The organism is Enterobacter sp. RIT418, from assembly GCF_003057745.1.
Lineage (GTDB): Bacteria > Pseudomonadota > Gammaproteobacteria > Enterobacterales > Enterobacteriaceae > Enterobacter.
Window position 1 is genome coordinate 1 of the sequence record NZ_QBJD02000009.1, and the last position, 56,585, is coordinate 56,585.

Annotated in this window: 53 protein-coding genes, 1 pseudogene and 1 riboswitch (1 of these 55 running past the window's edge); of the genes and pseudogenes, 27 read left to right on the forward strand and 27 right to left on the reverse strand. The window is 58.1% G+C overall.

The window, feature by feature from the left end; genetic code table 11:
- Nucleotides 1–46: 46 nt before the first annotated feature.
- On the reverse strand, nt 47–1,507 hold the full coding sequence (locus tag DBY73_RS12050; protein WP_112011383.1) for an N-6 DNA methylase: 1,461 nt from the start codon (nt 1,505–1,507) through the stop codon (nt 47–49).
- Between the two features lie 276 nt (nt 1,508–1,783).
- Between DBY73_RS12050 and DBY73_RS12055 the strand changes: the two are divergent.
- Nucleotides 1,784–2,275: pseudogene (locus DBY73_RS12055) on the forward strand (winged helix-turn-helix domain-containing protein); the annotation flags it as partial.
- A 408-nt stretch (nt 2,276–2,683) separates the two neighbouring features.
- Nucleotides 2,684–3,604 (forward strand): L,D-transpeptidase, encoded by a 921-nt coding sequence (ldtB, locus tag DBY73_RS12060; RefSeq protein ID WP_112011384.1) that lies wholly within the window; start codon nt 2,684–2,686, stop codon nt 3,602–3,604.
- A gap of 42 nt (nt 3,605–3,646) precedes the next feature.
- On the opposite strand, the gene DBY73_RS12065 is transcribed toward ldtB, so the two are convergent.
- The 9 genes from DBY73_RS12065 to mntR all read right to left on the reverse strand — a co-directional run bounded on the left by DBY73_RS12065 (nt 3,647) and on the right by mntR (nt 14,298).
- A complete protein-coding gene (locus DBY73_RS12065; protein ID WP_112011385.1) occupies nt 3,647–4,363 on the reverse strand; it encodes a GntR family transcriptional regulator in 717 nt (238 codons plus the stop codon).
- A 16-nt stretch (nt 4,364–4,379) separates the two neighbouring features.
- Entirely contained in the window at nt 4,380–5,702 is a 1,323-nt protein-coding gene (locus DBY73_RS12070) for a PTS transporter subunit EIIC (RefSeq protein ID WP_112011386.1), read from the reverse strand.
- A gap of 50 nt (nt 5,703–5,752) precedes the next feature.
- Nucleotides 5,753–7,129, reverse strand: coding sequence for a glycoside hydrolase family 1 protein (locus DBY73_RS12075; protein ID WP_112011387.1), 1,377 nt, complete (start codon nt 7,127–7,129; stop codon nt 5,753–5,755).
- A 158-nt stretch (nt 7,130–7,287) separates the two neighbouring features.
- Nucleotides 7,288–8,328 (reverse strand): aldo/keto reductase, encoded by a 1,041-nt coding sequence (locus DBY73_RS12080; protein ID WP_112011388.1) that lies wholly within the window; start codon nt 8,326–8,328, stop codon nt 7,288–7,290.
- A gap of 104 nt (nt 8,329–8,432) precedes the next feature.
- Nucleotides 8,433–9,956: an efflux transporter outer membrane subunit gene (locus tag DBY73_RS12085; RefSeq protein ID WP_112011389.1), complete on the reverse strand. Its 1,524-nt coding sequence runs from the start codon at nt 9,954–9,956 to the stop codon at nt 8,433–8,435.
- Nucleotides 9,956–11,527 carry a DHA2 family efflux MFS transporter permease subunit gene (locus DBY73_RS12090; protein WP_112011390.1) on the reverse strand — a complete coding sequence of 524 codons (1,572 nt, stop codon included), beginning with the start codon at nt 11,525–11,527 and terminating at the stop codon, nt 9,956–9,958. Before DBY73_RS12090 ends, DBY73_RS12085 begins: the two co-directional genes overlap by 1 nt.
- Complete coding sequence (locus DBY73_RS12095) at nt 11,524–12,618, reverse strand: HlyD family secretion protein (protein ID WP_112011391.1); 1,095 nt, start codon at nt 12,616–12,618, stop codon at nt 11,524–11,526. Before DBY73_RS12095 ends, DBY73_RS12090 begins: the two co-directional genes overlap by 4 nt.
- Before the next feature lie 100 nt (nt 12,619–12,718).
- The gene (locus DBY73_RS12100; protein WP_112011392.1) at nt 12,719–13,828 is read right to left on the reverse strand and encodes an anion transporter; all 1,110 of its coding nucleotides are present in this window, start codon (nt 13,826–13,828) and stop codon (nt 12,719–12,721) included.
- Nucleotides 13,825–14,298: a manganese-binding transcriptional regulator MntR gene (gene mntR / locus DBY73_RS12105; protein WP_112011393.1), complete on the reverse strand. Its 474-nt coding sequence runs from the start codon at nt 14,296–14,298 to the stop codon at nt 13,825–13,827. The genes DBY73_RS12100 and mntR overlap by 4 nt, the downstream gene beginning before the upstream one ends.
- 182 nt (nt 14,299–14,480) lie before the next feature.
- Here mntR and mntS point away from each other — a divergent pair, with 182 nt between their 5' ends.
- Both mntS and DBY73_RS12115 read left to right on the forward strand, forming a co-directional pair.
- Nucleotides 14,481–14,609: a manganase accumulation protein MntS gene (gene mntS / locus DBY73_RS12110; RefSeq protein WP_032644847.1), complete on the forward strand. Its 129-nt coding sequence runs from the start codon at nt 14,481–14,483 to the stop codon at nt 14,607–14,609.
- Nucleotides 14,610–14,886: 277 nt separating this feature from the next.
- Nucleotides 14,887–16,470 (forward strand): phosphoethanolamine transferase, encoded by a 1,584-nt coding sequence (locus tag DBY73_RS12115; protein WP_112011394.1) that lies wholly within the window; start codon nt 14,887–14,889, stop codon nt 16,468–16,470.
- Between the two features lie 191 nt (nt 16,471–16,661).
- Here DBY73_RS12115 and ompX read toward each other — a convergent pair whose 3' ends face one another.
- A complete protein-coding gene (ompX, locus tag DBY73_RS12120; protein ID WP_112011395.1) occupies nt 16,662–17,180 on the reverse strand; it encodes an outer membrane protein OmpX in 519 nt (172 codons plus the stop codon).
- A gap of 354 nt (nt 17,181–17,534) precedes the next feature.
- Here ompX and rhtA point away from each other — a divergent pair, with 354 nt between their 5' ends.
- The 6 genes from rhtA (at nt 17,535) to ybiO (ending at nt 24,148) form a co-directional block, all read left to right on the forward strand.
- Nucleotides 17,535–18,422, forward strand: a complete 888-nt coding sequence (gene rhtA / locus DBY73_RS12125; protein ID WP_112011396.1) for a threonine/homoserine exporter RhtA — start codon at nt 17,535–17,537, stop codon at nt 18,420–18,422.
- Nucleotides 18,423–18,720: 298 nt separating this feature from the next.
- Entirely contained in the window at nt 18,721–19,224 is a 504-nt protein-coding gene (gene dps / locus DBY73_RS12130) for a DNA starvation/stationary phase protection protein Dps (protein ID WP_112011397.1), read from the forward strand.
- 363 nt (nt 19,225–19,587) lie between these two features.
- Nucleotides 19,588–20,331 carry a glutamine ABC transporter substrate-binding protein GlnH gene (glnH, locus tag DBY73_RS12135; RefSeq protein ID WP_112011398.1) on the forward strand — a complete coding sequence of 248 codons (744 nt, stop codon included), beginning with the start codon at nt 19,588–19,590 and terminating at the stop codon, nt 20,329–20,331.
- A gap of 93 nt (nt 20,332–20,424) precedes the next feature.
- Nucleotides 20,425–21,084 carry a glutamine ABC transporter permease GlnP gene (glnP, locus tag DBY73_RS12140; protein ID WP_108367324.1) on the forward strand — a complete coding sequence of 220 codons (660 nt, stop codon included), beginning with the start codon at nt 20,425–20,427 and terminating at the stop codon, nt 21,082–21,084.
- Complete coding sequence (gene glnQ, locus DBY73_RS12145; protein ID WP_112011399.1) at nt 21,081–21,803, forward strand: glutamine ABC transporter ATP-binding protein GlnQ; 723 nt, start codon at nt 21,081–21,083, stop codon at nt 21,801–21,803. Before glnP ends, glnQ begins: the two co-directional genes overlap by 4 nt.
- 125 nt (nt 21,804–21,928) lie before the next feature.
- Nucleotides 21,929–24,148 (forward strand): mechanosensitive channel protein, encoded by a 2,220-nt coding sequence (gene ybiO / locus DBY73_RS12150; RefSeq protein WP_112011400.1) that lies wholly within the window; start codon nt 21,929–21,931, stop codon nt 24,146–24,148.
- Nucleotides 24,149–24,196: 48 nt separating this feature from the next.
- Here ybiO and rlmF read toward each other — a convergent pair whose 3' ends face one another.
- Nucleotides 24,197–25,108 carry a 23S rRNA (adenine(1618)-N(6))-methyltransferase RlmF gene (gene rlmF, locus DBY73_RS12155; protein WP_112011401.1) on the reverse strand — a complete coding sequence of 304 codons (912 nt, stop codon included), beginning with the start codon at nt 25,106–25,108 and terminating at the stop codon, nt 24,197–24,199.
- 242 nt (nt 25,109–25,350) lie between these two features.
- On the opposite strand from rlmF, the gene mcbA reads away from it, so the two are divergent.
- The 3 genes from mcbA to ybiJ all read left to right on the forward strand — a co-directional run bounded on the left by mcbA (nt 25,351) and on the right by ybiJ (nt 26,550).
- Nucleotides 25,351–25,617 carry a DUF1471 family periplasmic protein McbA gene (mcbA, locus tag DBY73_RS12160; RefSeq protein WP_112011402.1) on the forward strand — a complete coding sequence of 89 codons (267 nt, stop codon included), beginning with the start codon at nt 25,351–25,353 and terminating at the stop codon, nt 25,615–25,617.
- Between the two features lie 122 nt (nt 25,618–25,739).
- Nucleotides 25,740–26,006 (forward strand): DksA/TraR family C4-type zinc finger protein, encoded by a 267-nt coding sequence (locus DBY73_RS12165; RefSeq protein WP_112011403.1) that lies wholly within the window; start codon nt 25,740–25,742, stop codon nt 26,004–26,006.
- A gap of 283 nt (nt 26,007–26,289) precedes the next feature.
- On the forward strand, nt 26,290–26,550 hold the full coding sequence (ybiJ, locus tag DBY73_RS12170; protein ID WP_112011404.1) for a DUF1471 family protein YbiJ: 261 nt from the start codon (nt 26,290–26,292) through the stop codon (nt 26,548–26,550).
- A gap of 111 nt (nt 26,551–26,661) precedes the next feature.
- Here the strand turns inward: ybiJ and ybiB are convergent, their stop codons facing one another.
- Nucleotides 26,662–27,624 carry a DNA-binding protein YbiB gene (gene ybiB / locus DBY73_RS12175; RefSeq protein WP_112011405.1) on the reverse strand — a complete coding sequence of 321 codons (963 nt, stop codon included), beginning with the start codon at nt 27,622–27,624 and terminating at the stop codon, nt 26,662–26,664.
- A gap of 248 nt (nt 27,625–27,872) precedes the next feature.
- Between ybiB and DBY73_RS12180 the strand changes: the two genes are divergently transcribed.
- The 5 genes from DBY73_RS12180 (at nt 27,873) to DBY73_RS12200 (ending at nt 33,249) form a co-directional block, all read left to right on the forward strand.
- On the forward strand, nt 27,873–28,409 hold the full coding sequence (locus DBY73_RS12180; protein ID WP_112011406.1) for a fimbrial protein: 537 nt from the start codon (nt 27,873–27,875) through the stop codon (nt 28,407–28,409).
- A gap of 69 nt (nt 28,410–28,478) precedes the next feature.
- On the forward strand, nt 28,479–29,153 hold the full coding sequence (locus DBY73_RS12185) for a molecular chaperone (protein ID WP_112011407.1): 675 nt from the start codon (nt 28,479–28,481) through the stop codon (nt 29,151–29,153).
- Nucleotides 29,154–29,183: 30 nt separating this feature from the next.
- Nucleotides 29,184–31,727 carry a fimbria/pilus outer membrane usher protein gene (locus DBY73_RS12190; RefSeq protein ID WP_146745766.1) on the forward strand — a complete coding sequence of 848 codons (2,544 nt, stop codon included), beginning with the start codon at nt 29,184–29,186 and terminating at the stop codon, nt 31,725–31,727.
- Nucleotides 31,728–31,749: 22 nt separating this feature from the next.
- Complete coding sequence (locus tag DBY73_RS12195; RefSeq protein WP_112011408.1) at nt 31,750–32,739, forward strand: fimbrial protein; 990 nt, start codon at nt 31,750–31,752, stop codon at nt 32,737–32,739.
- A gap of 6 nt (nt 32,740–32,745) precedes the next feature.
- Nucleotides 32,746–33,249 (forward strand): fimbrial protein, encoded by a 504-nt coding sequence (locus tag DBY73_RS12200; protein WP_112011409.1) that lies wholly within the window; start codon nt 32,746–32,748, stop codon nt 33,247–33,249.
- On the opposite strand, the gene dinG is transcribed toward DBY73_RS12200, so the two are convergent.
- Both dinG and rhlE read right to left on the reverse strand, forming a co-directional pair.
- Nucleotides 33,236–35,413: an ATP-dependent DNA helicase DinG gene (gene dinG, locus DBY73_RS12205; RefSeq protein WP_112011410.1), complete on the reverse strand. Its 2,178-nt coding sequence runs from the start codon at nt 35,411–35,413 to the stop codon at nt 33,236–33,238. The two genes, DBY73_RS12200 and dinG, sit on opposite strands and share 14 nt — an antisense overlap.
- 97 nt (nt 35,414–35,510) lie before the next feature.
- Nucleotides 35,511–36,896 (reverse strand): ATP-dependent RNA helicase RhlE, encoded by a 1,386-nt coding sequence (rhlE, locus tag DBY73_RS12210; RefSeq protein WP_112011411.1) that lies wholly within the window; start codon nt 36,894–36,896, stop codon nt 35,511–35,513.
- Between the two features lie 235 nt (nt 36,897–37,131).
- On the opposite strand from rhlE, the gene cecR reads away from it, so the two are divergent.
- From cecR to DBY73_RS12235, 5 genes are read left to right on the forward strand one after another with little or no spacing between them, the layout of a single operon-like run.
- Nucleotides 37,132–37,809, forward strand: coding sequence for a transcriptional regulator CecR (gene cecR, locus DBY73_RS12215; protein WP_112011412.1), 678 nt, complete (start codon nt 37,132–37,134; stop codon nt 37,807–37,809).
- A complete protein-coding gene (gene hlyD, locus DBY73_RS12220) occupies nt 37,806–38,801 on the forward strand; it encodes a secretion protein HlyD (protein ID WP_112011413.1) in 996 nt (331 codons plus the stop codon). Before cecR ends, hlyD begins: the two co-directional genes overlap by 4 nt.
- A complete protein-coding gene (locus DBY73_RS12225) occupies nt 38,794–40,533 on the forward strand; it encodes an ATP-binding cassette domain-containing protein (RefSeq protein ID WP_112011414.1) in 1,740 nt (579 codons plus the stop codon). Before hlyD ends, DBY73_RS12225 begins: the two co-directional genes overlap by 8 nt.
- On the forward strand, nt 40,523–41,656 hold the full coding sequence (locus tag DBY73_RS12230; RefSeq protein WP_112011415.1) for an ABC transporter permease: 1,134 nt from the start codon (nt 40,523–40,525) through the stop codon (nt 41,654–41,656). The genes DBY73_RS12225 and DBY73_RS12230 overlap by 11 nt, the downstream gene beginning before the upstream one ends.
- Before the next feature lie 9 nt (nt 41,657–41,665).
- Nucleotides 41,666–42,772 (forward strand): ABC transporter permease, encoded by a 1,107-nt coding sequence (locus DBY73_RS12235; protein ID WP_112011416.1) that lies wholly within the window; start codon nt 41,666–41,668, stop codon nt 42,770–42,772.
- Here DBY73_RS12235 and DBY73_RS12240 read toward each other — a convergent pair.
- Nucleotides 42,734–43,144, reverse strand: coding sequence for a YbhQ family protein (locus DBY73_RS12240; RefSeq protein WP_112011417.1), 411 nt, complete (start codon nt 43,142–43,144; stop codon nt 42,734–42,736). The two genes, DBY73_RS12235 and DBY73_RS12240, sit on opposite strands and share 39 nt — an antisense overlap.
- A gap of 133 nt (nt 43,145–43,277) precedes the next feature.
- Between DBY73_RS12240 and DBY73_RS12245 the strand changes: the two genes are divergently transcribed.
- The 3 genes from DBY73_RS12245 to DBY73_RS12255 are packed head-to-tail and all read left to right on the forward strand — an operon-like array spanning nt 43,278 to nt 46,236.
- A complete protein-coding gene (locus DBY73_RS12245; RefSeq protein WP_112011418.1) occupies nt 43,278–44,039 on the forward strand; it encodes an endonuclease/exonuclease/phosphatase family protein in 762 nt (253 codons plus the stop codon).
- Nucleotides 44,036–45,274, forward strand: a complete 1,239-nt coding sequence (gene clsB / locus DBY73_RS12250; protein WP_112011419.1) for a cardiolipin synthase ClsB — start codon at nt 44,036–44,038, stop codon at nt 45,272–45,274. Before DBY73_RS12245 ends, clsB begins: the two co-directional genes overlap by 4 nt.
- Entirely contained in the window at nt 45,274–46,236 is a 963-nt protein-coding gene (locus DBY73_RS12255) for a YbhN family protein (RefSeq protein WP_112011420.1), read from the forward strand. The genes clsB and DBY73_RS12255 overlap by 1 nt, the downstream gene beginning before the upstream one ends.
- Before the next feature lie 96 nt (nt 46,237–46,332).
- On the opposite strand, the gene DBY73_RS12260 is transcribed toward DBY73_RS12255, so the two are convergent.
- The 6 genes from DBY73_RS12260 to moaA all read right to left on the reverse strand — a co-directional run bounded on the left by DBY73_RS12260 (nt 46,333) and on the right by moaA (nt 49,812).
- On the reverse strand, nt 46,333–47,040 hold the full coding sequence (locus DBY73_RS12260; protein WP_112011421.1) for a Bax inhibitor-1/YccA family protein: 708 nt from the start codon (nt 47,038–47,040) through the stop codon (nt 46,333–46,335).
- A 64-nt stretch (nt 47,041–47,104) separates the two neighbouring features.
- Nucleotides 47,105–47,557: a molybdopterin synthase catalytic subunit MoaE gene (gene moaE / locus DBY73_RS12265; RefSeq protein ID WP_112011422.1), complete on the reverse strand. Its 453-nt coding sequence runs from the start codon at nt 47,555–47,557 to the stop codon at nt 47,105–47,107.
- 1 nt (nt 47,558) lies between these two features.
- Entirely contained in the window at nt 47,559–47,804 is a 246-nt protein-coding gene (gene moaD / locus DBY73_RS12270) for a molybdopterin synthase sulfur carrier subunit (RefSeq protein WP_112011423.1), read from the reverse strand.
- Nucleotides 47,797–48,282, reverse strand: coding sequence for a cyclic pyranopterin monophosphate synthase MoaC (gene moaC / locus DBY73_RS12275; protein ID WP_112011424.1), 486 nt, complete (start codon nt 48,280–48,282; stop codon nt 47,797–47,799). Before moaC ends, moaD begins: the two co-directional genes overlap by 8 nt.
- Before the next feature lie 3 nt (nt 48,283–48,285).
- On the reverse strand, nt 48,286–48,798 hold the full coding sequence (moaB, locus tag DBY73_RS12280) for a molybdenum cofactor biosynthesis protein B (RefSeq protein ID WP_112011425.1): 513 nt from the start codon (nt 48,796–48,798) through the stop codon (nt 48,286–48,288).
- Between the two features lie 24 nt (nt 48,799–48,822).
- Nucleotides 48,823–49,812, reverse strand: coding sequence for a GTP 3',8-cyclase MoaA (gene moaA, locus DBY73_RS12285; protein ID WP_112011426.1), 990 nt, complete (start codon nt 49,810–49,812; stop codon nt 48,823–48,825).
- Nucleotides 49,800–49,934, reverse strand: a riboswitch (molybdenum cofactor riboswitch). Its footprint overlaps the gene before it by 13 nt.
- Nucleotides 49,935–50,158: 224 nt before the next feature.
- On the opposite strand from moaA, the gene yvcK reads away from it, so the two are divergent.
- Nucleotides 50,159–51,067 carry a uridine diphosphate-N-acetylglucosamine-binding protein YvcK gene (gene yvcK, locus DBY73_RS12290; protein WP_112011427.1) on the forward strand — a complete coding sequence of 303 codons (909 nt, stop codon included), beginning with the start codon at nt 50,159–50,161 and terminating at the stop codon, nt 51,065–51,067.
- A 73-nt stretch (nt 51,068–51,140) separates the two neighbouring features.
- Here the strand turns inward: yvcK and uvrB are convergent, their stop codons facing one another.
- From uvrB to bioB, 5 genes are all read right to left on the reverse strand, one after another.
- The gene (gene uvrB, locus DBY73_RS12295) at nt 51,141–53,156 is read right to left on the reverse strand and encodes an excinuclease ABC subunit UvrB (protein WP_112011428.1); all 2,016 of its coding nucleotides are present in this window, start codon (nt 53,154–53,156) and stop codon (nt 51,141–51,143) included.
- A gap of 626 nt (nt 53,157–53,782) precedes the next feature.
- On the reverse strand, nt 53,783–54,472 hold the full coding sequence (bioD, locus tag DBY73_RS12305; protein ID WP_181573232.1) for a dethiobiotin synthase: 690 nt from the start codon (nt 54,470–54,472) through the stop codon (nt 53,783–53,785).
- Entirely contained in the window at nt 54,465–55,220 is a 756-nt protein-coding gene (gene bioC, locus DBY73_RS12310) for a malonyl-ACP O-methyltransferase BioC (protein WP_112011431.1), read from the reverse strand. The genes bioD and bioC overlap by 8 nt, the downstream gene beginning before the upstream one ends.
- Nucleotides 55,204–56,361, reverse strand: a complete 1,158-nt coding sequence (gene bioF / locus DBY73_RS12315; protein ID WP_112011432.1) for an 8-amino-7-oxononanoate synthase — start codon at nt 56,359–56,361, stop codon at nt 55,204–55,206. The genes bioC and bioF overlap by 17 nt, the downstream gene beginning before the upstream one ends.
- Nucleotides 56,358–56,585: the 3' end of a biotin synthase BioB gene (gene bioB / locus DBY73_RS12320; RefSeq protein WP_112011433.1), read on the reverse strand. It continues 813 nt past the right edge of the window; only the last 228 of its 1,041 coding nucleotides appear in the window; its start codon lies beyond the right edge, outside the window; its stop codon occupies nt 56,358–56,360. Before bioB ends, bioF begins: the two co-directional genes overlap by 4 nt.

Consider the following 56,585-nt stretch of genomic DNA (forward strand, 5'->3'; position numbering starts at 1 on the left):
TTATTTAGATTGGTAATACTAACGTGGTGCACATGGTGCACCTTTTTTAAAAGACTGAAGAAATAAAATCATTTCTTTCATCTTCTGTTTTTTCCCATCCTTGCACTTTCGCTAACTCGACTATTTTGCTTGCTTCTAACAGCTCAGCTTCGGACAACTTAGGAACGTTAATTCTCTTCAAATAGTTTGCGGAGTTATTAGCCCCAGGTGATACCAGGGACTTTTGTTCTGTTGCAAATGGGTGATTAAGATAAATCAATAAAAAATCATGGTAGCCTGCCCTTTTAGCGAAAACACCAACAACACCTTGGTCAAAAATGCAGTTTTCCATTTCTGAAGCTGTTAGCCTTCCTGAGGTAACCATAGGTATAGCAAGTCCCTTTTTAAAATAAAAATCTTTGTTTTGAAGCCTAGCCTTTTTATCTTCATAATAATACGCGACAGCTTCATGATCCCATCGAATACAGCTATTGGTAGCTTCAAAGATATTTCTATGACCTCCTCGAACAAAAGGCACATAAGCGATATCTGAATCTATACCATGTTCCTTCTCAAGCTCAGTTGGAGTTATATTTACTAGACTCCAATCAACAGGATGGCCATTGATTCTTTTTGGCGGATTTTCGGAGTCATACCCACAAAATCTTTGGTTATCACCTGTATAAATTCCTGTTTTGCACTCAGCAATTTCACCCAGAGTTACAGTTTCGCGAGATATTTTAATTGATTCAAATAATTTTGGACTAACCCAAGCTTTGTCCGCGTTATTAATAAAATAATCACCACGTACAATAGTATGATCTGTTTCTAGTAATTGTAAGAGTGGTTTATTTGAATCAACTGCATCGATCCAACTAACTTCGCTATCAGCACTAAGGGTGTCCACATTACCAGCGATAATGCACATATTACCGTAACCGAAATTAACAGAACCAAATCGCTTACTTTTAAACTGAATGATATGACTTGGTTTAGCTGATTCAAGTATGAAATGTCTCATAAATCTCAAATTCGTGCTCGTAAGGAAGGTGTCAGGGATAATAAAAACATATCGCCCTCCTTTCTTTAATTTCTGTAAAGTAAAATAGAAAAATAAGGCATAAGATTCTTTGGCATATACATTAGGGAATGCTTTTTTTATTAGTTTTCTATACTCTTGTGAGAATTTTAAACCGTAAGGAGGGTTGCAAATAGTTGAATCATATTTAGTGTCTGGGAGTACAGTTTTACGATTTTTTGGTTGAACAAAATAATCGATAAAATCGGCATGAAAATAATTACAGTTGTGTATCTTTAAGTCATTTAAAAAATGTTTTTCGTCAATATCAATAGCATCAATATTTTTAGGTTTTCCTATTAGGTTTTTTATAAATGCCCCCTCGCCGAAGCAAGGTTCAATAATATTTTGATTAGACACATCTCCCAACAAACTAATCATTGTATTTCTAAGGTCATGGGCGTCTGTAAAAAAACCTTGAAAAGAATTATCCGTAATATGTTCGTGCATTTTTATCGCTCAATCTTAAGTGTGCTACTTTTAGTCTTCATTTTACTGTATTTTTTACAACTTTCAAGTTAATGATAACTTGGTTACATTATGCTGCGTATTTCACCCCGCTAGCTCTCCACACTGGAACAGGCTCTTCTCAAGTGTACCAGCAGTATTTTTACCTGTTGATTCTAAATAGCTGCGCGGAATAGTAGATTACGTTGAGGGAACTCAGACCGGATTGTGCGATCTGATCAATCGCCAAACCAACCCTATCATCAACCGGACTGAGCGATGCCGATCATAGCACCAATTCCCCGAACCGAACGACGCCTGATGCATAAAACTATCCATAAAACACGTGATAAAAACCATGCCCGCAGGCTGACCGCCATGCTGATGCTGCACCGGGGCGACCGCGTCAGTGATGTTGCCAGTACGCTCTGCTGCGCCCATTCATCCGATGGACGCTGGATTAACTGGTTCACGTTATCGGGTGTTGAGAGCCTAAAATCATTACCCACAGGACCTTCCCGTCGCTGGCCTTTTGAGAATATCTGCACATTATTACGTGAACTGATAAAACACGCTCCCGGCGATTTTGGCTACCAGCGCTCGCGCTGGAGTACAGAACTACTGGCGTTAAAAATCAATGAGATAACCGGATGTCAGTTACATCTAGGAACTGTTCGCCGCTGGTTGCTGTCAGCCGGGCTTGTGTGGCGCGGCCCTGCGCCAACTCTGCGTATCCGTGACCCCTATAAAGATAAAAAGATGGCGGCAATCCGCAATGTATCCCTCAGGCTCTGTCGCCGCTACTCTTTCAATAAGCTCATTTTTGGTCATTTTACGTGCAATGCAGCGAAGAGCAATAGTAATGTATGTGTAATGAGTTCATCAGGGAGGTAAGAAAGATGAAAAAAACAATTAGTTACTTTGAAACTATATCGTGACGTTGCTGGTAACTAACACGGGGAGATTCCTGCGAAAAGTGTGATAAACGCGGCATTATGCCACAATTCCGAAATGAGATCCCGTGTTGCAGCCATCCACTAAACTTTAACAAATTCGAAAAAAATGTGATTTCGTACACATCTGAATTCCCTGTGGGCAGGAATGCACATATAATGCGCTCCCATCACAGATTCAGACTTCTCAACTAACCGCCAGAGTGGCAAAGATACCTCGCATAACATGAACATGAAATTAACAACGCTTTTTGCGGCGGCGTTAGCCGTAGTAGGTTTTTGCAAAACCGCTTCTGCGGTAACTTATCCTCTGCCGACAGACGGTAGCCGTCTGGTAGGTGAAAACCAGGTGGTGACGGTGCCGGAAGGCAACACCCAGCCGCTGGAGTATTTTGCCGCGCAGTATCAGCTCGGCCTGTCCAACATGCTGGAAGCAAACCCGGGCGTTGACCCGTACCTGCCAAAAGCGGGGACCGTGCTGAATATCCCTCAGCAGCTGATCCTCCCGGATACCGTTCATGAAGGTATCGTGATCAACAGCGCGGAAATGCGCCTGTACTACTACCCGAAAGGCACCAACACCGTGATCGTGCTGCCAATCGGTATTGGCCAGCTGGGTAAAGACACCCCGCTGAACTGGACCACCAAAGTTGAGCGCAAGAAAGCGGGCCCAACCTGGACGCCAACTGCCAAAATGCACGCGGAATATATCGCTGCGGGCGAGCCGCTGCCAGCGGTAGTGCCTGCCGGCCCGGATAACCCGATGGGCCTGTACGCGCTGTATATTGGCCGTCTGTACGCTATCCACGGCACCAACGCCAACTTCGGCATCGGCCTGCGCGTCAGCCACGGCTGCGTGCGCCTGCGCAACGAAGACATCAAGTTCCTGTTCGACAACGTGCCGGTCGGAACGCGCGTGCAGTTCATCAACGAACCGGTGAAAGCGACCTCTGAACCGGACGGTAGCCGCTACATTGAAGTGCACAACCCGCTGTCCACCAGCGAAGACCAGATCAACAACAACGAAATCGTGCCAATCACCCTGAACAGCGCGGTGCAGGCCGTGACCTCTCAGGCTGACGTCGAGACGACAATCGTTGACCAGGCCGTTCAGAACCGCTCCGGTATGCCGGTGCGTTTGAACTAACAGAGAAACATGAAAAAAGCGGGCCTCGGTGCCCGCTTTTTTTTATCCGTTATTGACGATCACAATCCCGCCGTGGTCGTAACGATAGTGGCAGTGCGCGTACTCCAGCGGCGTACCGTCCTCAAGATAGATCACCTGCTCCACCTCCAGCACCGGATCGGTCTGTTCGCAGACCAAATGCTGCATGTCCAGTTCATTGGGCTTTAGCGCCCGCACCACCCGATACGAGCCCATTATTTTCAGCCCCAGCGTCTCCTGCACGTAGCCAAACACCGAGCTTTCAAGGTGGCTCTTGTTCAGCCCCGGCACCAGGTTCAGCGGCATCACGGTGGAGTCCAGCGACATTGGCTCGCCGTTCAGCAGGCGCAGGCGGATAAAATCATAGATCGGCGCATCGGTGTTAATCATCAGCGAGGCCTGCTCCTTCTCGTTGGGGAAGCGGAGTTCGAAGTGGACCACCTGGCTGGTGACCGTGCCCAGATGCGCCCAGGTTTTGGTGGCGCCGAAGTAGTCGCTGCCGGAAAGATCCCACTGCGAAAGCTGGAGGAAATTTTTGCGGATAAAGGTCCCCTGCCCCTGGCGGGTATAGACCAGCCCTTCAACGATCAGCTGGCGCATCGCCTGCTGGATAGTCATCCGGCTGGTGCTGAACTCCGCCGCCAGCGCAAACTGGTCCGGCAGCGGTTCATTGGCGGCATACTGCTGGCTGATAATGCGTTTCTTGATTTCCCGCGCTATGGTGATGTACTTCGCCGCCATCGCCCTTTCCTTATGGTTAGTTCGCTATCTCACTGTTTTTCAACGCCACTCGCTCGGCAATCTTGAGGAAAGGCAGGTAGAAGAATACACCAAAAACGATGATTGCCAACTGCACCACCACCGCGCGCCAGTCTCCGGCCGTCGCCAGCCAGGCGCTAAGGATAGGCGGCGTGGTCCACGGGATCATTACCACGCAGCGCGACATCAGACCGAGCGTGGTGCACAGCCAGGCAAAGTAAATACCGATGGCGGGCAGCAGCACGAACGGGATCATCAGCGGCAGGTTGAACACGATCGGCAGGCCGAAAATCACCGGCTCGTTGATATTGAACAGCCCGGGCGCCAGCGACAGCCGCGCCACCTGCTTCGCCGACTGCTGGCGCGAGAAGACGAAGATGGCGATCAGCAGCGAAATGGTGCTGCCCGTCCCGCCCACCATGCCGAACGTCGGCACAAAGATGTTGTTGATGATATGCGGGATCGGCTGACCGTTGGCGAACGCCAGCATATTCTCGTTGGTATTAATCAGCAGGAACGGTTCCAGAATCACGCTGTTCACCACCGACTGGTGAATACCCAGCGTGAACAGGAAATTGCCGAAGCTGTAGATAAAAATGGTGCCCGGCAGGCTGGTGTTGATCAGCCGCAGCGGCTGCTGAATAAACGTGGTGATCAGGTGGATCAGATCCGTATGCAGCACGTTGGCCAGCACCGCCGCCAGCACGGCAAAAAGCGAGAGCGTGATGATTGTCGGGATCAGCGCGGTGAATGATTTGCTCACCGCCGGAGGCACGTTTTCCCCCAGCGAAATGTGCAGCGCCTTCAGCCGCGAGATGGCGATAAAGATCTCCGTCGACAGCAGGCCAATCAGCACGCCGGCGAAAATCCCCGTGCTGCCGATATTGCCAAACGACAGCACCTGCCCCACGCTTACCGCGCTCTGGCTGCCGACGGGCGTCAGCTGAAGCTGCATCGGCATCATGATGATAAAGCTGCTGACGGCGATAACCACTGCCGAGACCGGATTGTCGAAATCTTTGTTGCGCGCCAGCGACCAGGCAATCATCGGCGCCAGCAGCAGCGCGGCGATGTTCAGCGTGCCGTTGATAATCGCCTCGCCCCACACCTTAAACTGCGCGAGCGCGTCGCCGTGCAGAACCCAGGGAAACACCACGTTATTTACCAGCACCGCGAGCCCGGCGAGGATAAAAATCGGCATGACCGTGGCGAAGGCGTCGCGCAGGGAGCGAAGGTGTACCTGGTTTGCCAGGCGCGCGGAAAACTCAACAAATCTGTCGACAAAGGACTGCATGTTCGGTGTAATTTTTGCTTCAGACATAGCGGATATTCCCATCAATCAGTCACAAAAACGGCCCGGCAGCGTACGGCTTACATCTCGCGTCCGTTGGTATGGATAACCTGCTTCAGCCACGCGTAGCTTTTTTTCGGCACGCGCTTCAGGTCTTTCAGGTCGTGATTTTCGCGGTTCACATAGACCACGCCGTAGCGCTTGCGCATGTCCCCCTGCGAGCTAAGGATGTCAATCAGGCCCCAGCCGAGGTAGCCCATCACCTCTGCGCCGTCTTCGAAGATCGCTGCCTTCATGGCCTCAATGTGCGCGCGGTGATAGTCGACGCGGTAATCGTCTTCAATCGGATTGACACCGTCCCAGGACTCAATCACGCCGATGCCGTTTTCAATCGGGAACACAGGCATACGCCAGTCGTTGGCGTAGCGGGTGATGATGGTGCGAAAGCCCAGCGGGTCGATCTGCCAGTTCCACTCGGTGGCCTGAAGGTACGGGTTATTTTTCTCGCCGTGCTGGAGGTAGTAGTTGACCGGCGTGCCTTCCGGGATGGCGTCGCTGTCCAGCGTTTTGCTGGCGTAGTAGCTAAAGGCCATGTAGTCGTTTTTGGTGCGCGCGAACAGCGCCAGATCCTCGGCGCGGTAGATATCGCCAAAGCCTTCCTGCTCCACAACGGCCATCACCGCCGGGCTGTAGCCCTGACCGGCAAAGACGCGCAGCAGGTTCTGGTTGAGGAATTCGTCGTACTGCTGGGCGCAGAAGATGTCGCGCGGCCTGCAGGTGGCCGGGTAGATGAGCTGGTGCGCCAGCATGCCGCCCATCAGCTGGCCCGGCCTGGTCTGATGGAGATACTCGGTCAGCGCCATGTGCGCCACCATCGTGTGGTGCTGTAATTCATACAGCTCGCGCAGGGTTTCCTCCCCTTTCATATAGCCGGAAATGCGAAACGCTATCGGCATGTGGAAAATGTTCTGCTCGTTGAAGGTCAGCCAGTACTTCACCCGGTCGCCGAAGCAGTCGATCATCTTTTTGCCGTAGCGGATGAAGGCGTCCATCACCCGGCGATCGTTAAAGCCGTTGTACTCCTGCGCCAGCGCCAGCGGCATATCAAAGTGGTAGAGGCAGATCATCGGCTCAATGCCGCGGGCGATCAGATCGTCGATAAAGCGGTCGTAAAAGGCGATACCTTCGTCGTTAAACGCGCCGTCGCCCTGCGGGCAGACGCGGCTCCAGGAGATCTGGAAGCGGTAGCAGTTCATGCCGAGATCCTGCATCAGGTCGAAGTCTTCCCGATAGCGGTGGTAGGAGTCGGTGGCGACCTTCCAGTCGGAGACGTTTTCCCCGGCCTCGCGAATGTCGTAGACGGACATCCCCTTCCCGCCCTCGTTCCACGCCCCTTCCGTCTGCATGCTGGAAACGGAGTTGCCCCATAAAAAGTTGGCTGGCAGTGAATGATTCATGTTCTACCCTCATATGACTAGTCATTTAAATTTCATGACTAGTCATATAGCTAAAAATGAAAAATCAATCAAAGATCGGGATCGTTTTTTGTGAGGAGGATTGAATAATCAGGGGGAAATTCGCCCCGGTAAGCGCAAGCGCCACCGGGGGAGGGAGGTTACTGCTGCGCTAACTGGTTGCGACGGTATTCGCCCTGACGCTCCAGCATCCAGCCGGGATATTCGCGCGGCAGCGCGCTGACGGCATCGAGCTGCTTCAGTTCGTCTTCGCTGAGCTGAATGCCCGTGGCGGCAAGGTTGTCGTCCAGCTGGTCGACGCGTTTGGCCCCGATGATGACGCTGGTGACCGCCTTCTGGTGCAGCAGCCAGGCCAGCGCGATTTGCGCGACGGAAACGCCCTTGCTTTCGGCGATAGATCGCATCACGTCCACGCAGTCGAAGGCGCGATCTTTATTGACCGGCGGGAAGTCAAACTCCAGGCGACGGCTGCCCGCTTCGCTCGTTCCGTCGCGGCCATATTTCCCGCTCAGCAGCCCGCCCGCCAGCGGGCTCCAGACCATCAGCCCCACGCCCTCGCTCTGCATCATCGGCACCAGCTCGCGCTCCAGATCGCGCCCGGCGATGGTGTAGTAAGCCTGAAGCGACGCAAACCGCGACAGCCCGAGACGCTCGGAAATCCCCAGCGCTTTGGCAATCTGCCACGCCGCCCAGTTAGAGACGCCGACGTAGCGCACGTGGCCGTGCTGCACCAGGTTATCCAGCGCGTAAAGCGTCTCTTCGATTGGCGTTGCCGGATCGAAGCCGTGCAGCTGATAGAGATCGATGTGATCGAGCTGCAGGCGTCGCAGGCTCTCTTTGGCGCTGTTGATGATGTGATAGCGCGAGCTGCCGCGCGAGTTCACTCCCGCCGTGCCCGTCTCGCCGAAAGCCTTGGTGGCGACCACCACGTTTTCACGCGGGATCTTTAGGTTTTTCAGTGCCTGGCCGAGGATCTCCTCTGAGCGCCCTTCCGAGTAGACGTCGGCGGTGTCGATAAAATTGATCCCCGCGTCCAGGGCGCGGCCCACCAGCCGTTCGGCATCGCTTTGCTGCAGCTGGCCAATCTTGCCCCACATGCCGCCTTCGCCGCCGAAGGTCATGGTGCCGAGGCAAAGTTCAGAAACAAACAGGCCGGTGTTGCCCAGTTTTTGATATCGCATAAGACATTCCTCGCATTTCGTTTGGGTGCCTGATAGTTATACCCGCCGCTCAGCCATCGCGAATGTGGCGTTCCTGTCCGTTTCTTGCCCAATTCTCTGAATCGTTACGCGCGCGGCGCGTCGCCGAAGACCTTGTAGTCCGGCAATTGCACCTGCTGATACGGCTCCCAGCCGCCGCCGAGCGCCTTGTAGAGCGCCACCAGGTCGAGCGAACTCTGCACCTGCGCCTGGGCGCGCTGCTGCTGGGCCTGCGCCAGCTGGCGCTGGGCGTCGAGCACGTCGATAAAGCTGGCGATCCCCTGCCGGTAGCTGTCGCTCGCTAAATCAAACGCGTTTTGCAGCGCGTCGATGGTTTTTGCCAGCCCCGCCTCGCGCTGCTGGTCGGTGCGATAGCTGACGAGCGCGTTCTCCACGTCCCCGAGCGCGGTCAGCACCGTCTGGCGATAGTCCAGCACCGCCGCCCCCTGCTGCGCCCGCGCGACCTTCACGCTGGAGACCAGCCGTCCCCCCTGGAAAATGGGGATCGAAACCTGCGGCCCGAAGCTGTAGAAGTGGCTGCTCCAGTCGGTTAGCCAGTTGGTTTCGCTGTTGCGCAGGCCAAACTGCCCGGAAAGGGTGAAGCTGGGGAAAAGCTGCGCCACCGACACGCCGATCTGCGCCGTGGCAGCATGAAGATTTGCCTCCGCCTCGCGCACGTCCGGGCGACGGCGCGCCAGCGTAGACGGAATGCCCGTCTGCACGATATCCGGCAGCGCGGGCATCGGCTGGGCCGGGCGTAGCTCCGCGTCCAGCGCGCCCGGCGGCTTGCCGAGCAGGATCGCCAGGCCGTTCATCGCCTGCCGCTCCTGCGCCTGGTACTGCGGCAGCTGCGCCTCAAGATTGCCGAGCTGGGCCCGGGCGTTTTCCACGTCCATCTGCGGCGACAGCCCGCCGCGCTGGCGGCTTTCGGTGAGGTCCAGCGTCTGCTGCGCGCTCTCAATCTGGGTGTTGAGCGTGGCGATGATGCTTTGCGCGCCGCGCAGCTGTAGCCAGGCGCGCGCCACCTCCGCTTCCAGCGACACCAGCGCGTCGTTACGCTGCTCAATCGCCGCCTTCTGCTGCGCCTCGGCGGCCTCAACCTGGCGGCGCACCTTGCCCCACAGGTCAATCTCCCACTGGGCGTCAAAGCTGCCCTGGTAGAGGTTAATCGGCTGCGTCAGCGGCCCCAGCGCGCCTTTCAGGTTGGGATCGATGCCATCCACCTGGTCATATACGCCGTGGGACTTCAGCTCACCTTCCAGCCCGAGCTGCTGTCGCGTGGCCTGCAGACTGCCGTTTACCGACGGGTAAAACGCGCCCCCGGCCTGGTTAATCTGCTCGCGCGCGCCGGCGATGCGCAGCACCGTTTGCTGCAGGGATAAGTTCCCGGCAATGGCGCGCTCAATCAGGCCGTCGAGCTGCGGCGAGCCAAAGGTTTGCCACCAGCGCGGGTTGGTGGCCGCGGCCGACGTTCTCGACTTCACGCCGCTATCCGCCGGGTCGTTCCAGCGGGCGGGCGCCTGCGGCGCGGGCGGCTGGTAGTCCGGCCCGACGGCGCAGCCCACCAGCAGCATCATTATCATCAGGGGGTGTAAACGTCTGTGTATCATCAGTGTGCTCCTGCACTCCCCTCGCTCTTAACCGGCGAGAGCAACAAACAAAACGGAATCAGCAGCAAGGCCACGGCGCTCAGGAGGGTGAAGACGTCGATGTAGGCCAGAAAGCGCGACTGTTCGATCATGGTCTGGTACATGCGCCCGGTGGCGATGCCCGTCGGGTCACCAACCTGGGTGGTGAAGTTCTGTATGGCTTGGGCGCTTTCACGGATCGCCAGCTGGAACTGCTCGTTAAACGGCGACGCGTGGTACGCCAGATGCGCGCTGTGCGCCTGAGAGCGCTCGGTGATCGCCGCCGTAGAAAGCGAGATGCCAATCGACCCCGCCACGTTGCGGAACATGGTGAACAGCGCCGCGGCGTCGGCGTTGAGCCGCCTCGGAATCGAGATAAAGGCGATGGTGGTGAGCGGCACAAACAGGAACCCGAGCCCGATCGACTGGGCGCTGCGGAACAGGACCAGCGTCTCGAAGTCGATATCCGGCGTCAGCGTGCGCGACCAGAAGAACGACGCCGCCAGGCAGGTAAAGCCGAAGGCGATGATCCAGCGCGTCTGCACGATGGGCATCAGCTTCAGCACCAGCGGGATGGTCAGCACGATCAGCACAGCGCCGGGCGACAGCACCAGCCCCGACCACGTTGCCGTGTAGCCCAAATCCTGCTGCGCCAGCTGCGGGATCACCACCGAGCTGCCGTACAGGATCATCGCCATTCCCGCCATCAGCAGGCTGGAGACCGCAAAGTTTCTGTCCTTCATGCAGTGCAGATCCACCACCGGCTTTTTGGCGTAGAGAAGCCAGTAGATCGCACCGATGATGCCGATCAGCGTTAATACCGCGAAGGTTCGGGTAAAGTTAGAGTTGAACCAGTCCTCATCCTCCCCGCGATCGAGCATCACCTGCAGGCAGCCCAGACCAAGGGCGATCAGGCCGATCCCCGTCCAGTCGACGGAGAGCTTCTCTTTTGATTTGCTCTCCCACGGCGGGTCTTCCAGCAGCTGGTAGATCGCCAGCACCGTGACGATCCCCACCGGAATATTGATGAAGAACACCCAGCGCCAGGAATAGTTATCGGTGATCCAGCCGCCCAGCGTCGGCCCAAGCACCGGCGCCACGATGATGGCAATCGACGAGAGGCCAAAGGCCTTGCCCCGGTCCTCCGGCTTGAAGTAGTCAAGCAGCACCGACTGCTGCGTCGGCTGCAGGCCACCGCCGAAGAAGCCCTGCATCACGCGGAACAGGATGATTTGCCACAGCTCGGTGGCAATGCCGCAGAGGAACGAGCAGATGGTGAACATCACGATGCAGATCAGGAAGAACTGCTTGCGGCCAAACAGCCGGCTCAGAAAGGCCGAGATCGGCAGCACGATGCCGTTTGCCACAAGGTAGCTGGTTAACACCCAGGTGGATTCGTCGTAGCTGGCCGACAGCGAGCCCGCCACGTGCGGCAGCGCCACGTTAACGATGGTGGTGTCGAGGATTTCCATAAACACCGCCAGCGTGACCACAATCGCCACCGCCCACGGGTTGCTGGCGGGCTTCCAGTTATCGTGGCTATGGTCCGTCATTCCACCGTCACCTTCGGCTCAACCGACAGCCCCAGCGGCAGCGGCCTGTTCGGGTCCAGCCCTTTATCAATGACGATTTTGACCGGCACGCGCTGAACGATTTTGACGAAGTTGCCGGTCGCGTTTTCCGACGGGAAGGCGGAGAAGCGCGAGCCGCTGCCCTGCTGGATGCTGTCAACGTGGCCTTCAAGCGCCATATCCGGCCAGGCATCCACCGACACGCTGACCTTATCGCCCGGCTTCATGCGCTCGAGCTGCGATTCCTTAAAGTTGGCCACCACCCACACGTTCGGGGAGACCAGTGAAAACAGCGCCGTGCCCGCCTGCACCAGCGTGCCCGGCTGAACGTTGCGTTTGGTCACAAAGCCGTCGAACGGGGCGCGAACCTCGGTGTACGAGAGGTTGAGATTCGCCGCTTCCAGCTGGGCTTTCGCCTGCTCTACCTGCTGTTCGCGGGCCTCAACGTTGGTTTCCTGCTGGCGAATTTGCAGCTGAACCTGCTCCGCCACTTCCAGCTGCGCCTGCGCGCTGGCAAGGCCCGCCTGCGCGCTGCGCAGCTGGGCGTTAGCCGAATCGATGCTTTGCTGGGTGGTCGCGCGCGGATCAACGCCGCGCTGGCGGCGGTACTCCGCCTGCGCGTTGGCCATGTCGGCCTGGGCTTTCAGCACCTGGGCCCTGGCTTCGTCGCGCTGGGCGGGATATTGCACCTTTGAGAGCGCCAGCTGCGCCTGCGCCTGGTGGAGCTGGGCAATCGCCAGCCCAAGCTGGGCCTGCGCCTGGTCGCGCTGCGCGGTAGCGTCGCGTGGGTCGATTGTTACCAGCACGTCGCCCTTTTTCACGCGCTGGTTATCCCTTACCCGCAGCTCGGTGACGTAGCCCGCCGCTTTGGGGGCAATCGTCACCACGTCGCCGTCGGTAAAGGCATCGTCGGTGGTCTCTTCGTTACGGGTCATCAACCACCAGACCAGCGCCACGATAATCATCACCACGACGACGATCCCGAGGATAATTAACGGTTTTTTCCCGGGGCGCTTGCGTTCGTTATTGTTTTTTTCCTGCTCGTCAGCAGGCGGAGTTTGATCTTCTGCCATGGTCAGCAACGGTCCTGTCAGTGAGCGGCATCACACTATGCCGTTCACTAAAGCTAGGACGCTGCTATACATTTGCCAGGAAAAACTGACAAATAACGCACTATATGAGAAGGAATAGTCCGAATCCGATCGCCGCCGCCCAGAGAAGCATCGGAATCGACCACAGGTGGAAGCGCCACCAGATGCGGCGATCGTTCGCCATGCGCAGGGCAATCAGGTTTGCCAGCGAGCCGGGGAGCAGGCCAAAGCCGCCGATATTGACCGCCCAGGCCAGCAGCGCGGTGGGGGGAACATAGTTGAGCAGCAGAATGGTCGACGGCACGTTGCTGATAAACTGCGACAGGCCAATCGCCGTGAGCCACAGGCCAGGTTCGGACAGGCTCGCAACACCATGCAGAACGCTTTGCAGCACCGGCAGCTGAATCAGCAGGTGCACGTCGATGAACATCGCCATAAATACCAGCAGCAGCGTCCAGTCAACGCTCACCAGCACGCGCCGCGCCAGGGCTAAAAACCCGGCGGCGACCAGCAGCGCGCCCACCAGCTCAAGCTTCATTTCCAGCGCGATCAGGAAAACGATATAAAGGCCAAGGCAGCTCCAGACCAGCCGCGGCTGCCACTGCGGTCCCGCCGTGCCGCTATGGTACTGAAGCTTCTTATCCGGAAACGCAAACCAGCAGACCGCCAGCAGCGACGCCATCATCACCAGCGCCAGCGGCGCCATCTGCCAGGTAAACGCGGCAAAAGACAGCCCGGAGCGCCCCCACAGGAGGATGTTTTGCGGATTGCCGATGGGCGTAAGCAGCGACCCGGCGTTCACCGCCAGGGCTTCGAAGATAATCAGCCGCGTAACCGGAATTTCACACAGCTTGCGCAGCGTGAGCGTGAGCGGCACCACGATAAACAGCGCCACGTCGTTCGTCAGGAACGTGGAGAGCAGCGCCGCGGAAAAGACCATAAACAGCGCCAGCCTGCGCTCGGTCGCGAAGCGGCGAACCATTTTGCGCCCCAGCACGTCAAAATAGCCGCTGAGCTCCACACCCTTGGTCAGCATCATCAGGCCGCTCAGGGTGATGATGGTGCGCCAGTCAATGGCCGCGGGCCAGGCGCGCGGCGCAAAGGGAACAAACAGGCTTAAGCCTGCGCCAATAATTAATAAAAGATGGAAGAAACGATCGCGCGCCAGCGCACGCAGTCCGGGAATGTTCATTCGGCGGAGGAACCGTATTTGAGCGTGAACTCGCGGAACTTCACCAGCGTCTCTTCGCTGACGTGATGTTCCATCCCTTCCGCATCCCGGCGGGCAATCTCCGGGCTGACCCCCAGCACCAGCAAAAAGTTTTCGACGATCTGGTGGCGCTCGCGGCTCTCCTGCGCCAGCTTTTCACCTTCCGGCGTCAGGAAAACGCCGCGCCAGGGGATCATTTCGATCAGCCCCACGGATGCCAGCCGCTTTAACATCTTGGCAACCGTTGGCTGCGAGACGCCCAGCCGGGCGGCCATATCGACCTGACGCGCCTCGCCCACTTCGCGAATTAAATCAGAAATCAGCTCTACGTAGTCATCAATCAGCTCGCGGCGGTGCGCCTCGCGTACCTGGCGGAACCCTTCTACATGCTCTTCAACATTCACCAGTTGCGTCGTTTTTTTTGTTGTTGGCTTACCTGCGCGACGGTTCATTGTGCTTCCTCAATGGGGATGACGCTTCCAGCGCCCTGTACGGAGCGCACATTGTAAACCATAGCTCCACAAGCACAAAAAATTAACGAAATAGCCATAGCTATACAATATAGCCTGTGCTATATCTGTATGTAATGCAGTCACCCTTCACGGATCGAAGGGATCGGAAATCAGGAGGTCACATGAATGAATTTAAGAGGTGTATGAACGTGTTTACCCACTCTCCCTTTAAGGTACGGTTGATGCTGTTGAACATGCTGTGCGATATGTTTAACAACAAACCGCACCAGGACGATAAACCTTCCCACTGAGCGGCGTCGCGGTACGCCGCTTCACTTTTTTGTCACAATCCCCCGTCTACTGGGCTCTGCCCGCCTAATACCCGATCTTTTTTACGGATTTGCAGCCCCTCTCGCAAAACATCCGTTTAACAACGGTTGACCTTATTTCGCGCTCGCACTATCTTCTTGCAGCCCTGCACAATTTGCGGCTCGCTGAAGCGGACCCTATTCCCTCTCCACGCACTGTCAGGCAGGCTTTGACCCTTGGCGCCAGGGTGAGCACATGGCGTTTTCATGATAGTGACCTATGAATTTAACCCTTAAAGAAACGCTTGTTACCCGCAGCCGGGCCTTAAGCCCGTGGACGGGATTTTATTTTCTGCAATCGCTGCTGATTAACTTTGCCCTAGGCTACCCGTTCAGCCTGCTCTATGCCGTCGCGTTTACCTGCATCCTCCATGTGCTGTGGCGAACCGCGCCGCGCGCGCAGAAAATTCTGCTGGGGATCTGCTCGCTGATTGCGGCGCTCTATTTCCCGTTTGGCCAGGCCTACGGCTCGCCGAACTTTAATACCCTCCTGGCGCTGCACTCCACCAACATGGAAGAGTCCACGGAGATCCTGACGATCTTCCCGTGGTACAGCTACGTGGTCGGCCTGTTCATCTTCGCCCTCGGCGTGATTGCGGTTCGCCGCAGGCCGGAGGAGAAAAAAGCGTGGGGCAAAATGGAAAGCCTGTGCCTGGCATTTAGCGTGGGCACCTTCTTCGTTGCGCCGGTGCAAAACCTGGCATGGGGCGGCGTGTTCAAGCTCAAGGACACGGGCTATCCGGTGTTTCGCTTCATGAAAGACGTGGTGGTTAACAACGCGGAAGTGCTCGACGAGCAGGCGCGGATGGCCGAGCTGTCAAATATGAAAGATACCTGGAACGTGCTGGCGGTGAAGCCGAAGTACCACACCTACGTGGTGGTGATCGGTGAAAGCGCGCGTCGCGATGCGCTGGGGGCGTTTGGCGGCCACTGGGATAACACCCCGTTTGCCAGCTCGGTTAACGGCACGCTGTTTACCGACTACGTGGCAGCCAGCGGCTCGACGCAGAAGTCGCTGGGCCTGACGCTCAATCGCGTGGTGGACGGCAAACCGCAGTATCAGGATAACGTTGTCACCCTGGCAAACCGCGCGGGGTTCCAGACCTGGTGGTTCTCCAACCAGGGGCAGATCGGCGAATACGATACGGCGATTGCCAGCATTGCGAAGCGGGCGGACGAAGTTCAGTTTTTGAAAAGCGGCGATTTCGAGGCGGATAAAAATACCAAAGACGAGGCCCTGCTGAAGATGACCGCGCAGGTCTTTGCGACTCAGCGCACCCAGCCGCAGCTGATTGTCCTGCATCTGATGGGTTCGCACCCGCAGGCGTGCGACCGTACCCAGGGGAAATACGCCGAGTTTGTGCAGTCAAAAGAGACGTCGTGCTACCTGTACACCATGACGCAAACCGACGACCTGCTCGCGAAACTCTACGCGCAGCTGCGCAATACGGGCGACACCTTCTCGATGGTCTATTTCTCTGACCACGGGCTGGCCTTCAAGGAGCGCGGTAAAGCGGTGCAGTACCTGGCGCACGACGACAAATTCCAGCAGAACTTCCAGGTGCCGTTTATGGTGCTGTCCAGCGACGATAAGACGCATCGCATCATTAAAGCGCGCCGTTCGGCGAATGATTTCCTGGCCTTCTTCTCGCAGTGGACCGGGATTTCAGCGAAGGAGATAAAAAATGCGTATCCGTTTATCTCCAACAAGAAAGCTCCCCCAGTGTACGTTACCAACTTTAAGTTACAGAAAGTTGACTACAACCACTTAGGGACGGATATCTTCGATATTAAGAGTAAGTAGCAGAGCGGGCTGAGGAAGCCCCACTCTTTACAACCCGGCACAGGATACTCCCTCTCCATTTAGGGAGAGGGCTGGGGTGAGGGGGAACAAACACTAAAAGCGGCAACCTTGGAGTTGCCGCTTTGCTTTTATCTTCGATAAAAAAAATCCGCCACATTGGGCGGATTTTTTATACTGGCTCACCGAAGTGATTAGAAGCGGTAACCTACGCCCGCGATCCAGGTGCCAACGTCAACGTTGCGGATACGGCTCTGCTCATAGGAGAAGTCCAGAGCAACGTTTTCGTACGGGTTGAACTGCAGGCCCGCACCGTAGGAGAAGCCGTAGTCGCTGTTGCTAGCTGTACGGTTTGCAGATTCGTTTTCGGTCTGCTGGAATTTACCGTAGCCAACACCTACAACACCGTAGATGCTTGCCCAGTCGTTCAGGCGGTAAGCAGGACCAGCGGTGATACCGTAGTACTGACCTTTGTTATAAGCGCCATCTTCAGAACGATCTTTTTCGGTGTAGGTGAAAGAGCCGATAACGCCCAGTGGGTTGTTATCCTGCTCGTAGCGGTACTTCAGGTTGAAACCGCTAGCTTTGTTCATCACGCCCTGCATATCGCTCTGAGCGTAACCACCGGTTACAGTAGAAGTAGCAGCTACAGCGGTACCTGCGGAAACAGCCAGAACAGCGGCCAGTGCTGAAAGACATGCAATTTTTTTCATAACCACCTCAAATGTGATACTAGTAAGTCCGTAAGTTTTAAATATATCAAAAAATCTTGTGAAACTCTTTCAGATTCGTGATGTCTAACGGATGCTTTCCTGTAACAGAACGTTTCCATCGTTAGCTATCTTATTAAATTAAGATAGAATTATCACGATAAAACGCCAATAGTGCGCGTCCGTGCTGAAACATTCATCCAGATTATTCCTAATCTATCAGGCGAAAAATCCAGCAATCCGCCACTATTTTATAGAGTTAAGCAGGATTTTTTTCAACATTCCCTCAACCGCAGAAGCATAATTCCATTACACTGCGACTTTTACCTCATTTGACAAAAATTGACAGGAGAAAGGATGCCTGGGCTCTCCCGCACGTCATCGGTCTGGTTACCGGTTGCCGTAATACTGATCGCGATGCTTTCTATCCAGAGTGGCGCATCGCTGGCAAAATCCCTCTTTCCTCTGATCGGCGCGCCGGGCGTGACGGCGCTGCGCATCGCCCTGGGAACCCTGATCCTGGTGGTCATCTTTAAGCCGTGGCGCCTGCGCTTCAAAAAAGAGCAGCGTTTGCCCCTCCTTTTTTACGGGCTGTCGCTGGGCGCGATGAACTACATGTTCTATCTCTCTATCCAGACCATCCCGCTCGGGATTGCCGTTGCGCTGGAATTTACCGGCCCGCTGGCGGTGGCGCTTTTCTCTTCCCGCCGCCCGGTAGACTTTATCTGGGTAGTGCTTGCCGTGCTGGGGCTTTGGTTCCTGCTGCCCCTGGGTCAGAATGTTTCCCATATCGATCTCACGGGCGCCGCGCTGGCGCTTGGAGCCGGGGCCTGCTGGGCTCTCTATATTCTTACCGGGCAGCGCGCGGGTGAAGAGCACGGCCCGGCAACGGTGGCGCTGGGGTCCTTAATCGCGGCAATCGTCTTTGTGCCAATCGGTATGGCACAGGCTACGGAGTCCATCTGGCAGTGGTCCATTCTCCCCGTGGGGCTGGCCGTTGCCGTACTTTCTACCGCACTCCCCTACTCTTTAGAGATGATAGCCCTGACGCGCCTGCCTACGCGTATTTTTGGCACCCTGATGAGCATGGAGCCCGCGCTGGCCGCCGTCTCCGGCATGGTCTTCTTGGGCGAAACCCTGACGCTGACCCAAACGCTGGCGCTGTGCTCAATCATCGCCGCGTCGATGGGGTCCACGCTGACCATGCGCCCGGAGCCTAAAGTCCAGAAAGTAGATATCAGCTAATTATGCCGTTCTGCATGGTTTATTCGCCATGCAGAATATTTATTCGCCCTCCCGCAGTATAATTCCACGGCTCCTCCTTTATATTTCCGCCCTATTTGCAACACAGAATCTGTCTACGTGGGAATTAGGACCGTTCTGTATCATTTTCAACTAATCTCCATCATTTCAATACGTTAGTTATTCAACCCTATTATCACTATTAAACCGATAGGCAGAGCCAAGCCGCAGACGAAAAATCAGCTGCTATACTTAATCCCGTAATTACCTGGGACACAAAACATCAAGAGGATATGAGATTATGAGTACCGCTAAACTGGTGAAAACAAAAGCGTCTAATCTGCTTTATACCCGTAACGATGTATCGGATAGCGATAAGAAAGCAACCATTGAGCTGCTGAATCGCCAGGTGATCCAGTTCATCGATCTGTCGCTGATCACCAAACAGGCTCACTGGAATATGCGCGGTGCAAACTTTATTGCCGTTCATGAAATGCTGGATGGCTTCCGCACGGCGCTGGTTACCCATCTAGACACCATGGCTGAACGTGCCGTTCAGTTAGGCGGCGTAGCGCTGGGCACCACGCAGGTGATCAACAGCAAAACGGCGCTGAAAAGCTACCCGCTGGATATCCATACCGTTCAGGACCACCTGAAAGAGCTGGCCGATCGCTACGCGATTGTGGCAAACGACGTGCGTAAAGCCATTGGCGAAGCGAAGGACGAAGATACCGCGGATATCTTCACCGCAGCCTCCCGCGACCTGGACCAGTTCCTGTGGTTTATTGAATCCAACATCGAATAATCCTTTTCGGATTAATGACGAACCCTCGCCGTCCCGGTGGGGGTTTTGCACATTTATGGTGCACACTTTCCCCCTTCCCTCCTAAAGAAGTAAATAAATTGTAATAATCACCTCACACAATCGTTAACGAGAGATTGTTTTCTCACCAGAATTTACGCTAAATAGAGGCTCGTCAGCTGGGCCAAACGCCACGCACCAAAATGGTGCTCCAGACTGGTGCAATCCGGTGCGTTTGTCCCGCTTGTTGTGCAACGCATGTCTTCATCCCCATTGAAAAACAATAACTTGTAAAGTTGGCATGATTTTTTCATTGTGCCTGTTGTTCTCGCAGGGGATCGCCCCGTGGATATAAAAGGAAATGCTATGAAGTCTGTATTAAAAGTTTCACTGGCTGCACTTACCCTGGCTTTTGCAGTGTCTTCTCACGCTGCCGACAAACTCGTCGTGGCAACCGATACTGCGTTCGTACCATTTGAATTTAAACAAGGCGATAAATACGTTGGGTTCGACGTGGACCTGTGGGCCGCCGTCGCCAAAGAGCTGAAGCTGGATTACACCCTGAAGCCAATGGACTTCAGCGGCATCATCCCGGCGCTGCAGACCAAAAACGTGGACCTCGCGCTGGCGGGCATCACCATTACCGACGAGCGTAAAAAGGCAATCGACTTCTCTGACGGCTACTATAAAAGCGGCCTGCTGGTGATGGTCAAAGCCGACAATGACGACGTGAAAAGCGTGAAAGATCTTGACGGTAAAGTGGTGGCGGTGAAGAGCGGTACCGGTTCGGTTGATTACGCGAAAGCCAACATCAAAACCAAGGATCTGCGCCAGTTCCCGAACATCGATAACGCCTACATGGAGCTCGGCACCAACCGCGCTGACGCGGTGCTGCACGATACGCCAAACATCCTGTACTTCATCAAAACCGCGGGCAACGGCAAGTTCAAAGCGGTAGGCGACTCTCTGGAAGCACAGCAGTACGGTATTGCGTTCCCGAAAGGCAGCGACGACCTGCGTAACAAAGTGAACGGCGCGCTGAAAACCCTGAAAGAGAACGGCACCTATAACGAAATCTATAAAAAATGGTTCGGTACTGAACCCAAATAATTCTGCCTGAACTCAGGTTTGTAATGCCCGGTGGCGCTGACGCTTGCCGGGCCTACATTTTTTGTTTTTCACCACGGTATACAGGAATACATCATGCAGTTTGACTGGAGCGCCATCTGGCCTGCCATTCCTCTCTTGCTTGAAGGCGCTAAAATGACCCTGTGGATTTCGATCCTCGGTCTGGTTGGCGGGTTGATTATCGGTCTTGTCGCCGGTTTCGCCCGCACCTACGGCGGCTGGATTGCTAACCACATCGCGCTGGTTTTCATCGAAGTGATCCGCGGCACCCCGATTGTCGTTCAGGTCATGTTCATCTACTTCGCCCTGCCAATGGCCTTCAACGACCTGCGCATTGACCCGTTCAGCGCCGCCGTTGTGACCATTATGATCAACTCCGGTGCGTACATCGCGGAAATCACCCGCGGCGCGGTGCTGTCGATTCATAAAGGCTTTAGCGAAGCGGGCCTGGCGTTAGGCCTCTCTCGTCGCGAAACCATTCGCCACGTGATCCTGCCGCTGGCGCTGCGCCGCATGCTGCCGCCGCTGGGTAACCAGTGGATCATCAGCATTAAGGACACCTCGCTGTTTATCGTGATCGGCGTGGCCGAGCTGACCCGTCAGGGCCAGGAGATTATTGCGGGCAACTTCCGCGCGCTGGAGATCTGGAGCGCCGTCGCCGTGGTCTATCTGATTATTACGCTGGTTCTGAGCTTTGTTCTGCGCCGTCTTGAAAGAAGGATGAAAATCCTGTGATTGAATTTAAAAACGTTTCCAAGCACTTTGGCCCAACCCAGGTGCTGCACAATATTGATTTGAACATCACGAAGGGCGAAGTGGTGGTCATTATTGGGCCATCCGGCTCCGGTAAATCCACGCTGCTGCGCTGCATTAACAAGCTGGAAGAGATCACCAGCGGCGATCTGATCGTCGACGGGCTGAAGGTTAACGACCCGAAGGTTGACGAGCGCCTGATCCGTCAGGAAGCGGGCATGGTGTTCCAGCAGTTCTATCTGTTCCCGCACCTGACCGCGCTGGAAAACGTGATGTTTGGTCCCCTGCGCGTGCGCGGTGCCAGCAAAGCGGCAGCGGAAGCGCTGGCGAAAGATCTGCTGGCGAAGGTAGGGCTTGCCGAGCGCTCGCACCACTACCCGTCCGAGCTGTCCGGCGGCCAGCAGCAGCGCGTGGCTATTGCCCGCGCGCTGGCGGTTAAGCCGAAAATGATGCTCTTTGATGAGCCAACCTCCGCGCTCGACCCGGAACTCCGCCACGAAGTATTAAAGGTCATGCAGGACCTGGCGGAAGAAGGCATGACGATGGTGATCGTGACCCACGAAATCGGCTTTGCTGAAAAAGTGGCGTCGCGCCTGATCTTCATCGACAAAGGGCGCATTGCCGAAGACGGTAACCCGCAGACGCTTATCGCCAACCCGCCGAGCCAGCGCCTGCAGGAGTTTTTACAGCACGTCTCCTGAGGGCATCAGCAGCCACATTAAGCCGGGCATGCCCGGCTTTTTTTCGCCAGATTGTTCCCAAAAATCCCCCTCCCCGTCCTGCCCTCTATACTTATCATTTTGTTAGACATTTTCCGGAGGATGCCGTGCCGTGGTTTCTGTTGCTTCTGATTAGCCTGTTCAGTGCGCCATCGTTCGCGGTGGCGATCCCCGGCGTCACCGCCGGAAGCACCGCCACGGAACAAACCAGCCCGCCCCCGGAACCCAGCATCGAGCAGAAAAAAGCGGCCTACGGCGCGCTGGCGGATGTCCTTGAAAACGAAGGCTCGCGCAAGGAGCTGGTGGATCAGCTGCGCAAAGCCGCCGCCACGCCGCCGCAGGAGACGGTTCCAGCCATTACGCCGCCGGAAGTGACCGAGCAAAAAACGGTGCTGGAAAACGTGACAGACGTAAGCCGCCGCTACGGCGATGCGCTCGCATCACGCTTCGCCCAGCTCTACCGCAACCTGATTGGCTCGCCCCACAAGCCGTTCAACCCCGACACCTTCTCAAACGCCGCCCGCCATTTCCTGATGCTGGCGGCCGCAATCTTTGCCTTTTACTGGCTGGTTCGCCTCTGCGCCTGGCCCCTCTATCGCAGGATGGGGCGCTGGGGACGTAAAAAAAACCAGCAAAAAAGCAGCTGGCTGCACCTGCCGCTGATGATTGCCAGCGCGTTTATTATTGATTTACTCCTGCTGGTGCTGACGCTTTTTGTCGGCCAACAGCTGGCCGACCACCTTAACGCGGGCAACAAAACCATTGCCTTCCAGCAGGCGCTGTTCCTCAACGCCTTCGCCCTGATCGAGTTCTTCAAGGCCCTCCTGCGCCTGATTTTCTGCCCGCGCGTGCCGGAGCTGCGCCCCTTTAACATCCGCAACGACAGCGCCAGATACTGGGCCCTGCGCTTAAGTATTCTGAGCGGGCTGATTGGCTACGGCCTGCTGGTCGGCGTGCCGATTATCTCCAATCAGGTCAATATTCAGTTTGGCGCGCTGGCAAACGTGCTGATCATGCTGTGCATTACCGTCTGGGCGCTGTACCTTATCTTTCACAACAAAAAGGCAATCACCCAGAGCCTGCTGCACCTGGCCGACCGCTCCCTCCCCTTCTTCAGCCTGTTTATTCGCGCCTTCGCGCTGGTGTGGCACTGGCTGGCGAGCGCCTACTTCGTCGTTCTATGCTTTTTCTCGCTGTTCGATCCGGGCAACAGCCTGAAGTTTATGATGGGCGCAACGTTCAAAAGCCTGGCCATCATCGGCGTCGCGGCGTTCGTGTCGGGCCTGCTGTCGCGCTGGATTTCTAAAACCATCACCCTCTCGCCGCAGGTGCAGCACAGCTACCCTGAGCTGCAAAAGCGGGTCAACGGCTGGATGTCTGCTTCACTCAAGGTCGCGCGCATTCTCACGGTCTGTGTGGCAATCATGCTGCTGCTTAACGCCTGGGGATTGTTCGACTTCTGGAACTGGCTGCACTACGGCGCGGGCGAAAAGACCGTCGATATTCTGATCCGCATCGCGCTGATCCTGTTCTTCTCGGCGGTGGGCTGGACGCTGCTGGCAAGCCTGATTGAGAACCGTCTGGTGTCGGATATTCACGGCAGGCCGCTGCCCAGCGCCCGCGCGCGCACGCTGCTGACGCTGTTCCGCAACGCGCTGGCGGTGATCATCAGCACCATTACCATCATGATTGTGCTCTCGGAAATCGGCGTTAATATCGCGCCGCTGCTCGCCGGTGCGGGTGCGCTGGGGCTGGCGATCTCCTTCGGCTCCCAGACGCTGGTGAAGGACATCATCACCGGCATCTTTATCCAGTTTGAAAACGGGATGAACACCGGCGACCTGGTGACGATTGGGCCGCTTACCGGCACGGTTGAGCGGATGTCTATTCGTTCGGTCGGCGTGCGTCAGGATACCGGGGCATACCATATTATCCCGTGGTCATCGATCACCACCTTCGCCAACTTCGTGCGCGGGATTGGTTCCGTCGTCGCGAACTACGACGTGGATCGTCATGAAGATGCTGACAAGGCCAAGCAGGCGCTGCGGGATGCAGTAGAAGAGCTGATGGAGATGGAGGATATTCGCGGGCTGGTGATCGGCGAGCCGTCGTTTGCGGGCATCGTCGGGCTGACGAATACGGCGTTTACGCTTCGCGTCTCGTTCACCACCCAGCCGCTGAAGCAGTGGACGGTGCGCTTTGCCCTCGACAGCATGGTGAAAAAACACTTTGACCTGGCGGAGGTGCGGATGCCGGTGCAGACCTATCAGGTGCTGCCGTCACCGGCCCCAGCGGCGCCACCTGCGCCGCAGGAGCCAACGCTGTAGCCGGATTGCCGGGTGGCGGCTTCGCCTGACCCGGCCTGCGACGCGGTGCTATTTGCGACGTTTGTTATTGTCCATAAACGTCCAGGCGATAAAGCGGCTCTGCTTCTGGCCCTGCGCCATCTCTTTTTTCACCACCTTCACCGCGCCGGCTTCGGTTAGCGCGCGGTAGAGCGGCGGCAGGTTATCCCCGCGCGACACCAGGGTGGTGAACCATTTCACCTGGCGGCCAAAGGATTTGCTTTCGGCAATCATCCGCAGGATGAACGCCACTTCTCCCCCTTCGCACCACAGCTCCTGCTGCTGGCCGCCAAAGTTCAGCGCGGCATCCTCTGCCTGACCCAGGTTGCGGCGCTTGCGCTCGCTGCCCGCACGGGCGGAATCGGCCGAGTCGTGGAACGGCGGGTTACACATGGTCGCGTCGTACTGCTCGTTTTTATGAATGATGCCGTTAAAAATGGCGGCCTCATCCTTCTGGCGACGAAGGCGAATGGCGCGGCTCAGCCCCGGGTTGGCGTTGATTATCGCCTGCGCGCTGGCAAAGGCGTCGGTGCCGATCTCGCTGCCGGTAAAACGCCACTGGTATTCGTGCGCGCCGATCAGCGGATAGATGAGGTTCGCGCCAGTGCCGATATCCAGAATGGTGGCCTGCTGCGGCACCGCGCCGTCATTTCCTTCCGCAAGCAGATCCGCCAGATGGTGAACGTAATCGGCTCGCCCCGGGACGGGCGGACAGAGAAAGCCGTCCGGGATGTCCCACTGCGCCACGCCGTAGAAATGCGCCAGCAGGGCTTTATTGAGCATTTTAACCGCCTGCGGATCGGCAAAGTTGACCGTTGGCTCGCCGGCGGGCGTTTGGACAATAAAATCCTGCAGCGGCGGGCAGCTCAGGCACAGCGCCTGCATGTCATAGCGGTTACGGTGGCGGTTGCGCGGGTGCAACCCCGGCTTGTGGGCAGTCATGGCGTTCTCCTTTTAACAGCGGCGTAAGATACCCTTTGCAGACCCAACGGTAAATGTTTCTCTACGCGGGACAAAATATCGACTAAAAACAGAAACCTGTATGTCTATGATCTGTTAGCAAATTGTCAGCTTTTGTCGTTCAAAAAATAAGCAGATCATCATCAAATTTTTGCGCTAAATCACACTCTTTAAGCTTCTAAACTTAAGGGGAATCACCCGTTGTTTCCCCTGAGGATGTGATTATGAAAAAGTACCTGACCCTTGCTGTTCTCGCCGGAACGCTTGCAACCGCGTCGTTCTCCGCGCTGTCCGTTGAGTCCCTGACCACCAGCACCGATACCGGCCAGCTTCGCCCCGCGGGTACGGTTTCCGTGAGCCGCGCCAGCAACCTTGACGATCTCCAGGATAAACTGGCTGAAAAAGCGCGCGAACAGGGCGCGAAAGGATATGTGGTGAACGCTGCCGGCGGCGATAACCATATGTACGGCACCGCCACTATTTATAAGTAAGCCTCTTCCCGCGATCGCACTGCATCCGTTTATCGGATGCAGTTTCTTTGATTCACGCCTTGATTGTTTATTTTTTAACCCCATGTAAGTTTATTACTTCCCTTACCTTGTCAGGAGGACCTATGGCTTCCGGTTGGGCAAATGACGACGCCGTCAACGAACAGATCAACAGTACAATTGAAGATGCCGTCGCGCGCGCCCGCGGCGAAATTCCGCGCGGTGAAAGTTTGCATGAATGCGAAGAGTGCGGCGATGCAATCCCCGAGGCGCGCCGCAAGGCCATTCCCGGCGTGCGGTTATGCATCGCCTGCCAGCAGGATAAAGATTCAAAAAACGCTTCCCATTCGGGATATAATCGCAGAGGATCGAAAGACAGCCAGCTGCGTTGACTTTGCTTTACCTTTTCTCACCGTTTGGCTACTCGCCTTTACGCTCACGCTTTTTAGCGAAGCGCGTAGCAAAACGTGCCCTTCTCCCGCTCTCTGTAAAGCGCGTCGACAAGAAGTGTAAAGCCGGGTTTTGAATTTATTAATATTCAATAAGTTATTTGTCATTCAATTTTTTTGACTGACCACGTCAATTCTCTTCGATTTTCTCCGGCGAAAAAAAGCGTGATACTCATCACATCGACGGAACACCGTCCCCTAACAAAAAACCTGCGAGAGATTAATTATGAAAACCATCAAATATGCTGTTGCTGCCGTTGCCCTGTCTGCCCTGTCATTCGGCGCGTTCGCCGTAGAGCCTGTCTCTTCTACCCAGGCGCAGAACATGAACAAAATCGGCGTGGTGAGCGCAGATGGCGCGACGACGCTGGACGGTCTGGAAGCGAAACTGGCTGAGAAAGCCGCGGCTGCGGGTGCCAGCGGTTATACCATCACCTCCGCAACCAACAGCAACAAGCTGAGCGGCACCGCGGTTATCTATAAATAACCGAAAGAATTATGCTCCACCCTCACTGGCCCTCTGGTGAGATGCTCCAACCCTCATTGACCCTGTTTGTTACCCCTTTTGCCCGTCCGCCACTGGACGGGCTTTTTTTTGTCAAAACGACTGCGCCACGCGCTGAAGCCCGGCCTCTACCGTTTCAACTTCTCCCGTCGCCAGCAGGCAGCAGGCCATCTGGAGCTTAATGGCGTGCGGGACCGGCACGCTTCCGGCAAGGCACTGCTCAATCCACCGCGCGGTGGTGTGCGGATCTTTGGCCTCAGGCAGTTCAACGTCGGCGCTCTCTTCTCCGCGCTCAAGCACCACGCGCGCACCGGCGGAATCGATCAGCGTCAGCTGCGGGCAGCGCAAAGGGTTAGCATACGCTTCGCCTTCCGTGCCGTGCATCAGCAGCGCCCGGCCGCCAATGTCCTCGAAGAATTTCCCCACGCGGCCAACGTATTCAGGATGCGAGACGCTGGAAAGACGCAGCGCAGCGCCTTCGTCAAAGGGCGTGGCCAGCTTCGCCAGGGTGTGCGCGCTGTTGCGCACGCCCATCCGCCAGCGCATATCGAGCTGTTTTTCCAGCGGCGGACACAGCGCCTTCACCGGAATGTAGACCGGCTGGTGCCCGTCCAGCTTCGCCTGCGCCTGCCCGGCGTGCAGCGTGGGCGCAATGCCCAGCTGTTCAAAAATCGTTTCGGTCAACACGCGGGTAGGATCTTCGCTGACCCCGTGCACGACCACCGGAAAGCCGATTTTATGCAGCAAAATCGCCAGAAGCGGCGTCAGGTTCGCCTGCTTGCGCGCGCCGTTATAGGTTGGGATCACGATCGGCATCGGCTTTGCTACCGGCGGCGTAAGGCGCAGCGTATGCGCCTGCATCGCCTCATAAAAACCGCGCATCTCGGCCTCACCTTCTCCCTTGATGCGTAGCGCAATCAGAATGCCGCCCATCTCCAGGTCCGGCACGTCGCCGTTAAGCATATGGGTATACAGCGCGCGCGCGGTCTCACGGTCCAGGTCGCGGGCATGGTTTTTACCGCGCCCTACCTCTTTGATAATTTTGCGATAATCCACGACATCTCTCCTTACTGCTTCATCTTGTTAACAATATAGCCCTGATGAACGCCTTGCCGATAGTGTTTTATCAACCCTCTGAAATTCCTAATAAAAATTAAACACAAGCAAAATCTAAATTATTTGTGATTTCTATAGAACAATCTTATCCATGCATATTTTGATTAAATAGCCAGCGGAAAGTCATTAAGCATCAGCGGTGAAAACGTCCAGGCAACGTTTCCACCCGTCATACACCAGGATTTATTATGAACAAGGTTGCATTAGGGTTAATTATCGCTGCAACGATCGGATGTTCTGCATCCGCATTCGCGGCAACAAACGGTGAAGGTCAAATTAACTTTACCGGCGAAATCATTGATTCCGCATGTCAGGTCGTTAATGGGTTAAGTAACCCGCTGAACGTCCAGCTCGGCAAAGTATCGAAAACGGTATTTACCGGCGCGGGCTCTACCAGCACATTAACGAAATTCGATATTCAGTTAAAAGATTGTCCGGAAACGGTGACGTCTGCCGCCATTAATTTCGGCGGTACGCCGGACGCTAACAATAATTCCACGCTGGCATTAACGCCGGATACGGATGCGGCGACAGGGGTTGCAATTCAGCTGGTTGATTCATCAGCACAGCCGGTGAGCTTATATACCCCGTCTAAGCAATATCCGTTAACGTCCGGTACAACCGTCAACGATCTGGAATTTGGTGCGCGTTATATTCAGACCGGAGCGGCTATTACTGCTGGTCCTGCAAACTCTGTATCTACCTTCACCGTCATTTATAACTGATATTATCAATCCTGAGATATTAGCGCCGCGTCAGGCGCTAATATCTTTTATCTTTGATGAGAAATATTTATGCGCCACGGTTATTTACTGAGCACTCTTTTACTGGTAGCAGCCACTGCACATGCAGGGGTCATTATTAATGGCACCCGCCTGGTTTACCAGGGAGATAAAAAGGAATCTTCTCTTGGCATTTCAAACCCGGATACAACGGATTATCTGGTGCAGTCCTGGGTCGATTCCGGCGGTAAAAACCTGGCTAAAGCCCCGTTCCTGATTACCCCTCCGCTGTTTCGTCTGGACGCTAAAGAAGACAACGTGCTGCGCGTCGTGCGCACGGGCGGCAATTTACCCGAAGACCGCGAGTCAATGTACTGGCTGAACATCAAGGCCATTCCGTCATCAAAGCACGTTGACGGCGTGAATACCCTGCAAATCGCCATTAATACCCGCATCAAATTGCTGTATCGCCCTGCCGCGGTGAAAGGCAGACCGGAAGACGTGGCCAACAAGCTGGAATGGCACCGCGAGGGGAACGATCTCGTCGTGAATAACCCGACGCCGTTTTACATGAATTTCCAGAGCGTCACTCTGAACGGGCATAAGGTCACCAAAGCGAACTGGGCCGTACCGAAAACGGAAACCCATTTTGCGCTGCCAGCGAATACCAACGGCAATACCGTGGCGTGGTCGATTATTACCGATTACGGCAGCATCAGCCACCCCCTGACCGCAGCACTCCATTAATCATTCGGCACGCCGGTGTATTAAATAATCATGTATAGCGACAAAAAGCCGTTTACCTGCCAACTATCTTCATTACTGGTCATTATTATTGGCCTGGTAATGGCGATCTTTGCGTCGCAGGTGATGGCAGATGATTATTTTAACCCAGCGCTGCTGGACGTAGATAATCCCCAGCAGACCAAAACCGATTTATCCGTCTATGAAAAAGGGCCGGGACAGGCGCCGGGGAAATATCAGGTCGCTATTTTTATCAATAATAATAAAATTGATACCCGCGACGTCACCTTTACCTTACAAAAAGATCGCCAGGGCAACAGCGCTCTCCAGCCCTGCTTTAGCCTGGATGAGTTACAAAGCCTGGGCATTAAGGTCAAAAATTATCCCAACCTGCTGGCAAAAGGCGCATGTGCAAACCTCAGCGCTATACCCTCCGCCTCCGCAACGTTTCACGTGCGTAACCAGCAGCTGCTGCTCAGCATTCCGCAGGTGGCGCTGGGCAAAGTTCCGCGCGGCTACATTGACCCCAAAGAGTACGACGAAGGGATCACCGCGGGCCTGCTGAACCACAGCGCAACCGCGAGCCAAAGCCACGCGCGCCAGCAGGGCGAACAAGACGCCAGCAGCCAGTACGTCAACCTCCGTCCCGGCCTCAATATCGGCGCGTGGCGCTTAAGAAACTACTCAACGTGGAACCGCAGCACCACCGGCAACACCGAGCAGCAGAAGTTCTCGTCGGTCTATACCTACGCCCAGCGCGATATCGTGGCGATGAAAAGCAGCGTAACGGTGGGGCAGAGCTCGTCCCCTGCCGACGTCTTCGATAGCGTCCCCTATACCGGTGCGCAGATTAACTCCGACAGCGACATGCTCCCGGACAGCGAAAAAGGCTACGCGCCAATCATTCGCGGCACGGCGCACAGCAACGCGCTGGTGATGGTCCGCCAGAACGGCTACGTCATCTACCAAAATACCGTCGCGCCCGGCGCGTTTGAAATTAACGATCTCTACCCAACCGGCAGCAGCGGTGACCTGCAGGTCACCGTGAAAGAGACGGACGGCAGCGAAAGCCATTTCGTGGTGCCGTACGCTTCCGTGCCGGTGCTCCAGCGCGAAAAGAACCTGCGCTACAGCGTGACCGCGGGTCGCTACCGTTCATATGACAAAGACGTGGAAAAAACGCCGTTCGCCCAGGGAAGCGCCATCTACGGCTTGCCCTATGGCTTCACGGCCTACGGCGGCGTTCAGCAGAGCAGCCACTATCGCTCCCAGGCCGTGGGCGCGGGTAAAAACATGGGCGATCTCGGGGCGTTTTCCATTGACGTTACGCGCGCGAAAGCGCTGCTGAAAAAGCAGCAGGCGAGCAAGGGCCAGTCCTGGCGCGTGCGCTACAGCAAGGATTTTGCCGGAAGCGGAACCAACTTCTCGCTGGCGGGCTACCGCTACAACAGCAAGGGTTTCTATACCCTGCAAGACACCATGGAGTCCTATACCCGCTCAAGCGACTGGTCAGCGCCGCAGCAGCGCCGGGCGCGGACGGAAGCCACCATTGACCAAACGCTGGGCGAAGGCTGGGGCTCCGTGACGCTGAGCCTGGTAAAGGAAAGCTACTGGAGCCAGAGCCAGGATATGACCTCCATGAGCGTCAGCTACAACAACAGCTGGCACGGCGTGAGCTACAGCCTGAGCTACAGCATGAATAAGAACACCAACGACAGCGACGAGAACGGCGAGTCCGTGACCAACGATAATCAGTTCTCCCTGAGCGTCTCCGTGCCGCTGGACCACTGGATGCACAACACCTGGGCCACCTACAACCTGAACAATACCAAAGACGGCACCACGCAGAACCTCGGCCTGAACGGCACGGCCCTGCAGGATAACAACCTCAACTGGAACCTTCAGGAAGGGCTGAGCACCACCGGCAGCGGCACCTCAGGCAGCGCCAATGCCGATTACAAAGGAACGTACGGCGAAGTCAGCGGTGGCGTCAGCCAGGACAAGCACCAGCAGACGCTGAACGTGGGTATTCAGGGCGGCGTGGTGGCGCACGCCAACGGCATCACCCTGACCCAGCCGCTGGGCGAAACCATCGCACTGGTGAAAGCGCCCGGCACGCACGGCACGCATATCACTAACCAGACCGGGGTCGAGACCGACTTCCGCGGCTATACGGTTGTGCCGTTCGTCACCGCCTATCGCCACAATACGATTGCGCTGGATACCGAAACGCTGCCGGACGATGCCGACATCACCCACGCGGCGCAGATCGTTACGCCAACGCGCGGCGCCGTTGTGCGCGCCACCTTTAACACCCGCGTCGGGCGTCGGGCACTGATGACGCTCACGCAGAACGGTAAGCCTCTGCCGTTCGGCGCAACGGTCACCACCGAGGATAAGGACAGCGAGTTTATTGTCGGCAATGACGGGCAGACCTACGTGTCCGGCCTGCCGCCGCGCGGCCGCCTGGCGGTGTCGTGGGGTGAAGACGCCAGCGAGCACTGCGTCGCCGACTATGCGCTCACGGACGAGAAAGATAAAACCAGCATCGCCACTGTCTCCGCGCAGTGCCATTAATTTATCGTTCGGGCTTACTCTTATGCAGATGATTAAATCATTATTTTTCGTAGCAGTTCTGGGCACGGCGGCGCTGTTTATGCCCCATGCGAAAGCGACCTGCTCAACGCCGGATATGCCGAAAATGATCAACGTGGCGTCGGTTTCGGTGCCGACAACGCTGGAGGTCGGTGAAACGATCCCCGGTACGGAGCAGACCGTGCACGTGGCCGGCAATTGCGATCAAAGCATCGACAGCGGGCTGGAGATTGTCTCCTGCTATTACGGCACCGGTACTGAAATTCCCGGTCTCAAGGGTGTCTATGACTCCGGCGTGCCGGGTGTTGGCGTCGCGTTAATGAACGATCAGGGCCAGCGCATCAGCGGCGCGGGTGGCGTAACCTGTGATTCTCGCGGGACGCCAATCGGCTACGTCTCAACCGACGGCAAGCAGTCGTTTAACTTTGACGTCACGCTTGAGCTGGTGAAAACGGGTGCTGACGTGGCGTCCGGGACGCTCATCCAGTCGCAGACGCGATTCGGCATTGGCGTGTTCGGCCACGAAGGCATTGGCAACCCGAATGACATCGAGTACTCCGGCAACGTCATTCTGCACGAGGTAACCTGCTCCGTATCGCCTAAAAACCTGACCGTCAACCTGGGGGATTTCCCCATCAGCGATTTTGTCGGCACCGGCACGCTTTCCGATCCGGCGCAAACCGTCTACATCGACGTGGACTGCGATACCACCGTGCAGCCCGAGTTGAAAATCAGCAGCGCCAACGGCTATGAGACCGCCTTTCCCGGCGTGGTGAAGCTTACCCAGCAAAGCGGCATGGCGACGGGAGTTGGCGTGCAGATGATCATCGACGGCATGCTGGCCAGCTTTGATGCCTATAGCCCCACAGGAAGCGAGGCGTTTGCCAACCAGACGCTGCGCATTCCGCTTGAATTGCGCTATGAACAGACCAGCGCGGTCGTAACGCCCGGCCCGGCCAACAGCGTTGCCACCATCACCCTTGCCTATAAGTGACATCCAATGAAAAAAACAGCGTTACTCCTGCTCCTGTGCCTGACGGCCTGCGCCCACGCGGACGAGATTGAGCTGCAAATGACCGGGAATATCTACGCCAATACCTGCGTGGTGGACAGCGAAAGCAAAAACCTTACCGTCGATTTAGGCCAGGCAGCCTCGGGCGAGTTTAAGGACGTGGGGGATACGGGGCAGTGGAAGGACTTTTCGCTCAAGGTTTCCCATTGCCCGGCAAGCCTGATGCTGGCGAACGCCTTTTTCTACGGCCAGGCCGACGGCGTACATCCAACAAAGTTTGCTAACACCGGCAGCGCAAAGGGACTGGCGCTGGAGCTGGCCGACCGCCAGGACAATATTCTGATTGCCCCGCAGGCCAGCTTTAACGTGCTGATAAACCCAAGCGACCACACGGCAGAGTTTCCGCTGGCCGCCCGCTACTACGCCACCTCCATGCCCGTCACCGCGGGGACGTTTAGCAGCGTCGTCCAGGTGACCTTCACTTACCAGTAGGACCGCGCCCCTTAGCACGGATGCTTTTCCGACGCCCGGCAGCCAGTTTTGCCGGGCGTTTTTTTACCTCAGGCACCTCTGGCTGTTCAATCGGAAACACCGGAAGAGCGTTAAGCAGACGCGGACCATAGTTTTTCGTCAGCAGGCGTTTGTCGTAAATCACCACTTCACCCCAGCAGCCGTGGCTGCGGATCAGGCGCCCTACCTGCTGAATCAGGTTGAACGACGCCGCGGGCAGGCTTTGCACCTCAAACGGATAGCGGTTCAGGCTTTTGAGCCACTCCCCTTCGGTGATCACCACCGGGCTGTCGATCGGCGGAAACGCAATTTTATGGATGTGCACCTGCGTCAGGTAATCGCCCTTGAGATCCAGCCCCTCGGCAAAGGACTGGAGCCCTACCAGCACGCTGCGCTCGCCGTTATCAATACGCTTGCGGTGGGTCTCCACCAGCCGATAGCGCGGCTGATCGCCCTGAACAAGCAGCAGCAGGCGCAGGTCGGTCACGTGCTCAAGAAAACGCTGCATCGCGCGGCCGCTGGCGAACAGCACCAGCATGCCGGGGTATTTTTTGCCCTCAACCTGCTCGCGGAAATAGGCAGCCATCTCGGCGATGTGCTGCTCCTCGTTGTCCATAAGCGGCTCAAACGTCATGCGCGGAATCACCAGCTTGCCCTGCTCGCAGTGGTTAAACGGCGAGTCCAGCGCCACAAAGCGGTCGCCCGCTTTCTCTCTCAGGCCGCTCATCTCCTGCAAGCGGGAGAAACTGTTCAGGGAGCGCAGCGTGGCGGAAGTGACAACCACGTGCGGCACGCTGCGCCAGATAAGCTTCTCAAGCTGATCGGCCACGCGAATGCCTACGCAGTGGAAAAACAGATGTACCTGCCCGTCCCGCACCTCGCGGGTGGCCCATTTGGTGACCGGCGCGCCGGACGCCTGCGCCATCGAAGCCAGCCGCCAGAGCTTGCTCTGCGATTCAAACATGCCCAGCGCGCGGTTCATCTGCAGCAGGACGCGGTGCAGTCGCACCACGTCATGGGAGCCGGTTTTCTCACTCAGATCGTTTAAGAACATCTCCGCCAGCCCGCGCAGCTTTTCGAGATGCTTTGCCAGCTGCTGGCAAATCTCCATGATCTCTTCCGGCAGTTCGCCCATCGCGAAGCGATGCTCCGCCTCCTGGGCTGCGGGAAGGTAAAGATTGAGGATGTTGTTCAGGGACGAAATAAGCGCGTACGCCTCTTCGCAGTGGTCGCTTAGCCGCTCTGGCACGGCCAGCGGCGGCGTGGTTTTCGGGCGGAACTGCTCCATGCAGGTTGCCACCAGCTTGCAGAACAGGTCGAGCTGCAGGCGAAACCACGGCGCGGTGATCTCGGCGCTCATCTCCAGCGCGTCGCGCGCCACGTCCGGCAGGTGATGGCCTTCATCCAGCACCAGCAGCAGGTTTTTCGGCTCCGGCAGAACGGCTTCGCTCTCGAGCGCCGCCATCACCAGCGCATGGTTAGCCACCACCACCTCCGCTTCCTGAATTTCGCGGCGGGCGACAAAGAACGGGCATTCGCGGTAGTAATGACAGTTGCGGTTCAGGCAGCTGGCCTTATCGGTGCTGAGCCTGCGCCACAGATCGTCGCTAACGGCTTTATCGGTGTGGTCGCGAAGGCCATCCCATTTATAGCCGTCAAGATCGGCCTTGAGCGTGGCGCACAGCTCTTGTTCCGCTTTGTTATTTGGCGTGAGATCATCGTCGAGAAACGCCAGCAGATCCTGCTGCGTCGCCTCGCTGCTGGCAAGGCCCGCCAGGTTACGCGGACACACGTAGCGCCCGCGCCCGAAGGCTGCGGTGAAGCGAAGATCGGGGATGATTTTGCGCAGCAGCGGCAGGTCTTTGCTGAAGATCTGGTCCTGCAGCGCGACGTTGGCGGTGCTGACCACCAGCGTTTTATCCTCTTCCCGGGCGATGGCAATGCCGGGAATGAGATACGAGAGGGTTTTCCCGACGCCGGTCGGGGCTTCGATGGCCAGATGTCGTCCGTCGTCCCCGGCGAGCGTTTTTGCCACGTCGGCAATCATCTGCCGCTGCGGCGCTCGGGGAATAAAGTCGGGGATCTGCTGTTGAAGCGCCTTATACCATGCGCCAATTTGCGCTTTCAGCGCAGCGGTAAGAGCCATCGGAAACCTGAAATACTGTATAAACAGCCACTATTGTGGCACTTTCTGGCGGATGCCGCAAAAAGAAAAAGCCCGGCTTTACGACCGGGCTTCCAGATTACTGCGGGCTGGCAGGCTTACGCGGGCGACGTCGGCGCTGCCCTTCCCCTGCCGGTTTTCCTTCACCGCTGCGCCACGGGTTTTCACCCGACGGTTTAGCATCGTTGCCGCGACGCGGCGGTTTACCCGATAACTTCGGCGCACCGCCTTCTGAACGACGCGGCTGCTGGCCGCGACCGCCGCCGCCCTGACCGCGACCGCCGCCACCCTGACGGCCGTTCTGAATCGGCTCCGCCTTGATGGACGGGTCCACTTCATAGCCCGGGGTTTCGATGCGCGGGATCTCTTTCTTCAGCAGACGCTCGATGTCGCGCAGCAGCTTGTGTTCGTCGACGCACACCAGGGACAACGCCTCACCGGTGGCCGCCGCGCGGCCGGTACGGCCGATGCGGTGCACGTAATCTTCCGGCACGTTCGGCAGCTCGTAGTTCACCACGTGCGGCAGCTCTTCGATGTCCAGACCGCGCGCCGCGATGTCGGTTGCCACCAGCACGCGAATATCGCCAGATTTGAACTCCGCCAGCGCGCGGGTACGCGCGCCCTGGCTCTTGTTGCCGTGGATTGCCGCGCTGCGAATGCCGTCTTTATTCAGCTGTTCAGCCAGGTGGTTCGCGCCGTGCTTGGTGCGGGTAAAGACCAGCACCTGCTGCCAGTTCCCCTTGCCGATCATCTGGGAGAGCAGCTCCCGCTTGCGCTTCTTATCCACGAAGTGAACGTGCTGCGTCACCTGCTCGGAGGCGGTGTTGCGGCGCGCGACTTCAATTTCCAGCGGATTGTGCAGCAGCTTTTCAGCCAGCGCCTTGATATCGTCGGAGAAGGTTGCGGAGAAAAGCAGGTTCTGGCGACGCGGCGGCAGCTTAGAGAGCACGCGGCGGATGTCGTGGATAAAGCCCATGTCCAGCATGCGGTCGGCTTCGTCCAGCACCAGAATTTCAATCTGATCCAGCTTAACGGCGTTCTGGTGTTCCAGATCCAGCAGACGGCCCGGCGTTGCCACCAGCACGTCCACGCCGCCGCGCAGCTTCATCATCTGCGGGTTAATGCTCACCCCGCCGAAAACCACCATTGAGCGGATGTTGAGATAGCGGCTGTACTCACGCACGTTCTCACCGACCTGAGCGGCCAGCTCGCGGGTTGGCGTCAGGATCAGTGCGCGTACCGGGCGGCGGCCTTTCGCATGCGGCTGGTTTTTGACCAGCAGCTCTAACAGCGGCAGCGTAAAGCCGGCGGTTTTACCGGTGCCGGTCTGCGCGCTGGCCATCAGGTCGCGGCCTTCCAGCACGGCAGGGATCGCCTGCTTCTGGATCGGGGTTGGCTCGCTGTAACCCTGCTCTGCAACAGCGCGCAGAATTTCTGGATTCAGGCCAAGGGAATCAAAAGACATAAAAACTCCGAACCGCCCCGACCGTCTCAGGTGTAGTTTTCAGGGAGATATAACGAATAGGGAAGGACAAAAACCACAATGTCGTGAAGCAGCGGAGTGTAGCAGCTTTTGTGACGTGGCGCATAAATATCCCTTCGTTAATCCTTGATGACCCGCTTCTCGCGGCGAGCGACTGGACAAAACGCTGAACCAGCCATAGTCTTAATCAATCGATTGATTAATTCTTAAAGCCGCCATGAATACAACACCGACGACATCGAAGGGCGAACAGGCAAAAAGCCAGCTTATCGCCGCCGCGCTGGCGCAGTTTGGCGAATATGGCCTGCACGCCACCACGCGCGACATCGCCGCGCAGGCCGGGCAAAACATCGCGGCCATTACCTACTATTTTGGCTCAAAAGAGGATTTATACCTCGCCTGCGCCCAGTGGATCGCTGACTTTATTGCCGCGAATTTTCGCCCGCACGTGGAAGAGGCCGCCGGGCTGCTCGAACACCCCTCCCCCGACCGCGCCGCGATCCGTCAGCTGATCCTTAACGCCTGCCACAATATGATCAGGCTGCTGACGCACGACGACACGCTCAGCCTGAGCAAATTTATCTCTCGAGAGCAGCTTTCGCCCACCGCGGCCTACCAGCGTGTACACGACCAGGTCATCGATCCGATGCACGGGCACCTGACCCGGCTGGTGGCGGCCTACACCGGGCGAGACGCGAACGACACCGAGACCATTTTGCATACCCATGCCCTGCTGGGTGAAGTGCTGGCGTTTCGCCTGGGGCGGGAAACGATTTTGTTACGCACCGGCTGGACACAGTTTGATGAGGATAAAGCCGCGCAGATTAGCCGGGTCATTACCTGTCACGTCGATCTGATCCTGCAAGGCTTAACGCAAAGGAGCCTGAAGTCATGAAAAAACCGGTCGCCATCGTTCTGATGGCCGTTGTTGTGCTCGCGGTGGTTGCGGGAGGCTGGCTGTGGTATCAAAGCCAGCAGGACAGAGGCCTGACGCTGTACGGCAACGTTGATATCCGTACCGTCAATATGAGCTTCCGCGTCGGCGGCCGCCTGGCCTCGCTCAGCGTCGACGAGGGCGACGCCATCAAGGCCGGGCAAACCCTGGGCGCACTGGACAAGGCGCCGTATGAAAACGCGCTGATGCAGGCGAAAGCGGGCGTCTCCGTCGCGCAGGCGCAGTACGACCTGATGCGGGCGGGCTATCGCGACGAGGAGATTGCCCAGGCTGAAGCGGCCGTGAAACAGGCGAAGGCCGCCTACGACTACGCGCAGAACTTCTACAGCCGCCAGCAGGGGCTGTGGAAAAGCCGCACCATTTCCGCTAACGATCTGGAAAACGCCCGTTCGTCACGCGATCAGGCGCAGGCCACGCTGAAGTCCGCGCAGGATAAGCTGAGCCAGTACCGCACCGGTAACCGCGAGCAGGATATCGCGCAGGCGAAGGCCAGCCTCGAACAGGCGCAGGCCCAGCTGGCGCAGGCCGAGCTGGATCTGCGCGACACCACGCTGGTCGCGCCGTCTGACGGCACGCTGATGACCCGCGCCGTCGAGCCGGGCAGCATGCTCAGCGCGGGCAGCACCGTCTTAACGCTCTCCTTAACCCGCCCGGTGTGGGTGCGCGCCTACATTGACGAGCCGAACCTCGGCCAGATGCAGCCGGGCCGCGAGCTGCTGCTCTACACCGACGGGCGTCCGGACAAGCCGTACCACGGCAGGGTGGGCTTTGTTTCGCCCACCGCCGAATTCACCCCCAAAACCGTCGAAACGCCGGACCTGCGCACCGACCTTGTCTACCGCCTGCGCATTATCGTGACCGATGCGGACGACGCGCTGCGCCAGGGCATGCCGGTCACCGTGACCCTCAGCGACGGGGAACGACATGAATGACGCGGTTATCCAACTCGACAATCTGGTAAAACGCTTCGCGGGCATGGAAAAGCCCGCCGTCGCGCCGCTGAACTGCACGATTCAGAAAGGCTACGTGACCGGGCTGGTCGGCCCGGACGGCGCGGGAAAAACCACGCTGATGCGCATGCTTGCGGGGCTCCTGAAGCCGGACGAAGGGTCGGCCAGCGTGCTCGGCCTCGATCCGATCAAAGACGACGGCGCGCTCCACGCCATGCTCGGCTATATGCCGCAGAAGTTCGGCCTGTACGAAGACCTGACGGTGATGGAAAACCTCAATCTGTACGCCGACCTGCGCAGCGTGACCGGCGAAACCCGGCAGAAAACCTTCGCCCGCCTGCTGGAATTTACCTCCCTCGGCCCGTTTACCGGACGCCTGGCGGGCAAGCTCTCCGGCGGCATGAAGCAGAAGCTGGGGCTGGCCTGCACGCTGGTGGGCGAGCCGAAGGTGCTGCTGCTGGACGAGCCCGGCGTGGGCGTTGACCCGATCTCGCGCCGCGAGCTGTGGCAGATGGTGCACGAGCTGGCGGGCGACGGGATGCTGATCCTCTGGAGCACCTCCTACCTCGACGAGGCGGAGCAGTGCCGGGACGTGCTGCTGATGAACGAGGGCGAGCTGCTCTACCAGGGCGACCCGACGCAGCTGACCCAAAGCATGGCCGGGCGCAGCGTCCTGCTGCACAGCCCGCAGGAGTCCAACCGCCGCCTGCTGCAGCGCGTGCTGAAGCTGCCCGCGGTCAGCGACGGGATGATTCAGGGGCGCTCGGTGCGGGCGATCCTCAAAAAAGAGGCCACCGCGGACGATATCCGCCAGGCGCCCGGCATGCCGGAGATTGAAATTGCCGAGACCGCTCCGCGCTTCGAGGATGCCTTTATCGACCTGCTGGGCGGCGCGGGCGCATCGGAATCCCCGCTGGGGGCGATTTTACACACCGTGGAGGGCACGCCGGGCGAAACGGTGATTGAAGCGAAGTCGCTCACCAAGAAGTTCGGCGACTTCGCCGCGACGGATAACGTCAACTTCGCGGTCAAGCGCGGGGAGATTTTTGGCCTGCTGGGGCCAAACGGCGCGGGCAAATCCACCACCTTTAAGATGATGTGCGGCCTGCTGGTGCCGACGTCGGGCAAGGCGCTGGTGCTCGATATGGACCTGAAGGTCAGTTCCGGCAAAGCGCGCCAGCACCTGGGCTATATGGCGCAGAAGTTTTCCCTCTACGGCAACCTGACGGTGGAACAGAACCTGCGCTTTTTCTCCGGCGTGTACGGCCTGCGCGGGCGGGCCCAGAACGAGAAGATTGCCCGCATGAGCGAGGCGTTTGCGCTGACCGGCATCGCCTCGAACGCCACGGACTCCCTCCCCCTCGGCTTTAAGCAGCGCCTGGCCCTGGCCTGCTCGCTGATGCACGAGCCGGACATTCTGTTTCTCGACGAGCCCACCTCCGGCGTTGACCCCTTGACCCGCCGCGAGTTTTGGCTGCACATCAACAGCATGGTGGAGAAAGGGGTCACGGTCATGGTCACCACCCACTTTATGGACGAGGCGGAGTATTGCGACCGCATCGGGCTGGTCTATCGCGGCAAGCTGATCGCCCACGGCACGCCGGACGATCTCAAGGCGCAGGCGGCGGACGATGACCAGCCGGACCCGACCATGGAGCAGGCGTTCATCACCCTCATCCACGACTGGGATAAGGAGCATGCCAATGAGCACTAAGGTGATTTCCTGGCGCCGGGTGCGCGCGCTGTGCGTGAAAGAGACGCGCCAGATCGTGCGCGATCCGAGCAGTTGGCTGATTGCGGTGGTGATCCCCCTGCTGCTGCTGTTTATCTTTGGCTACGGGATTAACCTGGATTCGAGCAAGCTGCGGGTCGGGATTCTGCTGGAACAGCAAAGCAAAGAGGCGCTGGATTTCACCCACGCCATGACCGGCTCGCCCTACATCGACGCCACCATCAGCGACAGCCGTCAGGAGCTGATTCAGAAAATGCAGGCCGGTAAAATACGCGGCCTGATCGTCATTCCGGTGGATTTCGCCGCCAATATGGCGCGCGCGGGCACCGCTGCGCCGATTCAGGTGATTACCGACGGCAGCGAGCCGAACACCGCCAACTTCGTGCAGGGCTACGCGGAAGGGATTTGGCAGCTGTGGCAGATGCAGCGTGCCGAGGACCGGGGCGAAACGTTTGAGCCGCTGATCGACGTAGAGACCCGCTACTGGTTTAACCCGGCGGCCATCAGCCAGCACTTTATCATTCCCGGTGCGGTAACCATCATCATGACGGTGATTGGCGCCATCCTTACCTCGCTGGTCATCGCCCGTGAGTGGGAGCGCGGCACCATGGAGGCGCTACTCTCCACCGAAGTAACGCGCGTGGAGCTGCTGCTGTGCAAGCTGATCCCCTACTATTTCCTCGGCATGCTGGCGATGCTGCTCTGCATGCTGGTCTCGGTGTTTATCCTCGGCGTGCCGTATCGCGGTTCGCTGGTCGTGCTGTTCTTTATTACCAGCCTGTTTTTGCTCAGCACGCTCGGGATGGGGCTGCTGATCTCCACCGTGACCCGCAACCAGTTCAACGCCGCGCAGGTAGCGCTCAACGCCGCGTTCCTGCCGTCGATTATGCTGTCCGGGTTTATTTTCCAGATAGACAGCATGCCCGCGGCGATCCGCGCCGTGACGTACATCATTCCGGCCCGCTACTTCGTGAGCACGCTGCAGAGCCTGTTCCTGGCCGGGAATATTCCGGTGGTGCTGATAATTAACACGCTGTTTTTGATGGCGTCGGCGGTGATGTTCATCGGGCTGACCTGGATGAAAACCAAACGGCGTCTGGATTAAGGAGCGAACATGTTTCACCGTTTATGGACGTTAATACGCAAAGAGCTGCAATCCCTGCTGCGCGAGCCGCAAACCCGCGCCATTCTGGTATTGCCGGTGCTGATCCAGGTTTTGCTGTTCCCCTTTGCCGCTACGCTTGAGGTGACCAACGCCACCATCGCCATTTTCAACGAAGACAACGGTAAACATTCTATCGAGCTGACGCAGCGCTTTGCCCGTGCAAAAGCGTTTACCCACATCCTGCTGCTGAAAAGCCCGCAGGAAATCCAGCCGACCATCGATACGCAAAAAGCCCTGCTGCTGGTGCGCTTCCCGGCGGATTTCTCGCGCAATCTTGATACCTTCCAGCCCGCGCCGATGCAGCTCATCCTCGACGGGCGCAACTCCAACAGCGCCCAGATAGCGGCCAACTATCTTCAGCAGGTGGTGAAGAATTACCAGCAGGAGCTGATGGACGGCAAGCCAAAACCCAACAACAGCGAGCTGGTGGTGCGTAACTGGTATAACCCAAACCTCGACTACAAGTGGTTTGTGGTGCCGTCGCTGATCGCCATGATCACCACCATCGGGGTGATGATCGTCACCTCCCTGTCGGTGGCGCGGGAGCGCGAGCAGGGCACGCTCGATCAGCTGCTGGTGTCCCCGCTGGCAACCTGGCAAATCTTCGTTGGCAAAGCCATTCCGGCGCTGATTGTTGCGACCTTCCAGGCCACGATCGTGCTGGGCGTGGGGATCTGGGCGTACGCGATCCCGTTTGCCGGATCGCTGGCGCTCTTCTATTTCACGATGGTGATTTACGGGCTGTCGCTGGTCGGGTTTGGGCTGCTGATTTCGGCGCTCTGCTCCACGCAGCAGCAGGCGTTCATCGGCGTGTTCGTCTTTATGATGCCGGCGATTTTGCTCTCGGGGTACGTCTCGCCGGTGGAAAACATGCCGGTGTGGCTGCAGGATTTAACGTGGATAAACCCGATCCGCCACTTCACGGATATCACCAAGCAGATTTATTTGAAGGACGCGAGTCTGGACATCGTGTGGGGAAGTTTGTGGCCGCTGCTGGTCATCGCGGCCACAACGGGCTCAGTGGCCTATGCGATGTTTAGACGAAACATCGCGTAGCTTTTTCTCTTTGGTCAGCAGCGAGACGACCGCGGGCCCTGCAAGGATCGCCAGACCCGCCAAGGCCAGCAGCAGGTTGTTTTGCAGCACGCGCGACAGCAGCCACAGCACGATCATCGAGGCGCCAAAATACCAGGTGGTGGTGAGTTCTTCGAGCACATCACCCACCTCGCGCCAGCGCGCTTCATGATGACGCTGTAAAAACAGCATCGACAGTACGGTCACGCCGTACAGCACGCACAGCCCAAGGCCGACGCGCACCAGCGTACCGCTCATCCAGCCCATCACCAGTACGGCCACGACCAGTAAATGCAACATTATCTGCCAGCAACTGAGTCCAGTTGTGACGCGAACGCGTTGTTGCCACTTCATGGCTTCTCTCCTGAAGGATTTTTCTCTGCACATTCAGACTACCGCACTTTACGGAAAATTCCGTAACGCCGCATCTTTTTGTGACGCCTACTACACTTTATTTTCATTGGGATAGTCACTCAGGAAGGGGCTTATGACTCAAAAAATGCAGCATTTCTCGCTTAAAGTGCTGACGATAAACATTCATAAAGGCTTCACAGCATTTAACCGCCGCTTCATTTTACCGGAGCTGCGCGACGCGGTACGCACCGTCAGCGCCGACATTGTCTGCCTGCAGGAAGTGATGGGCGCGCACGACGTGCATCCCCTGCATGTCGAAAACTGGCCCGATACGCCGCACTACGAATTTCTGGCGGATACGATGTGGAGCGATTACGCCTACGGGCGCAACGCGGTCTATCCCGAAGGGCATCACGGCAATGCCGTGCTGTCCCGCTACCCGATTGAGCATTATGAGAATCGCGACGTGTCGGTGGGCGAAAGTGAAAAGCGCGGGTTGCTCTACTGTCGCGTCGCGCCGCCGGACCTGGCCTTTCCGATCCACGTCGGATGCGTTCATCTGGGGCTGCGGGAGGCGCACCGTCAGGCGCAGCTGCAAATGCTGGCCGAGTGGACCAACGCGCTGCCGGAAGGCGAGCCCGTGGTAGTCGCGGGCGATTTTAACGACTGGCGGCAGCGGGCTAACCATCCGCTGAAGGTGGGCGCCGGGCTGGAGGAGATCTTTACCCGCGCCCACGGCAGGCCGGCCCGCACGTTTCCGGTGCGCTTTCCCCTGCTACGCCTCGACCGCATCTACGTGAAAAACGCCCACGCCAGCAGCCCGACCGCCCTGGCGCTGCTTAACTGGCGGCATCTCTCCGATCACGCCCCGCTCAGCGCGGAGATCCACTTATGAAATGTACATGGCAAGAGGGAAACCGGATCGTTCTGCTGGAAAACGGCGACCAGTACTATCCCGCCGTCTTTGAGGCCATCGATCGCGCGCAGCAGAAGGTGATCCTAGAAACCTTTATCTGGTTTGAGGATGAGGTGGGCAAACGGCTGCACGCCGTGCTGCTGCGCGCCGCCCAGCGCGGAATTAAAATTGAGGTTCTGCTGGACGGCTACGGCTCGCCTGACCTCAGCGATGATTTCGTCAACGAGCTGACATCGGCGGGCGTGGTGTTCCGCTACTACGATCCCGGCCCGCGCCTGTTCGGCATGCGCACCAACCTGTTCCGCCGCATGCACCGCAAGATCGTCGTGGTGGACGAGTCCGTGGCCTTTGTCGGCGGGATTAACTACTCCGCCGAGCATATGTCCGACTACGGGCCGGAGGCCAAGCAGGACTACGCCATCCGCATTGAAGGCCCGGTGGTGCAGGACATTCTGCTGTTCGAGCTGGAAAACCTGCCCGGGAAAGAGGCCGCCCGCCGCTGGTGGAAGCGACGCCATCGCCCCGAGGAGAACCGCAGGCCCGGCGAGGCGCAGGCGCTGTTCGTCTGGCGCGATAACGGCGAGCATCGGGACGATATTGAACGCCATTATCTGAAGATGCTGGCCAACGCGAAGCGCGAGGTGATTATCGCCAACGCCTACTTCTTCCCCGGCTATCGCCTGCTGCACGCCATGCGCAACGCGGCCCGGCGCGGCGTGCGGGTGAAGCTGATCGTACAGGGCGAGCCGGACATGCCGATCGTTAAGGTCGGTGCCCGCCTGCTCTACAACTATCTGGTGAAAGGCGGCGTTCAGATCTACGAATACCGCCGCCGTCCGCTGCACGGCAAGGTGGCGCTGATGGACGACCACTGGGCCACCGTTGGCTCCAGCAACCTCGATCCGCTCAGCCTGTCGCTGAACCTGGAAGCGAACCTGATCGTTCACGATCGCCAGTTCAACCAGACGCTGCGGGATAACCTTCACGGGCTTATCGCCAACGACTGCGTGCGCGTGGATGAATCCATGGTGCCGAAGCGCACCTGGTGGAATCTCGGCATCGGCGTGGTGGTGTTCCACTTCCTGCGCCACTTCCCGGCGATGGTGGGCTGGCTGCCCGCGCACACGCCGAAGCTGGAGCTGGTCGATCCGCCGGTACAGCCGGAAATGGAAACCCAGGACCGCGTTGAAGCGGAAGACGGAGGGAAACCCTGATGTCAACATCACATCCGCGCTGGCGGCTGGCAAAGAAAATACTCACCTGGCTGTTCTTCATCGCCGTGGCGGTGCTGCTGGTGGTGTACGCGCAGAAGGTTGACTGGAAGGAGGTGTGGAAAGTTATCCGCAACTACAACCGGACCGTGCTGCTGGGCGCCGCGGGGCTGACGATCGTGAGCTACCTGATCTACGGCTGTTACGACCTGCTTGGCCGCGCCTACTGTGGCCACAAGCTGGCGAAGCGGCAGGTGATGCTGGTGTCGTTTATCTGCTACGCCTTTAACCTGACGCTCAGCACCTGGGTCGGCGGCATTGGCATGCGTTACCGCCTCTACTCGCGTCTGGGGCTGCCGGGCGGCACGATTACCCGCATCTTCTCGCTGAGCATTACCACCAACTGGCTGGGCTATATTCTGCTCGGCGGAGTGATTTTCACCATCAACGTGGTGCAGCTGCCCGCGCACTGGTATATCGATGAATCCACGCTGCGGATTTTGGGCATCGTGCTGCTGCTGATCGTCGCCGCCTACCTGTGGGCCTGCGCCTTCGCGAAGCGTCGTCACGTGACCATCAAGGGGCAAAAGCTGGTGCTGCCCTCGTGGAAGTTCGCGGTGGTGCAGATGGTGGTTTCCAGCGCCAACTGGATGGCGATGGGCGCGATCATCTGGCTGCTGATTGGCGAAGACATTAACTATTTCTTCGTGCTGGGCGTGCTGCTGGTCAGCAGCATTGCCGGGGTTATCGTCCATATTCCGGCGGGGATCGGCGTGCTGGAGGCGGTGTTTATCGCCCTGCTGGCGGGCGAGCACGTCTCGCACGGCACCATTATCGCCGCCCTGCTGGCCTACCGCATGCTGTACTACTTCCTGCCGCTGGCGCTGGCGACGGTGTGCTATCTGGTGCTGGAGAGCCGGGCGAAAAAGCTGCGGGCGAAGAACGAAAAGGCGATGGCGAAATAAAAGCCCCCTCTCCCCAAAGGGGCGAGGGAGCAAAGTCTGCACCGAGCAGTCCCCTCTCCCCTTTGGGGAGAGGGTTAGGGTGAGGGGAATAAAACCTTAACGCCGGTTGCCGAAAATCCGCAGCAGCATCAGGAACAGGTTGATAAAGTCCAGATACAGCGTGAGCGCGCCGAGGATGGCGTATTTACGCAGGGTTGACGCGTCGCGCACGTCAATCTGCTCACCGATATTTTTCAGCTTCTGCGTGTCATACGCGGTCAGACCAACGAAGACCACCACCCCGATATAGGTCACGGCCCACATCAGCGCTTCGCTCTTCAGCCACAGGTTTACCAGCGACGCGAGCACGATCCCAATCAGCCCCATAAACAGCATGCTGCCGAAGCCGCTCAGGTCACGCTTGGTGGTGTAGCCGTAAAGGCTCATCGCGCCAAACATCCCGCCGGTGACCACGAAGGTGCTGGCGATTGACGAATAGGTGTAAGCGATAAAGATGCTGGACAGGGTCAGACCCGTCAGCGCCGAATAAAGCATAAACAGCGTGGTCGCCATTCCGGCGCTGAGCTTATGCACAAGGCCTGACAGCACGAACACCAGCGCAAGCTGGGCGATGATCAGCCCAAAGAAGGTGATTTTGCTGGAGAAGATAAACATCATGATCTCCGGCGTGTTCGCCGCATACCACGCGATAAACGCGGTAAGCAGCAGGCCGACCGTCATCCAGCCGTACACCTGAGCCATATACGTCTGCAGCCCGGTACGGGACTGCTGCACTATCGAATCGGAACGCGGAAATCGGTCCATGATTCACTCCTGATTAAGATTAAGTAGACACACGCTTTAAGACTAACACATCCGCGTAAACCTGTTACCAACGGCCGGCGGCTTCTTTATCGCTGTCGCGTGACTCCACCCAGCGGTCGCCTTCCGGCGTCGCTTCGCGCTTCCAGAACGGCGCTTTGGTTTTGAGATAGTCCATGATGAACTCCCCTGCCGCAAAGGCGCTGCCGCGGTGCGCGCTGGTGACGCCAACAAACACAATTTCTTCGCCCGGCCACATTTCGCCGATGCGGTGGATAACGCTCACGCGTCCGAGAGGCCAGCGCCCCCGCGCCTGCTCGACGATCTCCGCGAGAGATTTTTCGGTCATGCCCGGATAGTGCTCTAGCGTCAGCGCCTTCACGCTGTCGCCGAGGTTGTGGTTGCGCACCTTGCCGGTGAAGGTCACAACCGCGCCGTCTTCGTCGCGCTCGGCCAGCCAGTCGTATTCGCTGCCGACGCTGAAGCGATCGCGGCTCACGAGGATTCGGGTTTCAGCCATGTTAGCCTCCCGTGACCGGCGGGAAGAACGCCACTTCATCGCCTGCCGCCAGCGGATGGTTGAAATCGACCAGCGTCTGGTTCACGGCCGCCAGCAGCTTGCCTTCGTCCAGCGCCAGCGCCCAGCGGTCGCCCTGCCCGGCCAGATGGGCACGCAGCGCGGCCACGTTCTCAAACGCACCGTCGACCGTCAGGCTATCGGTATTCACCAGCTCGCGCACCTGGGCAAAAAAGAGCACCTTAATCATGGCTGTCCACCTTAAAATCACCGGATTTGCCGCCGCTTTTCGCCAGCAGGCGCACCGGGCCAATCACCATGTCTTTCTGCACGGCCTTGCACATGTCGTAGATAGTCAGCGCGGCAACGGACGCGGCCGTCAGGGCCTCCATCTCCACGCCGGTTTTCCCGGTCAGGCGGCAGAGGGATTCGATGCGCACGCGATTGTGCTCCGGCTGCGCAGCCAGGTTGACTTCAACCTTGCTGAGCATCAGCGGGTGGCACAGGGGAATAAGGTCCCAGGTGCGCTTCGCGGCCTGGATACCGGCAATGCGGGCGGTGGCGAACACGTCGCCCTTATGGTGACTGCCGTCGATAATCATCGCCAGCGTCTCCGGCAGCATGGTGACAAACGCTTCGGCGCGCGCCTCGCGCACCGTTTCGGCCTTGGCGGAGACGTCCACCATGTGGGCTTCTCCGGCGGCGTTAATGTGGGTCAGTTGCGACATAGCTTACTTCTTCAAATGGGGATGGAAATTACACGGACGGGTGCGGGCATCAAGCTGCGGGGCGATGATATTTTCCCACGCGGTGCGGCAGGCCTTAGTCGAGCCGGGCATGGCGAATATCAGCGTGCCGTTTGCCACGCCCGCCACGGCGCGCGACTGCAGCGTGGAGGTGCCAATCTCTTCGAACGACAGCATGCGAAAGACTTCACCAAAGCCTTCGACCTCGCGATCGAACAGCGGGATCAGCGCCTCGGGAGCCTGATCGCCTGCGGTAAAGCCGGTGCCGCCGATGATCAGCACCACCTGCACCTCGTCGCTGGCGATCCACTGGGATACCCGGGCGCGAATGGCGTAGCGGTTCTCTTTCACGATGGCTTTATCAACAACGTGGTGTCCGGCGTCGTGCGCCGCGTCGCGCAGCCAGTGGCCGGAGGTGTCATCCTCTTCGCCGCGGCGCTCGGAAACGGTAAGAATAGCAATGCGTGTCGGGATAAATTCTGCGCTTACCTGACTCATCTTCTGGTTCCTTTTTAAAGCTGTTTACCCGCCAATGTATGACAGATTTTGCGTAATGCCGGTGTCGCCCTGATGCAGGAAGTGGGTCTGCTTTTTGTGCGTCAGCGCCTCGGAAATGCGCGCTTCAAGCGCCTCCTGCTGGGCGTCGTGTTCCAGCAGATCGCGTAGATCCACGCCGCCGTCGCCGAACAGGCAAAGGTGCAGCTTGCCGACGGAGGAGACGCGCAGGCGGTTGCAGCTGGCGCAGAAGTCTTTCTCATAGGGCATAATCAGCCCGATTTCCCCTTCGTAATCCGGGTGACAAAAGACCTGGGCCGGGCCGTCGCTGCGCTGGCGAATCTGGTGTATCCAGCCGCGCTTGAGCAGCTCGTCGCGCAGCACCATGCCGGAGATATGATGGCGGCGGAACAGTTCGCTGCCCTCGCCGGTCTCCATCAGCTCAATAAAACGCAGCTGAATGCGGCGCGGCTTGATCCACGCCAGGAAGGTGTCCAGCTGGTGATGGTTAACGTCGCGCATCAGCACCGTGTTGACTTTGACTTTTTCGAAGCCCGCCTCAAACGCCGCGTCGATGCCGTCCATCACCTGCTGGAATTTGTCCTGGCCGGTTATGGCGTGGAACTGGCGCGCGTCGAGACTATCCACGCTGACGTTAATCGCGGTTAGCCCCGCGTCGCGCCAGCTCGCCACGTCACGCGCCATGCGATAGCCGTTAGTGGTGACGGCGATCTGGCGGATACGCGCGTTTTCACGCACGGCAGCGATGATGTCGGGAAAATCTCGACGAAGAGAAGGTTCACCACCGGTCAGACGGACTTTTTCCGTGCCGAGCTCAGCGAAGGCGCGCGTGACGCGGCGCACCTCATCGACGGAAAGAAAGCCGTTATTGGTGACGCTGCCCGGCTTGTAGCCGTCAGGCAGGCAGTAGGTGCAACGAAAGTTGCATACGTCGGTAATCGACAGACGCAGGTAGTAAAACTTGCGCGCGAAAGCATCAGTGAGTTGTGAAGCCATGTACACCTTTCCAGATACGGGAGGCACAGTCATTTCTTTCTGTACCCTGGTGGCAGATCCGCCACGGCCAGAGCGCCATATCTTCCGACACAGGCGCAAAGGCTAGAGTGTAGGTTTTCAATAATGAAAACAGGTTAAGGCGATAGTAGCGCTTAAATCATCAGTTCGCCATTTTCGCTTTACGCTATATATCTTTATATATAGCGGCACGATTGTGCATTTTCGCTATAGAATACGTAAAACCAGCACTTTCGCATTGATATACATCATTCGCGAGCGGGTGAAGCATCGTCTTTTAGGGGTAGTTAGGTTACTGTTACGCGGATAAATCTCATAAGGAATGTATATGCGCAATCGCACATTGGCGGATCTTGACCGCGTTGTCGCTCTCGGCGGAGGCCACGGGCTGGGGCGCGTCATGTCCTCATTGTCCTCGCTGGGCTCCCGGCTAACGGGCATCGTGACTACCACGGACAACGGCGGCTCGACGGGACGGATTCGACGCGCGGAAGGCGGGATTGCCTGGGGCGATACGCGAAACTGTCTTAACCAGCTTATCACCGAGCCGAGCGTTGCATCCGCCATGTTTGAGTATCGTTTTGGCGGTAACGGCGAACTTTCCGGGCATAACCTCGGAAATTTGATGTTAAAGGCGCTGGACCACCTAAGCGTGCGGCCCCTGGAAGCGATCAATTTAATCCGTAACCTGCTCAAGGTGGACGCGTTTCTGATCCCGATGTCGGAACAACCGGTGGATTTGATGGCCATCGACGTTGAAGGCCATGAAGTTTATGGCGAGGTCAATATCGACCAGCTGATTCACCCGCCGAAAGAGCTAATGACCTACCCGAGCGTACCCGCCACGCGCGAGGCGGTAGAGGCAATAAGCGAAGCGGATTTGATCCTGATCGGACCGGGCAGTTTTTACACCAGCCTGATGCCGCTCCTGCTGATCAAAGAGCTGGCGCAGGCCCTGCGCAGAACGCCTGCGCCCATGGTCTACGTAGGCAACCTGGGGCGCGAGCTGAGCCCTGCGGCCGCCAGCCTGACGCTGGTGGATAAGCTGGCGCTCATGGAGCATTACGTGGGTAAGAAGATTATCGACGGCGTCGTGGTGGGGCCAAACGTTGATATCTCCGGCATGGAAGGCCGCGTGGTGGTCCAGGAGCCGCTGGAAGCGAGCGATATTAAGTATCGTCATGACAGACACCTTCTGCGCGAGGCGCTGGAGAAGGCGGTGCAGGCGCTGGGTTAGGTTTGATTGTGCGGCGTGATGCCCTCACCCCGGCCCTCTCCCACAGGGAGAGGGAGAAAACACGCCGCTTTATCTAAGATGCGGCGATGAAAAGATCCCGCAGCTGATGCAGCTGGTCGCGGATTTGCGCCGCCTCTTCGAACTCCAGGTTCTGCGCGTGCTGCATCATCTGTCCTTCCAGCTCGTGGATTTTCTGCTGCAGCGCCTTCGGCGTCAGTACGACGGTATCCTCTTCCACCACCGAACGCGCCTTGCCGCGCCCTTTCGCCTTGGTCTTCGCGATGTTTTGACCCAGCGCCAGAATGTCCACCACCTTCTTGTTCAGGCCCTGCGGCGTAATGCCGTGCTCTTCGTTGTAGCGCTGCTGCTTCTCGCGGCGGCGCTCCGTCTCGCCGATCGCTTTCGCCATCGACGGCGTGATTTTATCGCCGTACAGAATCGCCTTGCCGTTCACGTTACGCGCGGCGCGGCCGATGGTCTGAATCAGCGAGCGCTCGGAGCGCAGGAAGCCCTCTTTGTCGGCGTCCAGAATCGCCACCAGCGAGACTTCCGGCATGTCCAGGCCTTCTCGCAGCAGGTTGATGCCGACCAGCACGTCAAACTCGCCGAGGCGCAGATCGCGGATAATCTCCATGCGCTCGACGGTGTCGATGTCCGAGTGCAGGTAGCGCACCTTCTCGCCGTGCTCTTCCAGATATTCGGTCAGATCTTCCGCCATGCGTTTGGTTAGCGTAGTGACCAGCACGCGCTCGTTGATGGCGGAGCGGGCGCGGATCTCTGAAAGCAGATCGTCCACCTGGGTGGCCACCGGCCGCACCTCGATAATCGGATCGAGCAGCCCCGTTGGGCGCACAACCTGATCCACCACCTCGTCGCCGGATTTCTCCAGCTCGTAGTTGCCCGGCGTAGCCGAAACGTAGATCGTCTGCGGCGCGAGCGCCTCAAACTCTTCAAACTTCATCGGACGGTTGTCCAGCGCCGACGGCAGGCGGAAGCCGTACTCCACCAGCGTCTCTTTACGCGCGCGGTCGCCGCGGTACATGCCGCCTATCTGCGGGATCGTCACGTGGGATTCATCAATCACCAGCAGGCCGTCGGCCGGGAGGTAGTCAAACAGCGTCGGCGGCGCTTCGCCCGGCCCGCGGCCTGACAGATAGCGCGAGTAGTTTTCAATGCCGGAGCAGTAGCCCAGCTCGTTCATCATCTCCAGATCGAACTGGGTACGCTGGGTCAGGCGCTGCTCTTCAAGCAGCTTGTTGTTCGCCAGCAGCACCTTACGGCGGTCAGCCAGCTCAACCTTAATCTCTTCCATCGCCTGCACGATACGCTCGCGCGGCGTCACGTAGTGCGTTTTGGGGTAGATGGTAAAGCGCTGGATCACGGACTCGATATGCCCCGTCAGCGGGTCGAACAGCGAGAGCCGCTCAACCTCCTCGTCAAACAGCTCGACGCGCAGCGCCATATCGTCCGACTCCGCCGGGAAGATGTCGATCACCTCGCCGCGCACGCGGAACGTGCCGCGCTGGAAGGCCTGATCGTTACGGGCGTACTGCAGCTCGGCCAGACGACGCACGATGGCGCGCTGATCGATGATCATCCCCTGGGTCAGGTGCAGCATCATCTTCAGGTACAGATCCGGATCGCCCAGGCCGTAGATAGCCGACACCGAAGCCACCACAACCACGTCACGACGTTCCAGCAGCGCCTTGGTCGCCGACAGGCGCATCTGCTCGATGTGTTCGTTCACCGAGGCGTCTTTTTCGATAAAGGTGTCAGAGCTTGGGACGTAGGCTTCAGGCTGGTAGTAATCGTAGTAAGAGACGAAATACTCCACCGCGTTTTCCGGGAAGAACTCTTTCATCTCACCGTAAAGCTGTGCCGCCAGGGTTTTGTTGGGGGCCAGCACCATCGTCGGGCGTTGCAGATCGGCAATCACGTTCGCGACGGTAAACGTTTTACCCGAGCCGGTCACCCCCAGCAGGGTCTGATGCGCCAGCCCATCTTCCAGCCCCTCTTCCAGACGACGAATCGCCTCAGGCTGATCGCCTGAAGGGCGGAAAGCGGAATTCAATTTGAACGGTTTACTCATGGGCAACAACCTGATGACGTAGTAAGCGGCAGACGACTAATTTTACTCGTTGTTGCCAGGAATGCCAGTAAAAAACACTGGATAAAAAACCAGTGGCGTGTAAGGATATTTAGCGTAGCACTGGCCCGGCTAGCGTGTTCCTGATTGAAATTTCAGCTGCGGCAACATAAAACACCGGCATTGATGGGTTATCCCCAAAACATTTCCTTTTTTAACATTTGTCAAGACAGGTAATGAAAGTTTTATGTCCGTTGAAGCGCCTTTCATCAGGGCAATTGCTTTTATTCAACAAATTGAAATTTAAGAGATATTTAACAAAGCCGCGTTTCGCACCAATTTGCGTGAAGGCCGCGTATTCTCTCGCTTCTCGCGTGTTTTCTAACTCTAATGCACATGGTTATCCACAGGAATAGTGGATAACTGCTTCCAGCCCGTATGGCGCGGTGCTCGGCAAATTCCCGGTTTTTCCCACGAAGCGGCGCTAAAAAATTTTTATCACTCTTTTTTGATGATGATTAGCCATTTCATTCATAACCCGCCGGTGAGATCTTACTCACAACTCCGCGATCCGAACGTCAGGCAAAGGGGAATAACGTGACCCGAGGCCACGTTATCGCGAACAGCGCTTATCGTGCAGACGGCAGCGGGCTGAGGTCAAGATAGCGACCGGTTTCCGCCTCCTCCGCGCCGTCGGCAAGCCACGGGATTTCGCCCAGGCACGGCGCGGGCAGAACCCGGTTCAGGGTCTCGAGATATTCCTGATGGCGCCTGCCGGGCGGCACGACGTCGTTGGCGACCCAGCCCGCCAGCGTTAAGCCGGCCTGCTGAATCGCCTGCGCGGTTAGCATCGCGTGGTTAATACAGCCCAGCTTCACGCCTACCACCAGAATGACCGGAAGCCGCTCTGACTGCACCCAGTCGGCAAAGGTCTGCGCCTCCGAGAGCGGCGTGAACCAGCCCCCGGCCCCTTCCACCAGCACCCACTCCGCGCGAGCCTCAAGCGCGCGCAGGCCCGCAGACATGACGGCGAAATCAATCGGCCGGCCTTCGTCGGCGCTAACGATGTGCGGCGAGGTCGGCTCCGCGAAGGTGTACGGATTTACCGCCGCGTAGTCCAGCCCGACGCTGCTGTTGCGCTGCAGGGCCAGCGCGTCGGTATTGCGCAGCCCCTCGGGCGTCATCTCGCTGCCGGAGGCGACGGGCTTATACCCTGCGGTCGTACGTCCAAGAAGACGCGCCGCCTGCAGCAGCGCGGCGCTGGCAACCGTTTTGCCCACTTCCGTATCGGTGCCGGTGACAAAATAGCGTTCAGTCACGTTCAATAATCCCATGAAAAAGTTGATAAGAGAGCGGGAAGCTGCCCCCCCGCTGCGGCCACGCCAGCTCAAGCCGCTGCAGCTGCCCGCGGGTGAGCGGCTTTGGCGCCCGCCCGGCGTGCAGGTGCGTGGCGCCGATGCCCTTCAGTGAGCGCATGGCGCTCAGGGGGTCGCTAAAGTCGAGCGTGATGGTCTGCACCTCGGCGCGATAGCGTCGGCCTGCCAGCGCCTGCACCACACTCTCGTGCGATAAAAACCGGTTCGCGTGCTCGCGCCCGTCTACGGTCCGCCACGCCTCGTTTAGCTCCGGAAGCGAGCTCTCAAGAAGCGTGGTGAAGGCCACCTTCCCGCCCGGACGCGCGACGCGATACAGCTCGCCCAGCGCCTGCGGCAGGCTGCTGCACCACTGCACCGCCAGATGGCTCCAGACCAAATCAAACTGCGCGTCCGCCAGCGGAATGGCTTCGATATCGGCCGCCAGATAGCGGTCCGCCGACTGCTGCTGGCGCGCCTCGTCGAGCATCTGCTCGGAGAGATCGATGGCCGTGACCCGGCTTCCCGCCGCGCGCCAGTAGCGGCTGTTGCTCCCCGGCCCGCAGCCCGCGTCCAGCACCTCAGAAAAATGCCCTTCCCCCAGCGCCGCGATAAGCCCCTGCGCGCTCTGGCGCTGCAGCGCGTCGTGCTGCGAATAGCTCTGCGCGGCCCGGCCAAACGCCGCGGCGATCGCCTGCTTATTGACGGATGACATGCAGCACCTCCAGCAGGGCATCGATGTCCTGCGCCTCGTGCGTCGCCGTCAGCGTCAGGCGCAGGCGCGCGGTGCCCGACGGCACGGTGGGCGGGCGGATAGCGGTCGCCCACATCCCGCCGTCGCGCAGGGTTTGCGCCAGCGCCAGCGCCCGATCGTTTTCGCCGACGATAACGGGCTGAATGGCGCTCTGAGAATCAGTGACCTGCAGCGCCAGCGCCTGTGCTCCCTGGCGAAAGCGGCGAATGCGGTCGGCAAGGCGCAGACGGCGCTCCTCGCCCTCGGCGCTGCGGATCACGTTCACCGACGCGGAAAGCGCCACGGCCTGCGCGGGCGGCATGCTGGTGCTGTAGATCAGGTGGCGGGCAAACTGCAGCAGGTAGTCGGCCACCGGCTCGCTGCACAGCACCGCCGCGCCGCTGACGCCAACGCCTTTGCCGAACGTGACGACCAGCAGCTCCGGCTTCACCTTTTGCTGCCAGGCGCTGCCGCGGCCTTCTTCCCCCACGACGCCGATCCCGTGGGCATCGTCCACCATCAGCCAGGCGTGATGCTGCCGGGCGGCGGCGTGAAGAGCCTCGAGCGGCGCGCAGTCGCCGTCCATGCTGAACACCCCTTCCGTCACCGCCAGCCGGAGTCCGGCGCAGGGCTTCGCCAGCAGGGTGCGCATCTGCGCGTCGTCGTTGTGCGCAAACCGGCGCAGCTGCGCCGGGCTAAGGCTTGCCGCTTCGAGCAGAGACGCATGGCTCAGGCGGTCTGCGACGATGCGGTCGTCTTTGTCCATCAGCGCGGCAATCACCGCCTGGTTGGCGGCGAAGCCGGAGATAAACAGCAGCGCGCGCGGGTAGCCCAGCCAGTCGGCAAGCTGCTCCTCGAGCGCCCGGTGCGCGGTGGTGTAGCCGCTGACGTGGCCGGAGCCGCCGCTGCCCACGCCATAGCGCTCGGCCCCCTGCTGCCAGGCGCGGATAATCTGCGGATGCTGGCTGAGGCCCAGGTAGTCATTGCTGGAGAAATTGCAGTACCGCCTGCCCTCACGCACCAGAAAACGGCCCGCGCCGCTTTCCACCGCGCTGCGCGTGCGGAACGCGTCGGCCGCCCGGCGCGCGTTCAGGGCGGCGTCGATTCGCGCCTGCCAGGTCATAGCGCTGCCGCGTTGTAGAACTGTTCGGTGTCGGCGTTGAAAATTTGCTGCTCAAGCTGCTGCTGCTGTTCGTTGTCGCCGGTCAGCACCTCGGTCTGGTGCGGGTTCAGCCCCAGCTTGCGGAACAGCTGAACGTCTTTATCCTCTTCCGGGTTTGGCGTGGTCAGCAGCTTGCAGCCGTAGAAAATGGAGTTTGCCCCCGCCATAAAGCACATCGCCTGGGT

Bases quoted from the DNA above. Each gene is read 5' to 3' on its own strand.
- DBY73_RS12050 (WP_112011383.1), bottom strand. From the start codon at position 1,507: ATGCACGAACATATTACGGATAATTCTTTTCAAGGTTTTTTTACAGAC.
- ldtB (WP_112011384.1), top strand. From the start codon at position 2,684: ATGAACATGAAATTAACAACGCTTTTTGCGGCGGCGTTAGCCGTAGTA.
- DBY73_RS12065 (WP_112011385.1), bottom strand. From the start codon at position 4,363: ATGGCGGCGAAGTACATCACCATAGCGCGGGAAATCAAGAAACGCATT.
- DBY73_RS12070 (WP_112011386.1), bottom strand. From the start codon at position 5,702: ATGTCTGAAGCAAAAATTACACCGAACATGCAGTCCTTTGTCGACAGA.
- DBY73_RS12075 (WP_112011387.1), bottom strand. From the start codon at position 7,129: ATGAATCATTCACTGCCAGCCAACTTTTTATGGGGCAACTCCGTTTCC.
- DBY73_RS12080 (WP_112011388.1), bottom strand. From the start codon at position 8,328: ATGCGATATCAAAAACTGGGCAACACCGGCCTGTTTGTTTCTGAACTT.
- DBY73_RS12085 (WP_112011389.1), bottom strand. From the start codon at position 9,956: ATGATACACAGACGTTTACACCCCCTGATGATAATGATGCTGCTGGTG.
- DBY73_RS12090 (WP_112011390.1), bottom strand. From the start codon at position 11,527: ATGACGGACCATAGCCACGATAACTGGAAGCCCGCCAGCAACCCGTGG.
- DBY73_RS12095 (WP_112011391.1), bottom strand. From the start codon at position 12,618: ATGGCAGAAGATCAAACTCCGCCTGCTGACGAGCAGGAAAAAAACAAT.
- DBY73_RS12100 (WP_112011392.1), bottom strand. From the start codon at position 13,828: ATGAACATTCCCGGACTGCGTGCGCTGGCGCGCGATCGTTTCTTCCAT.
- mntR (WP_112011393.1), bottom strand. From the start codon at position 14,298: ATGAACCGTCGCGCAGGTAAGCCAACAACAAAAAAAACGACGCAACTG.
- mntS (WP_032644847.1), top strand. From the start codon at position 14,481: ATGAATGAATTTAAGAGGTGTATGAACGTGTTTACCCACTCTCCCTTT.
- DBY73_RS12115 (WP_112011394.1), top strand. From the start codon at position 14,887: ATGAATTTAACCCTTAAAGAAACGCTTGTTACCCGCAGCCGGGCCTTA.
- ompX (WP_112011395.1), bottom strand. From the start codon at position 17,180: ATGAAAAAAATTGCATGTCTTTCAGCACTGGCCGCTGTTCTGGCTGTT.
- rhtA (WP_112011396.1), top strand. From the start codon at position 17,535: ATGCCTGGGCTCTCCCGCACGTCATCGGTCTGGTTACCGGTTGCCGTA.
- dps (WP_112011397.1), top strand. From the start codon at position 18,721: ATGAGTACCGCTAAACTGGTGAAAACAAAAGCGTCTAATCTGCTTTAT.
- glnH (WP_112011398.1), top strand. From the start codon at position 19,588: ATGAAGTCTGTATTAAAAGTTTCACTGGCTGCACTTACCCTGGCTTTT.
- glnP (WP_108367324.1), top strand. From the start codon at position 20,425: ATGCAGTTTGACTGGAGCGCCATCTGGCCTGCCATTCCTCTCTTGCTT.
- rlmF (WP_112011401.1), bottom strand. From the start codon at position 25,108: ATGACTGCCCACAAGCCGGGGTTGCACCCGCGCAACCGCCACCGTAAC.
- mcbA (WP_112011402.1), top strand. From the start codon at position 25,351: ATGAAAAAGTACCTGACCCTTGCTGTTCTCGCCGGAACGCTTGCAACC.
- DBY73_RS12165 (WP_112011403.1), top strand. From the start codon at position 25,740: ATGGCTTCCGGTTGGGCAAATGACGACGCCGTCAACGAACAGATCAAC.
- ybiJ (WP_112011404.1), top strand. From the start codon at position 26,290: ATGAAAACCATCAAATATGCTGTTGCTGCCGTTGCCCTGTCTGCCCTG.
- DBY73_RS12180 (WP_112011406.1), top strand. From the start codon at position 27,873: ATGAACAAGGTTGCATTAGGGTTAATTATCGCTGCAACGATCGGATGT.
- DBY73_RS12185 (WP_112011407.1), top strand. From the start codon at position 28,479: ATGCGCCACGGTTATTTACTGAGCACTCTTTTACTGGTAGCAGCCACT.
- DBY73_RS12190 (WP_146745766.1), top strand. From the start codon at position 29,184: ATGTATAGCGACAAAAAGCCGTTTACCTGCCAACTATCTTCATTACTG.
- DBY73_RS12195 (WP_112011408.1), top strand. From the start codon at position 31,750: ATGCAGATGATTAAATCATTATTTTTCGTAGCAGTTCTGGGCACGGCG.
- DBY73_RS12200 (WP_112011409.1), top strand. From the start codon at position 32,746: ATGAAAAAAACAGCGTTACTCCTGCTCCTGTGCCTGACGGCCTGCGCC.
- dinG (WP_112011410.1), bottom strand. From the start codon at position 35,413: ATGGCTCTTACCGCTGCGCTGAAAGCGCAAATTGGCGCATGGTATAAG.
- rhlE (WP_112011411.1), bottom strand. From the start codon at position 36,896: ATGTCTTTTGATTCCCTTGGCCTGAATCCAGAAATTCTGCGCGCTGTT.
- cecR (WP_112011412.1), top strand. From the start codon at position 37,132: ATGAATACAACACCGACGACATCGAAGGGCGAACAGGCAAAAAGCCAG.
- hlyD (WP_112011413.1), top strand. From the start codon at position 37,806: ATGAAAAAACCGGTCGCCATCGTTCTGATGGCCGTTGTTGTGCTCGCG.
- DBY73_RS12225 (WP_112011414.1), top strand. From the start codon at position 38,794: ATGAATGACGCGGTTATCCAACTCGACAATCTGGTAAAACGCTTCGCG.
- DBY73_RS12230 (WP_112011415.1), top strand. From the start codon at position 40,523: ATGAGCACTAAGGTGATTTCCTGGCGCCGGGTGCGCGCGCTGTGCGTG.
- DBY73_RS12235 (WP_112011416.1), top strand. From the start codon at position 41,666: ATGTTTCACCGTTTATGGACGTTAATACGCAAAGAGCTGCAATCCCTG.
- DBY73_RS12240 (WP_112011417.1), bottom strand. From the start codon at position 43,144: ATGAAGTGGCAACAACGCGTTCGCGTCACAACTGGACTCAGTTGCTGG.
- DBY73_RS12245 (WP_112011418.1), top strand. From the start codon at position 43,278: ATGACTCAAAAAATGCAGCATTTCTCGCTTAAAGTGCTGACGATAAAC.
- clsB (WP_112011419.1), top strand. From the start codon at position 44,036: ATGAAATGTACATGGCAAGAGGGAAACCGGATCGTTCTGCTGGAAAAC.
- DBY73_RS12255 (WP_112011420.1), top strand. From the start codon at position 45,274: ATGTCAACATCACATCCGCGCTGGCGGCTGGCAAAGAAAATACTCACC.
- DBY73_RS12260 (WP_112011421.1), bottom strand. From the start codon at position 47,040: ATGGACCGATTTCCGCGTTCCGATTCGATAGTGCAGCAGTCCCGTACC.
- moaE (WP_112011422.1), bottom strand. From the start codon at position 47,557: ATGGCTGAAACCCGAATCCTCGTGAGCCGCGATCGCTTCAGCGTCGGC.
- moaD (WP_112011423.1), bottom strand. From the start codon at position 47,804: ATGATTAAGGTGCTCTTTTTTGCCCAGGTGCGCGAGCTGGTGAATACC.
- moaC (WP_112011424.1), bottom strand. From the start codon at position 48,282: ATGTCGCAACTGACCCACATTAACGCCGCCGGAGAAGCCCACATGGTG.
- moaB (WP_112011425.1), bottom strand. From the start codon at position 48,798: ATGAGTCAGGTAAGCGCAGAATTTATCCCGACACGCATTGCTATTCTT.
- moaA (WP_112011426.1), bottom strand. From the start codon at position 49,812: ATGGCTTCACAACTCACTGATGCTTTCGCGCGCAAGTTTTACTACCTG.
- yvcK (WP_112011427.1), top strand. From the start codon at position 50,159: ATGCGCAATCGCACATTGGCGGATCTTGACCGCGTTGTCGCTCTCGGC.
- uvrB (WP_112011428.1), bottom strand. From the start codon at position 53,156: ATGAGTAAACCGTTCAAATTGAATTCCGCTTTCCGCCCTTCAGGCGAT.
- bioC (WP_112011431.1), bottom strand. From the start codon at position 55,220: ATGTCATCCGTCAATAAGCAGGCGATCGCCGCGGCGTTTGGCCGGGCC.
- bioF (WP_112011432.1), bottom strand. From the start codon at position 56,361: ATGACCTGGCAGGCGCGAATCGACGCCGCCCTGAACGCGCGCCGGGCG.